Here is a 56220-nt window from a genome sequence, read left to right on the forward strand (position 1 = left end):
GATTTTTGTTCAGGACAAGGCGCAAACCACAGCAATAGCCCCGCTATTGCGCGGATTTGCAACGCCGTCATGGACGAAAAGACGCGGTTTTATGTGCCGGATAGCGTGCAACACCACACTAGGCCTGGGCCGGACAAGAAAGGATTTGTAAAGTTATTGAGGCTTCCATAAATCATGACAGTCAACTTGCTACCGTTCGCCCTGAGCCTGGTCGTTGGGCTTCGCCACTTCGACAAGCTCAGGACAGGCCAGGCTCAGCCCGATCCTTCGATACCTCAGGACGAGCGGGTTCAGGCTTCGACAAGCTCAGCCCGAACGGTGTGGTGTCATGAATTACGAAAACATCAATAGACACGTTTGTGCGGTTGGCGCCGCCAGCCGACCGACATGTTGTTCAATCCGGGCCAAAGCCGACTTGCGCTTGCGAAGGACTGCGCAATGTCGGCATGGCCCGTGCTCTCTCTTTCTGTCCATTGGCTTGGAGCACGTCTCAAGTCGGTCGGGAGCGGTCGCTGGAAGCTGACGCGAAGTTTGGTGGAGAGCGGACGTTCGGGCGGCTACGCTGCGCCCGCCCCACGCCCCGCCCGTGCCAACGCCAACGCCAGCCTTGCCCCCACCTCGGCATTGTGCTTCACGAGCGCGATGTTGGTCGCCAGGCTGCGGCCACCCGTCAGCGCCTTGATGCGAGCCAGCAGGAAGGGTGTCACAGCCTTGCCAGTGATTCCTTGCGCCTTGGCCTCGGCGAGCGCCTGCTGAGTCAGCGCGGCCATCTCTTCGCGCGGCATCGCCGCCGCTTCCGGCACCGGCGTGCTCAGCACCACGCCGCCCGCGAGGCCCAAGTCCCACTTGGTGCGGATGAAGCGTGCCTGTGCCGCCGCGTCGTCCAGCCTGAAGTCCGCTTGATGCCCGCTGTCGCGCGTGTAGAACGCGGCGAAGTTGTCTTGCTCGCAACTGAGCACCGGCACGCCGTGCGTTTCCAGGTATTCCAGCGTGAGCGCTATGTCCAGGATGGACTTCGCACCGGCACACACCACGGCCACCGAGGTTTTCGCCAGCTCCTGCAGGTCGGCCGAGATGTCAAAGCTCTCCTGCGCACCGCGGTGCACGCCGCCAATGCCGCCGGTGACGAAGACCTCAATGCCGGCCAGCGCGGCGCATATCATCGTGCCGGCCACCGTGGTGGCGCCGAGCCCGCCGCCGGCCAGCACTGCGGCTAAGTCCCGGCGGCTGACCTTGTGGGCCTGGCCCGAGCGGCCTAGCAGCTCCAGCTCGTCGTCCGAAAGGCCGATGCGGATGCGCCCGCCGATCAGCGCGATGGTCGCGGGCTCGGCCCCCAGGTCGCGGATCAAGGCCTCCACTTCGCGCGCGGTGCGAACGTTCTCTGGGTAGGGCATGCCGTGGGCGATGATGGTCGATTCCAGCGCCACGAGCGGGCGGCCGGCGGCCTGTGCAGCCGCCACAGGCGCGCTGCGGATCAACCAGGAGTGGGCAAGGTCGGTAACCATGGCTATGCTTTCAATGGTGTGGTTCACCCAAGTGTGCAGCATAAGGCTGGTCTACGGTTTGCTGTGCAGGCGCCTTCCGCTTGCGGCCTCGAAGCAAACGGGCACCGGCATCAAAGCCGCGGCAAACGCCGGTAGCAACCACGCCGGTGACGGCGAGCATCGCCGCTGTGTGAACGCCCACCGCCGCGAGCGCCAGCGTCAGCGGTCCCGATGCGGTCATCTCCAGAACCGATGCGTCCCCTGCGCAAAGCGGAATCAGTGCCGGCACCAGCATCAAGCCGGCGCCGTGCGCGGTGGACATCATGAAGGACCAGAGTGCCAGCCCGGCGTGCCCTGCAGGCGCGCGCGCCGCCTTGGGTGTGCGGCCCGACAGGTGAAGCACTGCGCAGGCGACAAGCAGGCCGCCTGCGAGGACTTGCAGCACGAAGCGATCCATCGCCAGGCCGAACGCCACTGCGCCGGCCACCAGCGCCACCGATGCGGCGTGCCCGGCCGCGATCGGCACCAGGGCCCGCAGTGCCTGCGCCCGGTCGCGCGAACGCAGCCCCCAGGCAGCGGCCAGCATCCAGCCGGTGGCGGGGTTCAGCCCATGAAGGGCGCCAACCCCTGCGACCGCCAGCCATGGCCAAAGGCTTGTCATGTTCCAGGAAATTTGATGGCAGCCGCAATCACGCCGGCGGCATCCTGTCGAACTTCGGCAGGGCCGGATCGAGGTGATCCCAGGCGTGGCCGCGCACGCTGTATGTCACCAGTTGCGGCTTGTACCGGCCCGGGTCGTCCAGGCTCGCAGCGTGCACGGTGAAAAGTTCAGGCATGGCCGCAAACACCAGGTAGACCGGTGACCCGCAGATCGGGCAGAAGGCGCGAGTCTTCACGTTGCCGGAATCGCCGACGATGTCCCAATGCGTCGCTTCGCCCTTGAGTTGCACGCGCTCCCTGCTCGGAAAGGTCAGGTAGGAACCGTGACCGGTGCCGCTCTTGCGCTGGCAGTCGCGGCATTGGCAGTCGTTCGACACCATGGGTTCGCCGGAAATTTCATACCGGATGGCGCCGCAGGCGCATCCGCCGGTGTAGGGCTTGCTCATGCCTGCTCTCCCGAGCAGCAAGCACTGACGGCGGGTGCCGCAGGCGCCAGCGGTGCCGGCTCGTAGCGATCATGGTGGCGCACCCACTCCATCTTGTAGAACACGTCCCGCTCGTCGCGGCCCTTGGGTGTGAGGTCGAGCATGTTGTACGTGCCCATCATCACTTCCACGCCGCGCCCGTAGGTCGAGTAGGTGTGGAATATCTCGCCCGCGTCGTTCTTGTAGAACATGCTGATGCCCGGCGCTTCCTCGCTGGGGAATTCCACCATGCCGTAGTTGTAGTTGACCGCGCCCGTGGCCCGCTCCTGCGGCGTGAAGCTCACGTGGAAGTCGTAATTGAAGTCGTTGCCGTTCGAAGACACCCATTTGAACTGCCAGCCCATGCGCTGGCGGAAGCGCTCGATCTCGGGCAGCGTCGCGCGCGAGACGGCCACGAAGTTCACGTCGCGGTGCTCAAGGTGGATCTTCATGCCTCCGGTGTGATCGGCCATGAAGGAGCAGCTGGGGCAGCCCTGCTCCCAGCCGGGGCCGAACATGAAGTGCTGCACCAGCAGCTGGCGCCGCCCTTCGAAAAAATCGGCGAGCGAGCGCCTGCCTTCGGGCGCGTCGAAGACATAGTTTTTATCGATGCGAACCCAGGGGAGCGCACGGCGCTCGCTGGCGATCTGGTCGGAGAGGCGCGTCAGCTCCTTCTCTTGCGCCAGCAGGGTCTTGCGCTCGGCAAGCCATCGCTCCCTGGACACGACGGGATGGTTTGTGGTGTTCACTTCGGCAGTTGCTGTGCTCATGGTTTTCTCCTTGGCTCGATGAGCCGTTTGCTTGGGTTTACGTTGCGTGGGTCAATGCGCTGCCCGACCCGTGCTGGTAACAGGTGCGCTCGTTCTCGGCCCGTGGGCCGAATGGGGTGTCAGCGGGAGGGCGCTATGCCTTGCGCGCTGGGTTCGATGCGGTCTATGCAGCTTTCGGCCGCCGCACGGCGCGGACTTTTCCGCTCTTTCCGCCGCCGCAATAAAAGAGGTCCGCGCCGTCAGACTCCATGCCGCTGACGCCGACGCCGTGCGGCATCTCCAGCCGCTCGATCACGGCGCCGCTCTTCGGGTCGATCCGGCGGATTTCGCTGTCGTCGCCCTCCCAGGTGCCGTGCCACAGCTCGCCGTCCACCCAGGTCACGCCGGTGACGAAGCGGTTGGATTCAATCGTGCGCTGGATGGCGCCTGTCTTCGGGTCAACCTGGTGGATTTTGCGGTCGCGGTACTGGCCCACCCACAGGCTGCCCTCCGCCCAGGTCAGGCCCGAGTCGCTTCCGCTGCCGGGCGCCGGGATGGACGCCACCACCTTGCCGGTGGCCGGGTCGATCTTGTCGATGCGCGTCTCGGCGATCTGGTAGATGTGCTTGCCGTCAAAGGCGGTGCCGGCGTCGCCCGCGCACTCCAGCGTGCGCGTCTGCTCGCCGCTGGCGGGGTCGAAGGCGATCAGCCTGGCCCCCGTGGCGGCCCAGACACGCTGGCCGTCGTGGGTGACGCCGGCAATGTCATGGACGCCGGGGAAGCCGTACTCGCGCACGATCTCGGCTGGGCGCGCCTTGGGCTCGGGTTTTGCGTTCAGGGTCTTGCGGGTCATCGTTGCTCCTTGTGTTGCACCATTCGTTGATGCGATGGAGTCAACTCTATCCAATCGGCAGCGAAGCGGGGAGTAACAAGATCGTCGTGAATCCCGCCAGCGGTGGCGCCAGCCAGCGCTGTGCCCGCGTCCGCCCGATGGAGCGCACCCGGCCATCGGCTTCCAGATCGGCCAGCGCTCGCTGCACGGTGCGCTGGCTCGCCCCCAGGGCCAGCGCCAGGGCCGAGGTCGACCAGGCCGCGCCGTCCGAGAGCAGCGCCACCAGCGAGGCCTGCTCGCCGTCAATGGGCGGCGCCAGCACGGCGACGTCGCGCTCGGCTAGCGGCCTCAAGATGAAGCCCCGCTCGGTCGCTTCGATATTTGCGAGTGTTTTGACCAGCGCGCGCAGGCGGCCGATCTCCACCCTCAGGCGCGCCCTGTGCGTCTCGTCAGGGCGCCGAGTGCGAAAGGCTGACTCGATCAAGGCTTCGCGGCTCACATCACCAGGCCATGCTTCGGCGAGTGAACGTGCCAGCGAGAACAGCACCGGCCGGCGCGCCAGCGGCCGCCACGCGGCGCCGGCGCCCAGCCCGCGGCGGCAGGCATCGATCACCAGCGCGTCCGAGGCCAGAAGCGCTGAAACCTCGTCGAGGCGCAGCGCCTGCTCGCCATCGGCGGTGAGGCGCCGGGCGGCGGGCCTATCGAGCGCAGCCCGTGCCTCCGCCACTTCGGCCAGGAGCGCCGGTACCTGCGCGCGTTCGGCCGCCGCGTGTGCGCGCGCGAGCGCCATCCGCGCCTCGCCGACGCGCAGCGAGCGCAAGGCAAGCTCGGCTGCGGTCAGTTCGGCCACCGCTCTCAGCGAAGGCGGGAGGCCGCGGGCATCGAGCTGTGCCAGCGCAGCCCTGGCCTCATCAAGCCGGCCGAGCAGCAAAAGCCGGCGCGCCGTGATGAGCCAGGCCTGCAGCGCGTTGGCACTGTCGGCATGCGCCTCCAGCGTGGCCGCCGCCGCCGCCAGTGAGCGCGGCGAGCCGGCGAAGTCGCGCATGGCCATCGCCACCTCGGCCTCTGCCACGACGCAGCGGGCACGCGCCAGTTCTTCATGGGCGCCGAAGCCGCGGGCAGCGCGCCTAAGGAGTTCGCGGGCGCGCGGGTGCTCACCGAGCTGGGCCATGGCGATGCCGCGCAGGGCCAGCGCCGGCGGGTCGTCGCGCAGGGCGACCCGCTTGAGGGCGCCGAGCGCGTCGCCAGCGGCCAGCGCGCGCGCAGAGGCGGTGATCAGGGAATCCATGACCATAGGCTACACCACCCTGCTGATGCAGCGCCGCGCTTGCAACTTTCCGGGCGCTGGCGTGCGCGGCCAGGGATCGGAGTTGAACATGCAGCCCCGGTTCCGCCGGCGACAGAGACATGAACGTCTGGGTTTGGCGGTTGAATCCAAGGCGTTCGACGGCGGCTCTGGGTTGAGATCGTTAAGCAGCTTGCGCGCCCTGTACAGTTCCACGTCCGCCGCCGCATGATCCACCACGGGCGCCGTGTCTACTTCCTTGGCCCCGATGCAGGGTTCGTGTACATAGCTGACCTTGCCCGCCGTCTCGCAGCGGTAGACCGTCTTTTGCGCCAGCGAAACCGCCGGGGGCATCGGGAAAAACAACACGACAAGCCTGCGCATGCGCTCACCTCCCCTTGGTATCGGACGCATCCAGTTTAGCGGCGCAAACCATGCACAATAGGCACGGTGCCAAGGCGACGACGCCTCGGCCAGAGGGAGTGATATGAGCAGAAAAAAGAAAACCAGCACCGCCGAGGACATCCTGGAACTCGTGGCCTTGCTGCCGTGGTGGGGCGGCGTCGCCTTGGCACTTGTCAGCTACCTGGTCCTGCACGCGCTGGCCGCGCCTGACCCCATTCAGGCCCCACAGCCCGGACAAATGGCCGGCTTCGCCATCCGCGCGCTATGGAAAGGCCTGGCGAACGCGGGCCAATACGTGGTTCCCCTGCTGTGCCTGTTTGGCGCCGCCGCGTCGGCCCTACGCCGCCGGCATCGGAGCCAGCTGGCCAGCCAGGTCGCCCGAAGCGACGCCGCTGGTGCGCTGGACGGCATGAGCTGGCGCGAATTTGAACTGCTGGTGGGCGAAGCCTTCCGCCTGCAAGGGTACAAGGTGCTGGAGCTGGGAGGCAGCGGCCCGGACGGCGGCGTCGATCTGGTGCTGATGCGGGGCAAGGAGAAGTTCCTTGTCCAGTGCAAGCAGTGGAAGGCCTTCAAGGTCGGCGTGGCGGTCGTGCGCGAGCTCTACGGCGCCATGGCCGCCAACGGTGCGGCAGGTGGCTTCGTGGTGACCTCGGGCCGCTTCACCGAAGATGCCGTCGCATTCGCGAACGGCCGCAACGTCAGGCTGGTGGATGGCCCCAAACTGCTCGGGCTGTTGCAACAGGCCAGGTCCGCGCAGGCCGCCACGCCACGACAGGAGGCCGCAACGCCAAGGGCTGCGCCGCCAATGGATGCCACTCCCGCATGCCCCTCATGTGGCGCCGCCATGGTGCGGCGCACTGCAAAGCGCGGCGCCAATGTGGGCGCGGCTTTCTGGGGATGTGCGAGCTACCCGGCCTGCAAGGGTGTGCGGTCGATTGCCTGAAAAGAGTCAGAGGCACGAGGCGGCCGTGGCATGAGGTGGGTGGCACATAACGGCCACAAGGCGACGGTCAGGGGCCGCACGTTGAACGTCAGGAAACAGTCGACAAACCGTCTCCCAGCAGTTCAACCTTGGGTCAGCGTGAGAGATTCCAGCAGAAGTGATCAGCAGTGGATTCCGATAAGAAGTTGGTGGGCCTTGCGTATGCGCTCCAGCGGAGGTCCGCAGTTCATGCATCAGGCACCCCTCGATGCCACGCAGTTCGCTTGCAGGGGGCAACGGCGAACCACCGCGTCGGCAAGGAGGAAGAGGCGTATAGCAAAGGCCGGCGAGGTGCGCTTCTACTTGCCGTGTGCGGCGAGGTCGATCAGGTGCGTGTCAAACAGGTACGGCATGGCCTACCAACCTGCCGGCGATTGCCAGCCCTCACGACGTATCACCCAATCGCCCAAGAAGCGCCGGTACTCCGCAACGTTGGGAAGTGTCCTCTTGAAGGTCCGAGCAACCTCGGGCCTGCCCTTGCGAAATGAGTTGCGTTGAAAGCCGTCGTAGCCCACTGCCTGCATGCCAGCGTTGGCAATGGCTTGGCACCACGCGCGGACATTGCCAACATGAGCGAGGAGATCAGGCTGGCAGAGGCTTTGGTCGGTAAGCTGGCCATGGAACACCTTGTTCCTGACCTCGATGGCGTTGTCGATGCCGAGGCGAAGCGGCTGGTACGACGCACCGATCAGTTGATCTAGCGACATCGGCAAAATGCCATCGATACCGCGCACGAAGCCTTCGAAGTAGCACCGCTTGCGCTCCCACAGCGCCGTACGCAGCGCTGGGACGTCCGCCCGTGTGAACGCCGGGCACTGAAACACGATGTGCGTGAAGAGCCTACGGATCTGCCGATCGGCCTTGATGACGCTGAGTGCGAACGCATCAATGCCGCTGGTTGCGACACCGGCGTTTGCCACAAGATCGACTGTCGCAAACTCGTTCTCGATACTCATGGTTGGTCAGGTGCGGCCGACAACCGCAGGAAGTGCTTCATGAATGAGGCCGTCAGCTCGAAGATGATCTCGATCTCCGAGGTGATGACGGCGTCGTCGTGCTTGACATAGGTGTTCTGGTAGCCGGCGTAGTAATCCACCAGTTTCTGGAACATGTTGGCCAGTTCCTTGGAGCCGCCCTTGGAGCGGACGAACTGGCCGACCGCCGGCACCTGGTTCTCCAGCGACTTGCCATTGCCGAACATGTCGCGAAGCAGCAACTCCAGCGCCAAGCGCAGATCATCCAGCGTGTTGCGTCGGAAGATGCCGTGGTCATGCTTCTGCAGCGCCTCGTCGAACAGCTTCCGCACTGCATCGTGACCAGTCAGCCAGTGGCGCGTCTCAACGACAAGCGTGCGGTGCATGTCGGTCTGCTGGTCCTGGTCTGCAAACTCCGCGTACTCGGTCATCAGCTTGACCTTAAGCCGCGTCAGCGCCGCGTTCGAGCCGTCGGCATTCAGCCGGTCGCACAGTTCGCGAATGATCTGATACTGCTGCTTGGGGGCGAAGACGACCAGGTTGTCGAGCAGCGCCGTGCGCTTGTTTGGACAATCGAAGGGATAGCGCGCGTGCGGGATGTCGACGCCGAAGTCAGCGGCGTAGGCGCTTGTGATCTCGACTAGCTTCGGCCCCGTGAGGCCGTTCGCCGTCAGTTCGGTAGCGGCGTGGGAGATAAAGGCGGTTGGAATGCGGTCGCGCATCCACCAATGTTACTCTGTGTCCCAGAGCGGCCGTTCCGTTATCCCCCGGCCAGTGTCTGGGTTGGGTCGTCTCCAGCCACTCACGCGACCAAGTTCCCCACAGGGGTAAGGCTTTCGCAAACCCGTTTTCATCTCTAAACGGCATCAACAAAAAAGCGGCCCGCAGGCCGCTTTTTCAGTTGAGCACGAAAGCCCCGCTCAAACCGCCACTTCCCTGGCCGTCTGCGCGTATTCCTCGATCTGGTCGAAGTTCATGTAGCGGTAGACCTTGGCGGCGTCCTTGTTGATGACGCCCATGTCCGCGTGGTACTCCTCCACCGTCGGGATGCGGCCGAGCTTGGAGGCGATGGACGCGAGTTCGGCCGAGGCCAGAAACACGTTGGTGTTCTTGCCCAGGCGGTTGGGGAAGTTGCGGGTGCTGGTGGACACGACCGTGGCGCCTTCGCGCACCTGGGCCTGGTTGCCCATGCACAGGCTGCAGCCGGGCATTTCGGTGCGGGCGCCTGCCGCGCCGAACACGCCGTAGTGGCCTTCCTTGGTCAGCTCGGCGGCGTCCATCTTGGTGGGCGGGGCCACCCAGAGCTTGACCGGGATGTCGCGCTTGCCTTCGAGCAGCTTGGACGCCGCGCGGAAGTGGCCGATGTTGGTCATGCACGAGCCGATGAAGACTTCGTCGATCTTGGTGTTCTGCACGGCCGACAGCGGCTTGGCGTCATCGGGGTCGTTCGGGCAGCACAGGATGGGTTCCTTGATGTCGGCCAGGTCGATCTCGATGATTTCGGCGTATTCAGCGTCTTTGTCGGCTTCCAGCAGTTCGGGCTTGGCCAGCCAGGCTTCCACGGCCTTGATGCGGCGCTCCAGGCTGCGCTTGTCGGCGTAGCCGTCGGCGATCATGTTCTTCATCAGCACGATGTTGCTGGTGAGGTATTCCTTGACCGGCTCGGGGTTGAGCTTGACGGTGCAGCCGGCGGCGGAGCGCTCGGCGGAGGCGTCGCTCAGCTCAAAAGCTTGCTCCACCTTCAGGTCTGGCAGGCCTTCGATTTCGAGGATGCGGCCCGAGAAGGCGTTGATCTTGCCCTGCTTGGCCACGGTCAGCAGGCCCTGCTTGATGGCGTACAGCGGAATCGCGTGCACCAGGTCGCGCAGCGTGATGCCGGGCTGCATCTGGCCCTTGAAGCGCACCAGAATCGATTCGGGCATGTCCAGCGGCATGACGCCGGTGGCGGCGCCGAAGGCCACCAGGCCGGAGCCGGCGGGGAAGCTGATGCCGATCGGAAAGCGCGTGTGGCTGTCGCCGCCGGTGCCCACGGTGTCGGGCAGCAGCAGGCGGTTCAGCCAGGAATGGATCACGCCGTCGCCCGGGCGCAAGGCCACGCCGCCACGGTTGCTGATGAAGGCGGGCAGTTCGCGGTGGGTCTTCACGTCCACCGGCTTGGGGTAGGCGGCCGTGTGGCAAAAGGACTGCATCACCATGTCGGCACTGAAGCCCAGGCAGGCCAGGTCTTTCAGCTCGTCGCGGGTCATGGGGCCGGTGGTGTCCTGGCTGCCCACGGTGGTCATCCTGGGCTCGCAATAGGTGCCGGGGCGGATGCCCTGCTGGTTGCCATTGACGACCGGCAGACCGCAGGCGCGGCCGACCATTTTCTGCGCGACGGTAAAGCCCTTGGTCGAGACAGCGGGGGCTTGCGGCAGGCGGAACGTGGTGCTGGCGGCCAGGCCCAGGAACTCGCGCGCCTTGGCCGTCAGGCTGCGGCCGATGATCAGGTTGATGCGGCCGCCGGCGCGCACTTCGTCGAACAGCACCTCGCTCTTGAGCTTGAACTCGGCGGCGGCCTTGCCGTCCTTCTCGATCTTGCCGTCATACGGATAGATATCGATCACATCGCCCATGTTGAAAGCCGACACGTCGACTTCGATCGGCAGCGCGCCCGAGTCTTCCTGGGTATTGAAGAAGATCGGAGCGATCTTGCCGCCCAGGGTGACGCCGCCGAAGCGCTTGTTGGGCACGAACGGGATGTCCTGGCCGGTGGCCCAGATCACGCTGTTGGTGGCCGACTTGCGGCTGGAGCCGGTGCCCACCACGTCACCGACGTAGGCCACCAGGTGGCCCTTCTGCTTGAGGTCTTCGATGAACTTCATCGGGCCGCGCTTGCCGTCTTCCTCGGGCGTGATGCCGGGGCGGGCGTTCTTGAGCATGGCCAGGTAGTGCAGCGGGATGTCGGGACGGCTCCAGGCGTCGGGCGCGGGCGACAGGTCGTCGGTGTTGGTCTCGCCGGTGACCTTGAACACGGTCACGGTGATCTTCTGGGCCACTTCGGGGCGGCTGGTGAACCACTCGGCGTCGGCCCAGCTCAGGATCACTTCCTTGGCAAACGTATTGCCGGCCTTGGCCTTCTCGGCCACGTCGTGGAAGAAGTCGAACATCAGCAGAGTCTTCTTCAGGCCCGCGGCGGCCACGGCCGCCACGTCCTGGTCGTCCAGCAGGTCGATCAGCGGCTTGACGTTGTAGCCGCCCACCATGGTGCCCAGCAGCTCGGTGGCCTTGGCCTTGGAGACCAGCGCGACGGAGAAGTCACCATGCGCGACAGCCGCCAGGAAGCTGGCCTTGACCTTGGCCGCGTCGTCCACGCCCGGAGGCACGCGGTGCGTCAGCAGGTCCAGCAGGAAGGCGTCCTCGCCGGCCGGCGGGGCCTTGATCAGCTCGATCAGCTCGGCTGTCTGCTGGGCCGACAGCGGCAGCGGCGGGATGCCGAGCGCGGCGCGTTCGGCTACATGGTCACGATAGGCCTGCAACATTTTTTCTCCAGTGATTCAAAAAGTCGTTGAAAAAGGGGTGGGGCAAAACTTGTAAAGCTTGTTTGGATGCTTATTGGGGGCTGGACGCCGGCTGCGCAGGTGCTGCGGGGACTGCAGGGGCCGTGGCCTGCCCGATGGGTGCTGTTGCCGGTGCCACAACAACGCTGGCGGCAGGGGTCGCCAAAGGCGCAGAAGCGGGCGGCATTGCAGGACGGGGCGCGTCCAGCACGCTGGGCGCCGGGTTGGCCTTCAGGGCCTCGGCGACGGCCGCCTGCGCGGGGCTCATGCACTCATCGGCCAGGCGAATGCCCAGCTTCTGGTTCATCAGCATCGATTTGTTGGCCAGTTGCAGCCAGACGGCGCCGGCCTTGCGGTCTTCCAGGCGGATGGCGCCCGTGGTGGTGGCCACCGGGAACATGCGGTACCTGAAATTTTTACCGTCGACATTGAAATAGCCCGGGGCCTTGGCGTCGGCCGCCAGTGTGACCGATGTACCGAGTTCGCAAGGCAGCTTGCCCACGTGCACACGCTCGGCAATGGCCAGCTCATCAGGCGTCAGCGCTGCTTCGGCGGCTTCTATGCCGGCGGCGATATTCTTGGCGGTGCTCTTGATTTCTGTACGGCTGACGCTGCGTTTCTTTTTAGCCGGTTCCTGGGCAGCGGTGTCGGCCGCAGGCTTGGCCGCGGTCTGCGCCGGAACCAGCGCTGGCGCCAGCAGAAGCATGGCGGCGGTGAGGATGGTTTTCATGCGGTTTTCGTGATGTGTTGAAGCACGGTGCTTGAAGCTCAGTGAAGAGCTGTCGTGAAATAGGCTTGCGCCTCGGCGGGCAGCGCCCGGCCGGTTTGATGCGCGCGCTCCAGCACCTGCCAGAAGTAGCGGTAGCTGGCGCGGTCGTGCAGTTGACCTTCAAAACTGATGGGCGCCCAATCAGCCTGGGCGCCGGCAGCTATTATTTTTGTAGCATTTTCGATGTCACGCTCGCCCGGCGCAAACGCCTCCAGAATCGGACGGATCTGGTTCGGGTGAATGCTCCACATGCGGGTGTAGCCCAGCTCGCGGGCTGCCCGGCGGGCGGCGGCCTGCATGACGGCCGTGTCGCTGAACTCGGTGACCACGCAATGCGAAGGCACTTTGCCCCAGGCATGGCAGGCCGATGCGATCTCCAGCTTGGCGCGCACCACCAGCGGATGCGTGAACTGGCCCTGGCTGCTCATGCCCTCGGCAGGAATCGCACCGCCATGGGCAGAGACAAAATCCATGAGGCCGAAGCTAAGGGACTGCACCCGCGGATGCGCCGCAATCTCGAAGGCGCGCTGCACCGCGGCCGGCGACTCAATCAGCACATGCAGGGGCAGGTGAGCGGCGCGGGCATCCAGCAGGGCTTTCTCGGCCCGGACCACGTCATCCAGCGACTCGACCTTGGGAATCATGATGTGGCTGAGCTTGTGCCCCACCCTGCCGGCGATCGTGGCCATGTCGGCCTCAAACGCGGGGTGATCGACCGGGTGAACGCGCACCGCCACGCGGGCCTTGTCACTGGCCAGCAGCGCCAGGGCCACCACCAGTGCGGCGTGGTCGGCTTCTCCGCCCACCGGGGCGCCGTCTTCACAGTCCAGCGTCACGTCAAACACGCAGGCGCCGAACTCCTCGGTCATCTCGGCTTGCAGCGCAAGGCTCTTGCGCATCCGCGCCTCCACGCCGCTGTAGTGGTCGCAAACAGGTAGAACACTGCTTGCTGCCTGAGCGCCGAGGAGAATGTCGCGGGGGTGGGTCATGTGGGTTGTCATTGCGGGCTTGACCCGGGATCCATGGATTGCGGGTCAAGCCCGCAATGACAAGGCCGGGACGCCCGCATGTGATTTACAGCAGGTGGGCGACGCCGGCCTGCTCGTCCTGCAACTCTTTCAGGGTCTTGTTGATGCGTTCCTGGCTGAACTCGTCAATCGCCAGGCCTTCGACCAGCTTGTACTCGCCGCCTGCGCAGGTGACGGGGAAGCCGAACATGACGTCTTTCGGAATGCCGTACTGGCCGTCGGACGGGATGCCCATGGTGACCCACTTGCCGTTGGTGCCCAGGGCCCAGTCGCGCATGTGGTCAATCGCGGCGTTGGCAGCCGATGCGGCAGAAGACACGCCGCGCGCCTCGATGATGGCCGCGCCGCGCTTGCCCACGGTGGGCAGGAAGGTGTCGGCATTCCAGACCTGGTCGTTGATCAGGTCCTTGACGTTTTTGCCGCCCACGGTGGCAAAGCGGTAGTCGGCATACATCGTGGGCGAGTGGTTGCCCCAGACGGTGAGTTTTTCGATGTCGGCCACTTTCGTGCCGGTTTTGGCGGCGATCTGGCTCAGGGCGCGGTTGTGGTCCAGGCGCAGCATGGCGGTGAAGTTTTTGCGCGGCAGGTCGGGCGCGCTCTTCATGGCGATATAGGCGTTGGTGTTGGCCGGGTTGCCGACGACCAGCACCTTGACATTGCGGCTGGCGACGGCGTTGAGCGCCTTGCCCTGTGCGGTGAAAATCTGTGCATTGGCGGCCAGCAGGTCGGCGCGCTCCATGCCGGGGCCGCGCGGGCGGGCGCCGACCAGCAAGGCGTAGTCGGTGTCCTTGAAGGCGGTCATCGGGTCGCTGTGGGCCTCAATGCCGGCGAGCAACGGGAAAGCGCAGTCGTCGAGTTCCATGATCACGCCTTTCAGCGCTTTCTGCGGGCCTTCAACGGGAACTTCGAGCAATTGCAAAATGACGGGCTGGTCTTTGCCCAGCATTTCGCCGGAGGCAATGCGGAACAGCAATGCATAACCGATTTGACCTGCGGCACCGGTGACAGCAACACGGACGGGTTTTTTGCTCATGATTGAGAACTCCAGGAAAGTTGTAAATCGGTTGAAATGACTGAATGACTTGAAGCGAGGGCTGGGACGCAGGCCTTGGAACCGAAAAATACCGGTGCAATCAGCAGCCTGCGCATTGAACTCAGCCCAAGATTTTACGCTCCCTCAGCGCCGCGCGTCAACTTGTCTTATGTCTTATATAAGATATGATTCAGGGAAATTGACCTTTTTATGGCAACCCACCCCCTTTCCCCGTCAGAGCCCTTGCCCACCGCCGCCGACCCCGGTGCGGGGTCCGCCGTCGCACCGGCTTTCAGCCCGCTGTACCAGCAGATCAAGGCCCTGATTTTGCAAAGCCTGCAGGCGGGCGAGTGGAAACCGGGTGAACTGATTCCCAGCGAAATGGACCTGGCGGCGCGCTTTCGCGTGAGCCAGGGCACCGTGCGAAAAGCCATTGACGAGCTGGCGGCCGAAAACCTGGTAATGCGCCGTCAGGGCCGAGGCACCTTTGTGGCCACCCACGCCGAGCGGCATGTGCAGTACCGCTTTCTGCGGCTGATGCCCGAGAGCGGCGATGCCAGCAGCGAAGGGCCGGCCGAGCGCAAGATCATTGACTGCAAGCGCCTGCGCGCACCGGCCGACATCGCCCGCTCGCTGGCCCTGCGCAGCGGCGACGCGGTGCTGCAGGTTCGCCGTGTGCTGGCCTTTCAGGGCACTCCCACCATTCTCGAAGACCTGTGGCTGCCGGGCGGCCCCTTCAAGGGACTGACGGCAGAGCGGCTGGCCGATGACCGGGGCCCCATGTACGCGCTGTTTGAAGCCGAGTTCGGCGTTCGCATGGTCCGCGCTGAAGAAAAAATCCGGGCCGTCGCTGCCGATGCGTCCGCCGCAGAACTGCTGCAGGTGCCGCTGGGCGAGCCCTTGCTGAGCGTCGAGCGCATCGCCTTCACCTACAACGACACACCCATGGAGTTGCGCCGCGGCCTGTACCGGACCGACACCCATCACTACAAAAACGAGCTTAGTTGAGGCGATTCCTCAAGCAAGCTGCAAACGTTTGTAAATAGCTTGCTGCATTGCAATAGAATTTAGCCGTTTTAGCTGTAATTGCATTCCGAGTTACCAACCAGTTACATCCCCACGAAAGCCCCACAATGACAGAGCTGGCATCCAAACAGCGTCCCAAGCGGCCCGAGTTCCGCAACATCAACGCTTTTACCGACCTCCCCTCCTACCGTCTGCCCCTGGCCGGCATTGTCTCCATCCTGCATCGCATCAGCGGCGCCATCATGTTCCTGCTGATGCCCTTCATCATCTGGATGTTTGACACCTCGGTGTCTTCCGAGATTTCATTTGCCAGGTTCACGTCGGCCTTCAATGCCGGCATGCTCGGCTTGCCGGGCGTGATCTGGAAACTGGTGGCGCTGGCGCTGATCTGGGCCTACCTGCACCACTTCATCGCCGGCCTGCGCCACCTGTGGATGGACATCAGCCACGCGGCCGTCAGCAAGGAATTTGGCAAATCGTCGGCCTCCTTCACGCTGGCCGCGAGCATTGGCCTGACGCTCGTGCTGGGCGCCAAGCTGTTTGGCCTTTACTAATTCGAAGGAGCACACCATGTCTGTTAACTACGGCTCCAAACGTCTCGTTGTCGGCGCGCATTACGGCTTGCGCGACTGGCTGGCTCAGCGCGTCACCGCGGCCCTGATGGCCCTCTTCACCCTGCTGGTGCTGGGCCAGGTAATCTTCAGCAGAGGCCCCATCGGCTACGACAAATGGGCCGGCATCTTTGCCTCGCAGTGGATGAAGGTGCTGACCTTCACCATCATCATCGCCTTGGCTTATCACGTGTGGGTCGGCATGCGCGACATCTGGATGGACTACATCAAGCCCACCTGGCTGCGCCTGTCACTCCAGGTATTCACCATCGTCTGGCTGGTCGGCTGCGCCGGCTGGGCCATCCAGGTCCTGTGGCGCCTCTGAGCGGCGCTGACCTTCCCTGAATACTGGAACTGTAAAAATCATGACTGCTTCATCCAACCCAGCAAAACTTCCCAAGCGCAAATTTGACGTGGTGATCGTCGGTGCCGGCGGCTCCGGCATGCGCGCCTCGCTGCAACTGGCCCGCGCCGGCCTCAATGTGGCCGTGCTCTCCAAAGTGTTTCCGACCCGCTCGCACACCGTGGCGGCCCAGGGCGGCATCGGCGCCTCGCTCGGCAACATGAGCGAGGACAACTGGCACTACCACTTCTACGACACCGTCAAGGGCTCCGACTGGCTCGGCGACCAGGACGCGATCGAGTTCATGTGCCGCGAAGCGCCCAAGGTCGTGTACGACCTCGAGCACATGGGCATGCCGTTCGACCGCAACCCCGACGGCACGATTTACCAGCGCCCGTTCGGCGGCCACACCGCCAACTACGGCGAAAAGCCCGTGCAACGCGCCTGCGCCGCGGCCGACCGCACCGGCCACGCCATGCTGCACACGCTGTACCAGCAAAACGTCAAGGAAAAGACCAGCTTCTTCGTCGAGTGGATGGCGCTGGACCTGATCCGCGACGCCGACGGCGATGTGGTCGGCGTGACGGCGCTGGAAATGGAAACCGGCGACGTGCACATCTTCGAAGCCAAGACCACGCTGCTGGCCACCGGCGGTGCGGGCCGTATTTTTGCCGCCTCCACCAACGCCTTCATCAACACCGGCGACGGCCTGGGCATGGCGGCACGCGCCGGCATCCCGCTGGAAGACATGGAGTTCTGGCAGTTCCACCCCACCGGCGTGCATGGCGCCGGCGTGCTGCTGACCGAAGGCTGCCGCGGCGAGGGTGCCATTTTGATCAACAGCAATGGCGAGCGCTTCATGGAGCGTTATGCGCCCACGCTGAAAGACCTGGCGCCGCGCGACTTCGTCTCGCGCTGCATGGACCAGGAGATCAAGGAAGGCCGCGGCTGCGGCCCGAACAAGGACCATGTGCTGCTCAAGCTCGACCACCTAGGTGCCGAGACCATCATGAAGCGCCTGCCCTCGGTGTACGAGATTGGCCACAACTTCGCCAACGTCGACATCACCAAGGAGCCGATTCCGGTGGTGCCGACCATCCACTACCAGATGGGCGGCATTCCGACCAACATCCATGGCCAGGTCGTCACGCAAAACGCGGCCAACGAAAGCGTGGTGGTCAATGGCCTGTACGCCGTCGGCGAATGCTCCTGCGTGAGCGTGCACGGCGCCAACCGCCTGGGCACCAATTCGCTGCTGGACCTGCTGGTGTTCGGCCGCGCGGCCGGCAACCACATTGTCGAGTTCAACAACAAGAACAAGACCCACAAGCCCCTGCCCGCGGACGCCGCCGACAAGACGCTGGCACGCCTGGAGCGCCTGGACAACGCCAGCAGCGGCGAGTACGCCCAGGACGTGGCCAACGACATCCGCGCCGCCATGCAACTGCATGCCGGTGTGTTCCGCACCCAGGCGGCCATGGACGCCGGCGTGGCCAAGATCGCCGAGTTGCGCGAGCGCGTCAAGGCCATCAACCTCAAGGACAAGTCCAGGGTGTTCAACACCGCGCGCATCGAAGCGCTCGAGGTGGAGAACCTGATTGAAGCCGCGCAGGCGACCATCGTCTCGGCCGCCGCCCGCCACGAAAGCCGCGGCGCGCACACGGTTGATGACTACGCCGACAGCCCCGAGCACCCGAACGGGCGCAACGACACCGACTGGCACAAGCACACCCTGTGGCACAGCGAAGGCAACCGCCTCTCGTACAAGCCCGTGCAGATGAAGCCGCTGACCGTCGAATCCGTGCCCCTGAAAATCCGTACCTTCTAAAGACGGCTGTCGAGCAAAGAAAAGAAGCGAGAACCCCCATGACCAAACGCACTTTCCAGATTTACCGCTACGACCCCGATACCGACGCCAAGCCCTACATGCAGACCATCGAGGTCGAGCTCGATGGCAGCGAGCGCATGCTGCTGGACGCCCTGATGAAGCTCAAGGCGCAGGACCCGACGATCTCCTTCCGCCGCTCCTGCCGCGAAGGCGTCTGCGGCTCGGACGCGATGAACATCAACGGCAAAAACGGCCTGGCCTGCCTGACCAACATGCGCACGCTGAAAGACCCGATCGTGCTCAAGCCGCTGCCCGGCCTGCCGGTGGTGCGCGACCTGATCGTCGACATGACGCAGTTCTTCAAGCAGTACAACTCGATCAAGCCCTACCTGATCAATGACAATGTGCCGCCCGAAAAAGAGCGCCTGCAAAGCCCGGAAGAGCGTGAAGAGCTCAACGGCCTGTACGAGTGCATTTTGTGCGCCAGCTGCTCCACCAGCTGCCCCAGCTTCTGGTGGAATCCCGACAAGTTCGTCGGCCCGGCTGGCCTGCTGCAGGCCTACCGCTTCATCGCCGACAGCCGCGACGAAGCCACCGCCGAGCGCCTGGACAACCTGGAAGACCCGTACCGCCTGTTCCGCTGCCACACCATCATGAACTGCGTGGACGTTTGCCCCAAAGGGCTGAACCCCACCCAGGCGATTGGCAAAATCAAGGAAATGATGGTTTTGCGCGCCGTCTAGAAATATGGCCCCCACGCTTGTCACTGCGTGTACTGCGCTGCCCCCCGAGGGGGCTAATTTTCCTAGGGGCGGCCCGTCGGAAAATTGCGTGGTTCCCTCGCCCGGCACAGATGCGTCGGTGTTGCTCGATGAGCGCGCTTTAAGCAAGCTCAAGTGGCGCTGCCGCCGGGGCCTGCTTGAAAATGACCTGTTCATCGAGAAGTTTTTTCTCCGGTACGAAGCAGGGTTGACCGTCAGGCAGGCAAAAGGCTTGAGTGATTTAATGGATTTATCGGACAACGACCTGCTCGATTTGCTGCTAAAACGCAAAGAGCCCGGTGAGTTGTCACAAGCGAGCGCCTCGACCGGTGAAGCGCTTGACGTATTGAACATGCTGCGGGTCCCCTCGGCCCCGGCGCTGGTGCTCTAACTTGGAAGCAGAAGGAAAGATGACATGAAACTCGCGGATAACAAAGCCACCCTGTCGTTCAGCAACGGCAGCCCCAGTGTTGAGCTGCCGGTGTACCACGGCAATGTAGGCCCTGATGTGGTCGACATTCGCAAGCTGTACGCCCAGACTGGCATGTTCACCTACGACCCCGGTTTCCTGTCGACGGCGGCCTGCCAGTCGGCCATCACCTACATTGATGGCGACAAGGGCGAGCTGCTGTACCGCGGCTACCCGATCGAGCAGCTCGCCACCAACTGCGACTACCTTGAAACCTGCCACCTGCTGCTCTACGGAGAGCTGCCCAATGGTGACCAGAAGAAAGACTTCGTCAGCCGCGTGACCAACCACACCATGGTCAACGAGCAGATGCAGTTTTTCCTGCGTGGCTTTCGCCGTGATGCCCACCCCATGGCCATCATGACCGGCCTGGTCGGCGCCCTGTCGGCCTTCTACCATGACAGCACCGACATCAACAATCCCGTGCACCGCGAGATTGCCGCGATCCGCCTGATCGCCAAGATGCCCACACTCGTGGCCATGGCCTACAAGTACACCGTGGGCCAGCCCTACATGTACCCCAAGAACAACCTGAGCTACGCCGGCAACTTCCTGCACATGATGTTTGCCACGCCCTGCGAAGAGTACAAGGTCAACCCGGTGCTCGAGCGCGCGCTGGACCGCATCTTCATCCTGCACGCCGACCATGAGCAGAACGCCTCGACCTCCACGGTTCGCCTGTGCGGCTCCTCCGGCACCAACCCGTTTGCCGCCATCGCAGCCGGCGTGGCCTGCCTCTGGGGCCCGGCCCACGGCGGCGCCAACGAAGCCGCCCTCAACATGTTGGGCGATATCCAGAAAAACGGCGGCATCGAGAAAATCGGCGACTTCATCAAGCAGGTCAAGGACAAGAACTCCGGCGTCAAGCTGATGGGCTTCGGCCACCGCGTCTACAAAAACTACGACCCGCGCGCCAAGCTGATGCAGGAAACCTGCAAGGAAGTGCTGAGCGAAATGGGCCTGGAAAACGACCCGCTGTTCAAGCTGGCCATGGCCCTGGAAAAGATTGCGCTGGAAGACGACTACTTCGTCTCGCGCAAGCTCTACCCCAACGTCGACTTCTACTCCGGCATCGTGCAGCGCGCCATCGGCATCCCCGTGCCGCTGTTCACCGCCATCTTCGCGCTGGCCCGCACGGTCGGCTGGATCGCCCAGCTCAACGAGATGATTGGCGACCCCGAGTACAAGATTGGCCGCCCACGCCAGCTGTTCACGGGTTCCGTCCCGCGTGACGTCCAGCCTCTGGCCAAGCGTTAATCACGGCTCGCACCTCAAAGTAAAGCCCGCCCGGTGGCCACGCCGGGCGGGCTTTTTTACACCGGCCAGTCGGGCAATTCGCTATATTTTTGATAGCTAATCACGCCCGCTTTGCACGGGCTGAGACCGTAAAACGCTCATGAAGAAAAGCTTAAATCCGCCCAACACCTGGCTGGCGACAATACCGTCAGCTTGAGTTTCGCGCAACACGATCCTGCCGATTGCACTCGAATTCCATATGCAGGTGCGTCCGGAATTTTTCCGCTGCCGGGGAAAGCGTGTGCGATTGCTTTTTCAGCATCAATATGTTGCGCTCCACCACAGGCTTGGTCAGTTTGAGGGCAATCAGGCCGAGGCCGGCATCGAACCCTCGGTCGGCAGTCGGGGTGACAGTTACGACAACGCCCTGGCGGAGACGATTAACGGCTTGTACAAGGCCGAGTTGATTCACCGTCGGGCGCCATGGAAAACGAAGGAATCGCTGGAGCTCGCCACGCTGGAATGGGTGTCCTGGTTCAACCACCATCGACTGCTGGAGCCCACCGGATACATTCCCCTGCCGAAGCTGAAGAAAATTACTATCGGCAATTAACCAGTCAGGCTGTAGTGTCGGCCTGACTTAACCCAACGGGCCTCCACGAAACCCGGGGCGATTCATTGGTCTGGTGACGAGCTCAACTGCATGATGATTTATCAAGCCGCGCATCGTACAAAGGAGTATATTGATTAGACCTAAGCGTTGCGAACCCATCTGACCCTGGTACGAGTCATCGCGAAAGGAAAAATCATGTCAACACGTAACAAGTTCGGTGTATTCAAGGCCGGCCTTATCGTCGTTCTGAGCGCGTTGCCGGCTATCAGTTTTGCTGTGCATTCGTGGGGCGGATATCACTGGGCGAATGAGCTAAATCCAGCCAGTAGCCCATTTACGATACAGCTCGGAAACAATGTGTCTGCAACATGGCAACCGTTTTTGTATACAGCTTCCAATGATTGGAGCGTGTCCAACCGATTGGACGCTTCTGTCGGAACGGGCGGGGTCGCCAATACAAAACGCTGCAAACCAACGGCGGGCCGGGTCGAGGTGTGCAGCAACAGCTACGGCAACAATGGCTGGCTTGCCATCGCACAGGTCTGGCTGAGTGGCCTCCACATTACGCAGGGAGCCGTCAAACTCAATGACACCTACTTTAAAACAGCGAAGTACAACAAGGCCGGATGGAGGAATCTCGTCATGTGCCAGGAAATCGGCCATACCTTTGGGCTGGATCATCAGGACGAAATCTTTGCTAATGCCAATCTCGGGACCTGCATGGACTATACGGATGATCCGGATGGCACGATTAAAACGCAGCTCAGTAACGAGCATCCAAACAAGCATGACTATGACCAATTGGAAGCTATTTATAGCCATGCTGACGGTGCGGCCAGCGCCCAAACAGCCAGCCGCGGGGCCCCTTCGGCGACCGGTGAAGCTAGCCGTTCAACAGGCATTGGAACTGCAGAATGGGGCAGGTTGATTCGGTCGACCAACGGCGGACGGACTGAGCGCTTCGAGCTTGATTTGGGAAATGGCCAAAAAGTCGTTACCTTTGTCATCTGGGCACGCTGACCTTGCCGCCGCTTGTATTTGCAGTCATTTGCAGTCGCGCAGGCGAGTAGCTCGCCTGTCGCCCGTAAAAACTCATGGCGCAGTTTTGCGATTTACCAGTGAAATGGGTATTGCCATTAGTTATTGTGAGTTTTGCCTCAAGCGTGGCTGGCGTGCCTGTGTGCGCAGAAGAGTCACCCCCATTGGCGCAGCCACAATCTGCAAGCGCGTCGAGCGGACAAGTTGCGAACTACCTCAGTCTGATCGTCAAGCTGCGCGCTTTGGGTGCACACGTTGAACCAAATGGAGAAGTGGACCAACCTTTTTTCTCGGCGAAGGGTAAAGTGATTACGGTAGACGGAGAAGATGTCCAGGTGTTTCAGTACGACTATTCGGCAACTGCAGATGCAGAGGCCGCTTTGGTGTCACCAGACGGCAACTCCGTTGGAACCAGCAAACCTCATTGGATTTCTTCGCCCCACTTTTTCAAGCAACGCAAACTTCTGGTGTTGTATGTCGGTGATAACGGTGCGGTACTGAAGCTGCTGGAAGCCGCGCTTGGCCGGCCCTTCGCGGGGAAACCCAGGTAGAAAAAAGTGCGCAAGAATTGCGCCAATTGCACCAGCCAGAAGGGTCCAACCAGGGCCAGTTCGCTCTATTTTTGATAGCTGCTCACGTCCATTCTGTATGGGCTGAGGCCATAAAACACTGATAAAACAAAGTTCAAAACCATCCAACGCTGAGTTGGCTGGCCCGGGAAGCCCTCAACCCTTGGGCAAGGCAGTCATCTCATTTGACGATGGCAAGACATAAAATAAGCGTTCAAAATACAAATCCATCGTGAAATACGATGGCTTGATCCCCAAGCCTTGCCATGAAAAGCTCTGAACGCAATTTTGCCCGTCGCATAGACCTGACCTCGCTGCAGTTGTTTGTAGCGGTGTGCGAGCTCGGCAGCATAGGCAAGGCGGCGGAGCGTGAATTCATTGCGGCATCGGCGGTCAGCAAACGGCTCAGCGATCTTGAAGCCACGCTGGACACCTCTTTGCTGTACCGCCACACCCGCGGCGTGGACCTGACACCGGCCGGTGAAAGCCTGCTGCACCATGCCCGCTCGGTGCTGTTCAGCCTGGAGAAAATGCAGGGTGAGCTCAGCGAGTACGCCGACGGCGTGCGCGGCCATGTACGGGTGCACGCCAGCATCTCGGCCATCGTGCAGTTTCTTCCGGAAGACCTGGGCGCCTTCATCCGCCGGCATGCCGAAGTCAAGATTGACCTGGAAGAGCACCTGAGCACCGAAGTGATCCGCGCCGTGCAGGAAGGCGCGGCCGATCTGGGCATTTGCAATGTCGGCGTGCTCACCAAGTCGGGCGCCGGCGACTTGCAGACCCTGCCCTACCGGCAAGACCGGCTGGTGCTGATTGTGCCCAAGGGTCATGCACTGGCGTCACAAGGCGCTATTAATTTTGAAGCGGCGCTGGACTATGACCAGGTCGGCCTGCACGCCACCAGCTCGATCTACCTGGCCATGCGCCAGGCCGCCGCCGCCGTGGGGCGCACCATCAAGCTGCGCATCCACGTGACCGGGCTAGACGCGATGTGCCGCATGATCCACAACGGACTGGGCGTGGGCGTGATGCCGCAGCGCGCCTTCGAGCTCATGCACGGGGTCGGCGAGCTGGAATCCGTCGTGCTGACCGACGACTGGGCGGTGCGCCAGATCGAGCTGGTGGCGCGCGACTTCTCCACCCTGCCCGTCACCGCCCGCCTGCTGGTCGATCACCTCACTGCGCGTGCAGTTGCTACCGGCCAGCCCGCACCCACTTAAAATCGAAGACCACGAAGGAAACACCATGGGACGCACCCTTTACGACAAGATCTGGGACGAACACGTCGTCCACACCGAAGAAGACGGCACGTCCATTCTCTACATCGACCGCCACCTGGTGCACGAAGTCACCAGCCCACAGGCCTTTGAAGGCCTGCGCGAAGCCGGCCGCAAGGTCTGGCGCATCAGCTCCATTGTGGCCACGGCCGACCACAACACCCCCACCACCGGCTGGGAGCTGGGCTACGACGGCATCACCGACCCGGTCAGCAAGGAACAGATCACCACGCTGGACCACAACATCGAGGAATTCGGCTCGGCCGCCTACTTCCCCTTCCTGTCCAAACGCCAGGGCATCGTGCATGTGATCGGCCCGGAACAGGGGGCGACCCTGCCCGGCATGACCGTGGTCTGCGGCGACTCGCACACCTCCACCCACGGCGCCTTCGGGGCGCTGGCCCACGGCATAGGCACCAGCGAGGTCGAGCATGTGATGGCCACGCAAACCCTGCTGGCCAAGAAGGCCAAGAACATGCTCGTGAAGGTCGAAGGCACGTTGGCGCGCGGCTGCACCGCCAAGGACATCGTGCTGGCCATCATCGGCAAGATCGGCACCGCCGGCGGCACGGGCTACACCATCGAATTTGCCGGCGCCGCCATCCGCGCACTCAGCATGGAAGGCCGCATGACGGTGTGCAATATGGCCATCGAAGGCGGCGCCCGCGCCGGCCTGGTGGCCGTGGACCAGAAAACCATTGACTACATCAAGGGTCGCCCGCTGGCGCCGACCGGCGTGGAGTGGGACCAGGCCGTGAAGTACTGGAGCACGCTGCAGTCTGACGCGGATGCCCAATTTGACGCGGTGGTGGAGCTCGACGCCAGCCAGCTCCGGCCGCAAGTCACCTGGGGCACCTCGCCCGAAATGGTGTTGTCGATTGAGGACAAGGTGCCGGACCCCGACAAGGAAAAAGACGCCAACAAACGCCTCGCCATCGAGCGGGCGCTCACCTACATGGGCCTGGCGCCCGGCAAGCCCATCAACGACATCCTGATCGACAAGGTGTTCATCGGCTCCTGCACCAACAGCCGGATTGAAGACATGCGCGAAGCCGCCGCCGTCATCAGGAAGCTCGGCCAGAAAGTGTCCAAAACCGTCAAGCTGGCGCTGGTGGTGCCCGGCTCCGGCCTGGTCAAGGAACAGGCCGAGCGTGAAGGCCTGGACAAGATTTTCAAGGCCGCCGGTTTTGAATGGCGCGAACCGGGCTGCTCCATGTGCCTGGCCATGAACGCCGACCGGCTGGAGCCCGGCGAGCGCTGCGCCTCCACCAGCAACCGCAACTTCGAAGGCCGCCAGGGCGCCGGCGGCCGCACCCACCTGGTCAGCCCCGCCATGGCCGCGGCCGCTGCCGTGCACGGTCATTTTGTCGACATCCGTAAACTGGTCTGAAACCCCGCTCAATCAAGAAACACCATCATGAAAAAAATCGCAGTTTTGTTGGCCCTTGCTTCTGTCTTTGCCCTGACCGCCTGCAACACCGTCAAGGGCATGGGGCAGGACGTGCAAAAAGCCGGTGCCGTGATTGAAGACGCAGCGAAGAAGAAATAATGAAAGCATTTACCGTACACAAAGGCCTCGTGGCCCCGATGGACCGCGAGAACGTCGACACCGACGCCATCATTCCCAAGCAGTTCCTCAAGTCGATCCGCAAGACCGGCTTCGGCCCGAATCTGTTCGACGAGTGGCGCTACCTGGACGCCGGCTTTCCCGGGCAAGACCCAAGCAGCCGCAAACCGAACCCGGACTTCGTGCTGAACCAGCCGCGCTACCAGGGCGCATCCATCCTGCTGGCGCGCAAGAACTTCGGCTGCGGCTCGTCGCGCGAGCACGCGCCCTGGGCGCTGGACCAGTATGGTTTTCGCGCCATCATTGCGCCCAGCTACGCCGACATCTTCTTCAACAACAGCTTCAAGAATGGCCTGCTGCCCATCGTGCTGAGCGAAACGCAGGTCGGCCAGCTGATGGACGAATGCCATGCCTTTCCCGGCTACTCGCTCACGATTGACCTGGAGCGCCAGGTCGTCATCAAGCCCCAGGGCGAAGAGCTGCCATTTGAGGTGCAGGCTTTCCGCAAGTCCTGCCTGCTGGGCGGCCTCGATGACATTGGCCTGACCTTGCGCCACAGCGACAAGATCAAGGCCTTTGAAGCCGAGCGCCTGGCGCAAAAACCCTGGCTGGCCCATACCCTGGTCCGTTGAATTTTTCAAACAAAATCGTTCACCATCCCTTATGGATAGTGAACAAACAGCTATCAAAACAAGAGCATAAGCAAGGGCAACCATGAAAATTGCAGTTCTCCCGGGTGACGGCATAGGCACCGAAATCGTGGCCGAAGCGGTCAAGGTCCTCAAAGTCCTCGACCTGAAGTTCGAGATGGAAAGCGCACTGGTCGGAGGGGCCGCCTACGAGGCGCATGGCCACCCGCTGCCCGAGTCCACCCTCAAGCTGGCCAAGGAAGCCGATGCCGTGCTGTTTGGCGCCGTGGGCGACTGGAAATACGACAAGCTCGACCGCCCCCTGCGCCCCGAGCAGGCCATTCTCGGCCTGCGCAAAAACCTCGGCCTGTTTGCCAACTTCCGCCCGGCCATCTGCTACGAGCAGCTGACGCACGCCTCCAGCCTCAAGCCCGAGCTGGTGGCGGGCCTGGACATCCTCATCATCCGCGAGCTGACCGGCGATATCTACTTCGGCCAGCCGCGCGGGCGCCGCATCGCCACCGACGGCCACTTCCCGGGATCGGAGGAAGCATTCGACACCATGCGCTACTCGCGCCCCGAGATCGAGCGCATTGCCCATGTGGCTTTTCAGGCCGCCCGCAAACGCAAAGCTTCAGGGACAGAGGGGCGCGTGACCAGCGTGGACAAGGCCAATGTGCTGGAAACCTTCCAGCTCTGGAAAGACGTGGTCACCGAAATTGGCCAGCAATACCCCGACGTGGCGCTGGACCACATGTACGTGGACAACGCGGCCATGCAACTGGTCAAGGCCCCCAAGAAATTCGACGTGGTGGTGACGGGCAACATGTTTGGCGACATCCTGTCCGATGCCGCCGCCATGCTGACCGGCAGCATCGGCATGCTGCCCTCCGCCAGCCTGAACGACCACAACCAGGGCCTGTATGAGCCCAGCCACGGCAGCGCGCCCGACATTGCCGGCAAAGGCGTGGCCAATCCGCTGGCCACCATCCTGAGCGCCGCGATGATGCTGCGCTTCAGCCTGAACCAGCCGCAAGCCGCCGCGCGCATCGAAAAAGCCGTGGATGCCGTGCTCAGCCAGGGCCTGCGCACGCCCGACATCTACAGCGAAGGCACGACGAAAGTCGGCACCGTGCAGATGGGCGACGCCGTCGTCAAGGCCTTGAAGTAACAGGCCCCCACGTTCGCTCACTGCGTGTAGCTCTCTGCCCCCCGAGGGGGCGCATTTTTCCTTGGGGCGGCCCGGCGGAAAAACAGGCCCCCACGTTCGCTCACTCCGTGTAGCTCTCTGCCCCCCGAGGGGGCCGTCGCTTGCTCGGGGCGGCCCTTCGCGGCGCGTGCCCAAGCTTGGTTACAATAAGCACCATGCGTAAAAGCCCCGCCCTCTCCCACTGCCCCGCCGCCCTGCGCGCGGAGCATGGTGCGCCGGTTTTTGCCCAGATCACCAAAACGACAACCATTAAAGGCTGACGCAGCCCGGTTCGTCGTGCCCGCAGGCTCGATGAGCCGGCTCAAAAAACCTATTTTTTGAAGGGCAATGCAATGAAACTGACGGGCAATCTTGTAGGACTGGTGGGCTGGCGCGGCATGGTCGGCTCGGTGCTGATCGACCGCATGCAGGCCGAAGGCGACTTCGACCTGATCGAACCGGTGTTTTTCTCGACCTCCAACGCTGGCGGCAAGGCCCCGGCCCAGGCGAAGAACGAAAGCACGCTCAAAAACGCCTTCGATATCGAAGCGCTCAGGAAATGCGACGTCATCATCACGGCCCAGGGCGGCGACTACACCACGGAAATATTCCCCAAGCTGCGGGCTGCGGGCTGGAAAGGCCACTGGATTGATGCCGCCTCGACCCTGCGCATGAACGACGACGCCATCATCATCCTGGACCCCGTCAACCTGCCCGTCATCCAGAACGCACTGGCCAAAGGCGGCAACAACTGGATTGGCGGCAACTGCACGGTCAGCTGCATGCTGATGGGCGTGGGCGCGCTGTACAAAGCCGGCCTGGTCGAATGGATGACCAGCATGACCTACCAGGCCGCCTCGGGTGGCGGCGCCCAGCACATGCGCGAGCTGCTGACCCAGTTCGGCACCCTCAACCACGAGGTCAAGGCCCTGCTGGACGACCCGAAATCCGCCATCCTGGAAATCGACCGCCGCGTGCTGTCCAGGCAGCAATCGCTGAGCGCCAGCGAAACCGCCAACTTCGGCGTGCCGCTCGGTGGCTCGCTCATCCCCTGGATCGACAAGGATCTGGACAACGGCATGAGCAAGGAAGAATGGAAAGGCGGCGCCGAAACCAACAAGATCCTGGGACAGGGCGCGGCCTTCGGCACGGCACAGACCCCGGTCGACGGCTTCTGCGTGCGCATTGGCGCCATGCGCTGCCACAGCCAGGCCCTGACCTTCAAGCTCAAAAAAGACGTGCCCGTGGCGGATATTGAAGCCATGATCGCCGCCGACAACGCCTGGGTCAAAGTGGTGCCCAACACGCGCGAGGCCAGCATCAAGGACCTGACCCCGGTCACCGTCACCGGCACCATGAACATTCCCGTCGGCCGTATCCGCAAACTGGCCATGGGGCCTGAGTACCTGGGCGCCTTCACGGTGGGTGACCAGTTGCTGTGGGGCGCGGCCGAGCCGCTGCGCCGCATGCTGCGCATTCTTTTGCAGGCCTGAAAATTGCAAACGGGCAGGCGCTTGCCAAGCACAAGCGTCTGTAACTGCTTGTGACATGCCGTTGTCATCGGACAACAACTGCAAGTTGTAAGTTGATGCTTACCCCCGGCGTCAAAAGTTAAGTGCTGTCTTAGCTTGTCAGGCTAATGCCTTGATGTTATGGTTGTTTTTCGAAAATTTGCTTCGAGGTTTTTGTGCGCACACGCAGAATAAAGTTACATGCAGACCAGGCATCCGAGGGACCCAAACCCATGAAAAATCCTAGCCGTTGGCGGATGGGGGCCTTGGCAGGCGCCATCGCATTGCTGGGCGGCTTTGCCAGTCTTGAGGCTCATGCGCTGGCCCTGGGGCGTGTCACGGTCCAATCCGCACTGGGTGAGCCGCTTCGCGCAGAAATCGACATTCCTGACATCAATGCCAGTGAAGCGGCCAGCCTGAAGGCCAGCATTGCCTCGGTCGATGCCTTCAAGGCCGCCGGTCTTGAATACAACTCCACGGTAACGAACGTCCAGATCAGCCTGCAGCGGCGGCCCGATGGCCGGTCTTTCCTGCGTCTGAGCAGCGATCGCCCGGTGACCGAGCCGTTTGTCGACCTGGTGGTGGAAGCCAAATGGGCCTCCGGAAGCATTGTTCGCGACTACACCATGCTGTTTGACCCGCCCAGCATGCGACAGGCAGGCAGCGCAGCCACGATGGCGGCGCCAACAGCGCCCATCGTGTCCCGGCCTGCGGCGCCTGCACCGGCTCGCGTGGCGGCCCAGCCGTCTTACCCGACCAGCCCTCCCTCCGCAGTCCGGCCTGCACCGGTTGAAAAAACGCCCGGCTCTGGCCAGCAGGTGACCGTCAAGGCTGGCGACACCGCCGGCAGGATCGCCGCACAAAACAAACCTGCCAGCGTCTCGCTGGACCAGATGCTGGTGGCCCTGCTGCGCAGCAACCCCGATGCCTTCATAGGCGGCAACATCAACCGCATGAAATCGGGTGCCGTCCTCGATATTCCGACGGCTGAACAGGCCGACGCCATCGCCCCCGGCGAAGCCAGCCGGACCATCGTGGCCCAAAGCAAAGACTTCAATGAGTTCCGGCGCAAGCTGGCTGAAAGCGCTCCGACCACTCAGGTGGCCAGCGCTGGCCAGCAGGCCGGCGGCAAAGTGCAAGCCAAGGTTGAAGACCGTGCCCCGACGCCGGCCACACCCGACAAGCTGACGCTCTCCAAGGGCGCCGTCCAGGGCAAGGCCGCGGCCGAAGAAAAAATCGCCCAGGAACGCCAGGCCAAGGAGGCCGCGGCACGGGTGGCCGAGCTGTCCAAAAACATCAGCGACCTGAACAAGCTGGGCAGCGCACCAGGCACCGCAGCCACGACAGCGCCTGCCGGCAAAACGCCGGGCATCGCGGTGCCTGCGGCAGCAGCCCCCAGCATCCCTGTCGCCAGCCCCCCCACGGCAAGCACTACGGCAGCAGCACCGGCCAGCGCCCCGGCGGCGGCCGTCGCACCTGCGGCCACCGCCACAGCAGCGGCCAGTCCGGCATCAGCCGCCGTTGCAACCGCAGATCCCGCAGCAGCCGCGGCCAGCGCATCTGCCATGGCGGCACCCCAGCCAGCAGTTGCCGCTGCAGCCAGCGCCCCGGCAGCGCCTGTCAAGAAAGCCGTGCTTGCGCCTGTGCCCCCTCCCGAGCCCAGCCTGCTCGATGAACTGACCGACAACCCGCTGATCCTGCCGGCCGCTGGTGGATTGCTGGCCCTGCTGGCCGGCTTTGGTTTTTACCGCTACCGCCAGCGCCGCGGCACGGCGCAGGTGGACAGCTCCTTCCTTGAAAGCCGCCTGCAGCCGGATTCGTTCTTTGGCGCCAGTGGCGGCCAGCGCATTGACACCGCCGAAGGCAATGCCGCCACGGGCTCTTCCATGGTGTATTCGCCCAGTCAGCTGGATGCGGCCGGTGACGTCGATCCTGTGGCTGAGGCAGATGTTTACCTCGCCTACGGACGTGACCTGCAGGCGGAGGAAATCCTCAAGGAAGCCATGCGCACCAGTCCGATGCGCGTCGCCATCCATGCCAAGCTGATGGAGATTTACGCCAAACGCCGCGATGCCAAGGCGTTTGAGGTGGTTGCGGTTGAAGCCTTCAACCTGACCCACGGAGAAGGTCCCGAGTGGGCCCACATCAGCGAAATGGGGCGCGAACTGGACGCTGCCAACCAGATGTACCAGCCCGGCGGCCATCCGGCGGCCGGCCAGGGTGCAGTGGCTGGTGCGGCCGCATTTAGCGCCACCACGCAAATAACCCAGCCGGTGGCGGCCCCCGCCCCGTCGGCCGTGGACTTCGATCTCGACCTGGATTTTTCAGTGGGTGATGAGGCGCCTGTAGCCGCAGCCCCAGAGCCTTTGGCCACCATGCCCAATCCCCTGCAAGCCATAGCGCCAGCGCTGGCCGAGCCCACGCAGGTCGCCAGCGCAGCACCTGCCGCCGCCGTGGCGCCTGCAGCGCCTGCCGCCGCACCTGCCGCCCCGATGTTCGAGGGCCTGGACATGGATTTCGGCAGCCCCGCGATAGCCCAGCCGACGGCCCAAGCCCCGGCACCTGCACCGGATCAGGCACCGTCGGCCGAAGGCCTGAACTTCACGGTGGAGCCAACCCCGGTGGCAGCCGCGGCCAAGCCGGCGGCTGCGCCTGCCGCAGCTGCTGACAGTGGCATGCTGGAGTTCGATCTCGGCGCCCTGTCGCTGGATCTGAATGGTCCGGCGACGGAAAGTCCGGCGCTTCCCGCAAGCCCGGCAGGCACGGAAGACCCGCTAGAAACCAAGTTTGCGCTGGCTGAAGAGTTCCGCGCCATTGGCGACATGGATGGTGCGCGTTCGCTGGCCGAAGAGGTTCTCGCGCAAGCCAGTGGGTCACTCAAAGGCAAAGCACAGGCCTTTGTCAGCGCCCTGTCGTGAACCCGGCCTGAACGCATTGAGGATAGCGCTAGGCATCAGCTACAACGGCAGCGGCTACGAAGGCTGGCAAAGCCAGCTGTCCGGCAACACGGTGCAAGACCGTGTTGAGCTGGCGCTCAGCCGGTTTGCCGCCCAGCCGGTGCGCACCATGTGCGCCGGACGCACCGATGCCGGCGTGCATGCGCTGATGCAGGTGGTGCACTTTGACACCCCGCTGCAGCGCGAAACCTCGTCCTGGGTGCGTGGCACCAACACGTTTTTGCCGCCCGACATCGCCGTGCAGTGGGCGCGGCAGGTGCCGGACGAGTTTCACTCGCGCGGCAGCGCCATCGCCCGGCGCTACGCTTATGTGCTGCTCGAATCGCAGGTTCGCCCCAGTGTGGAGGCCGCCCGCGTGGGCTGGGCCTATCGCCCGCTGGACGGTGCGGCCATGCGGCAGGCCCTCCCGTTTCTGCTGGGCGAGCATGATTTCAGCTCGTTTCGGGCCGCGCAATGCCAGGCCAAATCGCCGGTCAAGACCATCAACCGGATTGAAATCTCCCAGCGCGCGGCGTACTGGCGCTTTGAATTCGAGGCCAATGCCTTTTTGCACCACATGATCCGCAACATCATGGGCTGCCTGGTCGCGATTGGCCAGGGCAAGCACCCGCCGGCCTGGTTGGCACAGGTGATAGCCGCCCGCAGCCGCGATGCCGCGGCACCGACCTTCTCGCCCGATGGTCTGTATTTTCTGGGTCCGCTTTACGAGGAGGGCTATGGCCTGCCCGCGCGCACGGCGGCTTATGATTGGATGCCATGATTGCCCCCACGCTTTTCACTTCGTGTAATGCGCTGCCCCCCGAGGGGGCCGCTGCGCCTGCGGCCCGGCGAAGCCGGTTCCGCGGCCCCTGCTGGAATGAAGAGCTCCTGTGCCGTCCTCCATCGGGTGCTGGCTTATGACCTTTTCTCCGTCCCTGCACACCCGCATCAAGATCTGCGGTCTCACGCGCGAAGAGGACGTGGATGCGGCGGTGACCGCCGGTGCCGATGCGGTTGGCTTTGTCATGTACGAGCCCAGCCCACGCTACATCACGGTGGAACGCGCTGCCGAGCTGGCCGCCCGCTTGCCGCCCTTCGTCACGCCGGTGCTGTTGTTCGTCAATGCACCCGCTACAAAAATAATAGCTGCCTGCGCCCGTATTCCAACGGCTTTACTGCAATTTCATGGTGACGAAACGCTCCAGGAATGCCTCCGGGCGGGCCGGCCCTTCATGCGTGCCGCGCGCATTCCGCTGGACGACAAAACCGCAGCGGGCGGTACCCGCTTCGATCTCGTAAAATACGCGGAAGACTTCAAGGCTGCCCAGGCCATTTTGCTCGACGCCCATGTCGAGGGTTATGGCGGCGGCGGGAAAACATTCAATTGGTCACTTCTTCCTCCAAGCGTCAACGCTCACCTCGTTTTGTCTGGTGGATTGACGCCTGCAAACGTGACCGATGGCATTTTGCAAGTCAGGCCGCGCTGTAAAACGCTGGCCGTTGATGTGAGCTCAGGCGTCGAGATTTCGAAAGGAATCAAGAGCGCCGACAAAATCAACCAATTTGTCGCAGCCGTTCGCGCTGCCGACGAACAACTTGCAAAGCACCATGTACGACTATCACCAACCTGACCCGACAGGCCATTTCGGGATTTACGGCGGCAGCTTCATTTCCGAGACACTGACCCACGCGGTCAATGAACTCAAAGACGCCTACGCGAAGTACCAGAACGACCCGCAATTCCTCGCCGAATTTCATTCCGAGCTGGCGCATTTTGTGGGCCGCCCCTCCCCCATCTATCACGCGGCGCGCATGAGCCGCGAGCAGGGCGGCGCGCAGATTTATTTGAAGCGCGAAGACCTCAACCACACCGGCGCGCACAAGATCAACAACACCATTGGCCAAGCCATGCTGGCCCGGCGCATGGGCAAGCCGCGCGTGATTGCCGAAACCGGCGCCGGCCAGCACGGCGTGGCGACCGCCACCATCTGCGCCCGCTACGGCCTGGAATGCGTGGTCTACATGGGCAGCGAGGATGTCAAGCGCCAAAGCCCCAACGTCTACCGCATGAATCTGCTGGGCGCGACGGTGGTGCCGGTGGAAAGCGGCAGCAAAACCCTGAAAGACGCGCTCAATGAAGCCATGCGCGACTGGGTTGCCAACGTGGACAACACCTTCTACATCATAGGCACCGTGGCCGGCCCGCACCCCTACCCCATGATGGTGCGAGACTTCCAGAGCGTGATTGGCACCGAATGCATTGCGCAAATGCCCGAGTTCATTGGCAAGCCCGCACCCGACGCGGTGATCGCCTGCGTGGGCGGCGGCAGCAATGCCATGGGCATTTTTTACCCTTACATTCCGTATGAAACTACGCGCCTGATTGGCGTGGAAGCTGCCGGCGAGGGCCTGGACAGCGGCAAGCACTCGGCTTCGCTGCAGCGCGGCCTGCCCGGCGTGCTGCATGGCAACCGCACCTATGTCTTGCAAAACGAAGACGGCCAGGTGACCGAGACGCACAGCATCAGCGCCGGACTCGATTACCCCGGCGTCGGCCCCGAGCATGCCTATTTGAAGGACATTGGTCGCGCCGAGTATGTCGGCATCACCGACACCGAAGCGCTGGAGGCTTTTCACTACCTGTGCCGTACCGAAGGCATCATCCCCGCGCTGGAGTCCAGCCATGCCGTGGCGTGTGCCATGAAGCTGGCCAAAACCATGCGCAGCGACCAGAGCATTCTGGTCAACCTGTCGGGCCGCGGCGACAAGGACATTGGCACGGTGGCCGATTTGTCCGGCGCTGATTTTTATGACCGACCGTCCATGCGCGGCCTCTCGGTTAAAGGGGGCGCCAGCACGCCCGCCAAGGACAGCGGAGCGCAGTCATGAGCCGTATCGCAAGCACCTTCACCGCGCTCAAAGCACAAGGCCGCAAGGCCCTGATTCCCTATGTGACGGCGGGCTTTCCGTTTGCCGACATCACACCCGAACTGATGCACGCCATGGTGGCCGGCGGCGCCGACGTGATCGAACTGGGCGTGCCTTTTTCCGACCCCAGCGCCGACGGCCCGGTGATCCAGCAGGCCGGCGAAAAAGCGCTGGCCCTGGGGATAGGCACGCTGCAGGTCCTGGAGATGGTGCGCACCTTCCGCCGCCAGGACCAGCGCACGCCCGTGGTATTGATGGGTTACGCCAACCCGGTGGAGCGCTACGACATCAAGCATGGCAAAAATGCTTTCATCCGCGATGCCGCGCAGGCCGGCGTGGACGGCGTGCTGATCGTCGACTACCCGCCCGAAGAGTGCCTGGACTTTGCCGCCCAACTGCGCGCGCACGGCATGGATTTGATCTTCCTGCTGGCCCCCACCAGTACCGACACCCGCATGGCGCAAGTCGCCCAGGTGGCCAGTGGCTATGTGTATTACGTCTCGCTCAAGGGCGTGACCGGTGCGGGCACACTGGACACAGGCGCGGTGGAAGCCATGCTGCCGCGCATACGCCAGCATGTGGACGTGCCGGTGGGCGTGGGCTTTGGCATCCGCGATGCGGCTACGGCCCAAGCCATCGGCAAGGTGGCCGATGCCGTGGTGATTGGCAGCAAGATCATCCAGCTGATCGACGAGCAGCCCCGGGAGCAGGTCGCCCCGGTGGCCCAGGCCTTCTTGAGAGAAATTCGTACTGCTTTAGACTGACATTTGAGGCCCAAAACCCAGCGCATAATGGTGTCTTTCGACCGGGCTGGCCCCGGCGGTGCGCTTTTAATATTGATTGAATGTTAGTGAATGCCTGAGGTTTTTTGCATCTGCAAAAAAACCTGCCATACGGCATGTCAACAAGGACTGACTCCATGTCTTGGTTAGAAAAACTCCTCCCCCCCAAAATCACGCCCACCAACCCGACCGAGCGTCGCAGCATCCCCGAGGGCCTGTGGATCAAATGCCCCAGCTGCGAAGCCGTGCTGTACAAGACCGATCTGGAGAAAAACCAGAACGTCTGCCCCCAGTGCAGCCACCATCACCGCATTGGCGCACGGGCCCGGCTCGACGCTTTTCTGGATGCCGAAGGCCGCTATGAACTGGGCCAGGAAGTGTTGCCCGTCGATGCGCTCAAGTTCAAGGACAGCCGCAAATACCCCGAACGCCTGAAGGAAGCGCTGGAAAACACCGGCGAGACCGATGCGCTGATCGTCATGGGCGGCGCCGTGCACAGCATTGGCGTGGTCGTCGCCTGTTTTGAGTTTGACTTCATGGGCGGCAGCATGGGTAGCGTGGTGGGCGAGCGCTTTGTGCGCGGCGTGCATGCCGCCATCGAGCAGAAAGTGCCTTTCATCTGCTTTACCGCCACCGGCGGGGCGCGCATGCAGGAAGGCCTGCTGAGCCTGATGCAAATGGCCAAAACCAACGCCGCCCTGACCCGCCTGGCCAAAAAAGGCCTGCCCTACGTGAGCGTGCTGACCGACCCCACCATGGGTGGTGTGAGTGCCGGCTTCGCGTTTGTGGGCGACGTGGTGATCGCCGAGCCCAAGGCCCTGATCGGTTTTGCCGGCCCCCGCGTGATCGAATCGACCGTGCGCGTGACGCTGCCGGAAGGTTTTCAGCGGGCCGAGTTCCTGCAGACCAAGGGCGCGGTTGACTTCATCTGCGACCGCCGCGAGCTGCGCAAAACCGTGGCCAACTCCCTGGCCATGCTGCTGCGGCAGCCAGCCGACGCCGTCGCTTGACGCGCTGGCTGCGGCCAGCCAGACGGCAACTCCGCCACTGCGCCAGTTCGCTATCTAATTGATAGCTGTTTATGCCCATTTGACAAGGGCAAAGGGCAATTTTGCTTGAAGAATTCACCCCAAGCAGGTTCCCCCGGCAAGGCCATCCCGCAGGTCGCACTGACACCGGGTCAAAGGGAAAACAGGGACAACAAAGGCAACAAGGGCAACAGGATCGTGGGATGATGATATTTACTGCAATTTGAGGCCTGACGCGATGTCCGAAGCCCTGACCCTGACTTCCCTGCCGCTGTTCCCGCTGGGCACCGTGCTGTACCCCGGTGGCCTGCTGCCCTTGCGGATTTTTGAAGTCCGCTACCTCGACATGATCGGCAAATGCCACAAGACCGGGGCGCCTTTTGGGGTGGTGTCGCTGACCCGGGGCTCCGAAGTGCGCCAACCCGAACACCACGCGCCCGACGGCGACGGCTTTGTCCAGGAGGCTTTCCACGCCGTGGGCACGCTGGCCACCATCACCGAGTTTTCAGTGCCCCAGCCGGGCCTGATGGTGATTCGCTGCACCGGCGCACAACGCTTTCGGATTTCAAACCGCGAGAAGCTCAGGCACGGCCTGTGGATCGCCGACGTGACGCGACTCGATGACGATCTGAAAGTCTCGGTCCCCGAGGACCTGCAGGGTGCGGCCAACGCATTGGGCAAGCTGATCAAAAGCCTGCAGGAGCGCGCCGTGCCCGCTGCGCAGATGCCCCTGCTGTCGCCCTACCGGCTGGACGACTGCGGCTGGGTGGCCAACCGCTGGTGCGAACTGCTGCCGATGCCGCTGGAGCTCAAACAGCGCCTGATGGAGCTGAATAATCCGCTGGTCCGGCTGGAACTGGTCAACGACATCCTCGAGCGCACCGGCATTGCCCTTTGATGCGGGGCAAGCCCTTTTGGCCGGTAAACGGCGTGCCGGATGCTGCAGCGGGCAAAACCGGTCCGTAAAAACTTAAAATCACGGATTCGGCGCTTTTGGGCTTCATGATTCATGACCCGGGCGCCCGACACCCTTTTTTGCCCCTTTGCTGGAACCCAGTCCTTTATGTCCACCCCTACGAACCCGCCCGCTGCCCCTGTTGCCACCGCAGCGCCAGATGACAATCAGCTGATCGCCGAGCGCCGCGAAAAGCTCAAGGCCATCCGCCATGCCGGCGTTGCCTTTCCCAATGACGTGAAGCCGGTGGACCGGGCCGAAGCGCTGTTTGCGCTGTACGACGGCAAAACCAAGGAAGAACTGGAACCGCTGGCCGTCAAGGTCAGCGTGGCCGGCCGCATGATGCTCAAGCGCGTGATGGGCAAGGCCAGCTTTGCGACGCTGCAGGACGCCTCGTTTGGCCCGTCGGGCGGCCGGATTCAGGTCTACATCAACAACGAGGGCGTGGGCGAGGACGTCCACCACGCCTTCAAGCACTGGGACCTGGGCGACATCGTGGCCGCCACGGGAACGCTGTTCAAAACCAAAACCGGCGAACTGTCCATCCATGCCACCGGCATCCGGCTGGTGACCAAAAGCCTGCGCCCCCTGCCCGACAAGTTTCATGGCGTGGCCGATCAGGAAATCAAATACCGCCAGCGCTATGTGGACCTGATCACCGACGAGACGGCGCGCAAGCGTTTCGTGGCGCGCAGCAAGGCTGTGAGCGGCCTGCGCGAGTTCATGGTGGCCAACGACTTCCTCGAAGTCGAAACGCCGATGCTGCACCCGATTCCGGGGGGGGCCAACGCCAAACCCTTCAAAACCCACCACAACGCGCTGGACCAGGAGATGTTTCTTCGCGTCGCGCCCGAGCTCTACCTCAAGCGCCTGATCGTGGGCGGGTTTGAGCGCGTGTTCGAGATCAACCGCAGCTACCGCAACGAAGGCATCAGCGTGCGCCACAACCCCGAGTTCACCATGATGGAATTCTACGCGGCCTGGTGGAACTACAGCGACCTGATGACGTTTACCGAAGCACTGATCCGCGATGCCGCGCAAAAAGCAGCCGGCACACTGCAGCTGACCTATAGCGGCAGGCCGGTGGATCTGAGCCAGCCGTTTGAACGCCTGACGATTCGCGAAGCCATCCTCAAGCACACCGAAGCGGGCGAGCAGGTTGACGACATGGCCTGGCTGACCAGCGAGGTCAAGAAACTGGGCTGTACCGAAGCCAAGGACCGGCTGTCCACGCGCTCCCTGGCCAGTCTGCAGGTGCTGTATTTCGAGGAAACGGTCGAGGAAAAACTCTGGCAGCCGACCTTCATCATGGAACACCCGACGGAGATCTCGCCACTGGCGCGCGCCAACGACCAGCGCCCCGAAGTCACCGAGCGCTTTGAGCTTTACATCACGGGCCGCGAATTCGGCAACGGATTTTCCGAGCTCAACGACGCCGAAGAGCAGGCGGCACGCTTCAACGCCCAGGTGGCGGCCAAGGACAGCGGCGACGACGAAGCCATGTTCTACGACCATGACTTCATCCGCGCGCTGGAATATGGCATGCCACCCACCGGGGGCTGCGGCGTGGGCATTGACCGCCTGATGATGCTGCTGACCGACAGCCCCAGCATCCGCGACGTGATTTTGTTTCCTGCGCTGCGCCGCGAGGTGCAAGAGCACCACTAGCCCCAATGCTGTTCAGTTAGCCCCGTTCGCCCTGAGCTTGTCGAAGGGCCTGCGCGATCGACACCAAGGCTTCGACCCTTCGACAAGCTCAGGACAGGCCAAGCTCAGCCCGAACGGCTCTTTGCTTAACCGAACAGTATTGCCACTGCCCCGGTGTGGTGAAAGCGCAAAGGCAAACTCAATCCTTGCGCTTCTTGAGCCTGCGCAGGTAGCTGTCAAAAGCAGAGCGGATTCTGCGCCCCACCGTCTTGCGCGCTGGCGGAGCCAGGGTTTGCGGGCGTGCCGGGGATGCCGCTTGGGCCTTTGCCTTGGTCACCGGCATGCGCAAATCATCGAGGTAATCCCGGGCAATATTAATGCTGTCATCCACACCCAGCGAGGGGTAGTGCTTGTCCAGCCACGCCTTGCCGCACTGGATGCCCAGGTCGCGCAGGGCGTGAATCAGGCCGGCGTCGGTCGATGACTTGGTAGAGGCCTGGAATTGCTCCAGCACCTCGCCGCCATCCACCCGGTGCATCAGCACATCCTTGTAATGCCCGGCATCGAGCTTGCCCTCGGCCAGCAGGCGCTTGACGAAATCAATGGCGCGCATCTCGGCAATCAGAGCGGCATTGAAGGTGATTTCGTTGATGCGGTCCATGATCTCGCCCGCGTTGGTCGGTAGCTGCTCGCGCTCGATGGGATTGATCTGCACCAGCACGATGTCGCGGCTGTCGCAGTGGTAAATCAGCGGATGCATGGTGGGGTTGCCCGAATAACCGCCGTCCCAGAAATGATCGCCGTCAATCTCCACCGCCTGAAACACCATGGGCAGGCAGGCCGAGGCCATCACGGCATCGGCGGTCAGGCGCTTGCCTGAAAACACCTCGGCCTTGCCAGTGGTGACGCGCGTGGCCGCCACAAAGACCTTGGGCGTGCCGGGATGCCGGGCCGCCGCCAGCCGCTCGAAATCGACCTGGCTTTCCAGAAATTTCTTGAGCGGGTTGATGTCAAACGGGTTGCTCTGGTAAGGCGACAGTGTGTGGGACCAGTAGCGCGTCATGGCGTCGGTCCACAGCTTGGACGGCCCCGCACGGCTGCCCATCCCCAGGTGGCCAAACAGGATGTCAAACGGTGCGCGCTGCATTTGCGACAGCGACTGTGACACCGACGACGACAGCGCGCCCATGCCGACAATGCCGTTCCAGAAGCTGGCCAGCGCCTCGCGCGCCGCCTCACGCTGCTGCACCGTGGACTTGCCCTCGGAGGAGGCAAAGCCATGCGCCAGCGCCACCGCGTTCATGGCCCCAGCGCTGGTGCCGCTGATGCCCTCGATGTCGATGCGTCCGTCTTCGAGCAGCGCATCGAGCACGCCCCAGGTAAACGCACCGTGCGAGCCGCCGCCCTGCAGGGCCAGATTGATGCGACGGGTATCCGGACTGTGGGCGTGGTTCATGGCCCAAGGTTAGCAAAAATTGGCGTCAGTGCCGGCACCGCGGTCAGGGTATCGACAGGCTAAAATCAGGCTCATCTTCCCGGGCTTGCCGATTTTCAACTCCCTTTTCAGATTTCAAGCCTCCAGCCTGCTTCCAGCACGCGCCAGTAGCTATCAAAAGAATAGCAAATGAATCCCGCCAGCCATCCGATGAAATACCTCTCGGGCTACCCCGACAGCCTCAAGGCCCAGGTGCGGCAGCTCATGGCGCAGGACCGTCTGGGCGGCATGCTGCTCGGAAAGTACCCGAGGGCGCACGACGTACGCACCGACAAGGCTTTGTACGACTACGTGATGGACCTTAAAAACACGTTTCTGCGCAACGCCGAGCCGCTCAGCAAAGTGGCTTTTGACAGCAAGCTGCACGTGATTGCGCATGCGCTGGGCACCCACACCGCCGTTTCACGTGTGCAAGGCGGCAAGCTCAAGGCCAAACGCGAAATCCGCGTGGCCACGCTGTTCAAGGACGTACCGGCAGAGTTCCTCAAGATGATTGCGGTGCACGAGCTGGCCCACATCAAGGAAAAGGCGCACGACAAGGCGTTCTACCAGCTGTGCACCCACATGGAGCCGCAGTACCACCAGTATGAATTTGACCTGCGCGTGTACCTGACGCATATGGATGCGGCGGGCAAGCTGGCCTGGCCAACGGCCTAGCCGAGCAGTCAGCGCTTCCACGAGGCAAGGCGAGACAAGCGCTCAAAAGCCATGTCGGTCACCACGGCCAGCATGCCCACCAGCACCGCCCCCTGCAACACATAGGCGGTGTTAAAGCCGCTGAGTCCGACAATGATCGGCGAGCCCAGGGTTTTTGCGCCCACGGTGGAGGCGATGGCTGCGGTGCCTATGTTGATGATGACGGAGGTGCGCACGCCGGAAATCCAGACCGGCAGCGCCAAAGGGGTTTCGACCTGCCGCAAACACTGCCAGGGCGACATGCCCATGCCAGTGGCCGACTGACGGACCGATTCTGGAACTGACTGCAGGCCCGACACAGTGCCTTGCACCACGGGCAGCAAGCCGTACAAGGCCAGGGCAATGAGTGCGGGCAACTCGCCAAAGCCCACCACAGGTACCGCCACCGCCAGCACCGCCACGGGCGGAAAGGTCTGCCCCATGGACACCACGGTCTCCACGACCGGCTGGAACTGCCGCCCGATCGGGCGTGTGATCCAGATGGCGATAGCGCTTCCAAGCAAAACAGAAACCGCGCTGGACACGCCCACCAGCTTGCAGTGCTGCCACAGCAGTTGCGCAAACGGCTCCTGGCTGTAAACCGGACGATCGAGCTCGGGAAAAAGGCTGGAGAAAAAGGGCTGTGAATGCGGCAGCCAGAGCAGCAGCACGGCCAGCGTCAGCGCGGCCCACAACAGCCTGTCCCCGGTCAGCCCGGCCAGACGATGCAGCCTGCCCGCGCTAGACATCGGAAGGCTCAGCTTTGCTGAAAATATCGGCGGCATGCAGCACGCCCGCGTGGGCGCCGGCGGCATCCGTCAAATTAACCACTGCGCTCTGGTGCATGGCCAGAAACGACACGGCCTCGCGCAGCGTTGTCGCCGCGGGCAAGCTGGGGCCTGGTTGCCTGGGTTCCTCTCGTGCAAGGCCTTGGGCAGACTGCAGCGACAAGAGCTTGATGCCGATATCACTGCGGCCCACAAAGTCGACCACGAAGGCGTTGGCGGGCCTGGCCAGGAGCTCCAGCGGCGCAGCCACCTGCACAATCTGGCCCTGGTCGAGCAGCACGATTTTGGTGGCCAGGCGCAAGGCCTCGTCGATGTCGTGGGTGACCATCACGATGGTTTTGCCGGAGGCCTGGTGAACGCGCTTCATCTCCAGCTGCAATGACGCCCGGATCACCGGGTCCAGGGCGCCAAACGGCTCGTCCATCAACAACACATCGGGGTCAGCCGCCAGGGCACGGGCAACGCCCACGCGCTGCTGCTGACCGCCCGACAGCTGGTGAGGGTAACGTGTTCTGTAGGTCTCGGGGTCAAGGTCAAACAACTGCAGCAGCGTGGTGACGCGATCGCGGATTTTTTGGGCCGTCCAGCCCAGCATCTGGGGCACGGTTGCAATGTTGCGCTCCACCGTCCAGTGCGGAAACAAGCCCACAGACTGAATGGCGTAGCCCATGCGCAGGCGCAGCTCGCGCACCTTGAAGCTGTAGATTTCTTCGCCATCGAAAAGGATTCTTCCCGCATCGTGGTTTTCCATGCGGTTGATCATCTTGAGCATGGTGGACTTGCCCGAGCCCGAAGCGCCAATCAGGACCACGAACTCCCCGCGCTCAATCTTGAGGTTCAGCCCGTCTATCGCGGTGACAGGGCCATAGGACTTGCTGATGTTCTGAAATTCGATCATGACTGCATGCCACTTCCTGATCCGGTGAAGCTGGCCAGGCTGATCAGGGCCTTGAAGACAGCATCGGCCAGCACCCCCAGGGCGATGATGGGCACGACGCCCAGCAACACCAGGTCCTGCGCACTGCTAAAGAGTCCTTCAAACATGATGGCCCCCAGCCCACCCGCCCCGATGAGCGCGGTGACGGCAGCCAGCCCCACGGCCTGAATGATGGCGGTGCGCACACCCCCCAAAACAACCGGCAGGGCCAAGGGGAGCTCGATGCGCCCGAAAATCTGCAAGCGCGTCATGCCCATGCCGGTGGCTGCGTCAATCACACCGGACGGAACCTGCTCCAGGCCGGCCACCGTGCCCCTGACCACCGGCAGCAAACCGTACAAGGTCAGCGCAATCACGGCCGGCGCCAAGCCTACGCCGCTGATGCCTGCCCTGGCGAGCGCGGGCAAGGCCGCTGCCAGCAGGGCCAGCGGTGCCATCAACAGGCCAAACAAGGCAATCGAAGGGATGGTTTGAATGATGTTCAGCAGCGGGAACAGCGCGCCGGCGATTCTGGTTTTTTGACAGGCCAGCCAGCCCAGTGGCAGGCCAATGCACAGGGTGAAGGCCGCCGCCACCATTACGATCTGAATATGCCGCACGACCACGCCCATAAAGATATCCGAGCGGTTTGCATACTCCTTCATGATGGACAGGTCGTCGCACCAACCGGCCGACAGCATGAAGCCAACCGGGCCCACCACAGCCACGACGACTGCAAAGCGTTGCGCGTTGCCTGCCCGCAGACGCTGTACCCCATCCGCCGCAATCAGGCCCAAAAGCAACAACACGGCCCAGAATGCGCCCCCCAGCGAGGTCCGGGCAAGGGGCGATTCGGTCTCGGCGACAAAGGACGCATAACTGCCTGCGAGCCAGATCAGGCCACTCACCAGCACACATGAAACGATGACCACGGACCACAGCAGTGCGCGACCGGGTTTAAAAAATGCGGCAAGCAGCAAGGTGGCCATTAAAGCCACCAACAGCCACCCGGGGCCTTGCAGCACCGCAATAAAGGAAACGGACTCGCCCGATACCAGACGGTTGGGCGCCACGCGCAAAAACGGCAAGCCGTAAAGCACGCACGCCCCCATGAACGACATGGCCACCAGGACGGGGCTCCATCGCAGGGGCGGCGATCTCGAAAAGTCTCCAGAATCAGCGCTGCCAACTGTGTCCACAGCTTCCTTCACGCCGGTCTGGCCTGTCTGCATCGATGCAGGCGAGGAGGCTTACTTCAGCAGCCCCTTGGACTTCAGGAAATCTGAAGCCACCTTTTTGGCATCCTGTCCGTCAAGCTGAATCTTCGCGTTCAAGGCCTGCAGGGTTGGGCCGTCCAGCAGCTTGAACACAGGGGCCAGCACGTCCCTGATTTTTGGATTTTTCTTGAGCGCTTCTTCCCGGATGATGGGCGTGGGCGCGTAAATGGGTTGCACGCCTTTGGGGTCTCCCATGATCACCAGGCCCAGCGCAGCCACTGCGCCGTCGGTGCCATAGGCCATGGCGGCGTTCACGCCCGAGGTTTTTTCGGCCGCCGCGCGTATCGTGACCGCCGTATCACCGCCAGCCAGCGTCAGGATCTGCTCGGGCTTGAGCTTGAAGTTGTAGGCCGTCTGGAATGCCGGCAATGCGTCTGACCGTTCGACAAACTCGGCCGATGCCGCCAGCTTGAACTGCCCGCCGCCCGTGACCCACTTGCCCATGTCGTCCAGGGTCTTGAGCTTGTTGGCAGCCGCCACCTCTTTGCGAATCGCAATCGCCCAGGTGTTGTTGGCCGGCGAGGGTTCGAGCCAGACGATCTTGTTTTTGTCGTAGTCCAGCGTCTTGACGCGCTCGTAACCCGCCTTGGCGTTCTTCCAGACCGGGCTGGACTCTTCCGAGAAAATAAACGCGCCGTTGCCGGTGTACTCCGGATAAAGATCAATTTCGCCGGCCGTGATGGCGCCGCGCACGACCTTGGTGTTGCCCAGCGAGGCCTTGTTTTCAGTCTTGATGCCGTTGGCCTCCAGCGCCAGGACAATCATGTTGCCCAGCAGTTTGCCCTCGGTGTCGATTTTGGAACCGACTCGAACCGGTGCCGCCGACTGCGCCAGCACGCCGCCCGCCGCCAGGGCACCGACCAGCAGCATGGCTGCCCTGCGTTGGATTGATTTCATGGTGAGTACTCCCAAACAAAGGAAAAGTGGACGAAAAGGATTTGACGATACCTCAGACTGACCGGCCCCGGCTAGTGGCCACGAAATGCGCGGTCACGGTGCGGGCTTTTGGGCGCCGCTCGACAGCTATTCTGCATAAAAATATGCCTCCGGCCCAAATAGTACGGGCGCAAGCAGCTATTTAAATGATAGTAAGCAAGCCGCATTCGAGCTCAGTCATAATTTGGTCAGCTTGGCCGCCTGGAAATTACAAACCCCTATGGGCCATCAGATCAACATTCAACCGCCGCGCCGGGCGGTTCAGTCCAACAAGGTTTATCTGCCGCGTATGAGTCCAGCGCTTCTTTCATGCATCGCCTCGCGGCAAATAAACGCTGTTCGTTATCAACCAGAAAGACCCCCCTATGCGCGCAACTGAAGTATTCACTCCAGGTAAATTACCCGAGGTTACGTACGTTGATGACCATCTGAAAGAGCGTTCTCAAATACTCGCCGACGCGCTTGAAACAGGCGCTGCCGTCATTTCTCTTTCTGGTCCATCCAAGTCTGGAAAGACGGTGTTCATTGAAAAGAACATCGGAAAGGACAGGTTAGTTCAGGTCACGGGAGCCGGCATCACTGAAGCCAACAAGCTATGGGATCGCGTCTTCGACATAGTCGGAACACCTACTACCCGAAGAACAGCCAGTGCCTCATCCTTTGAGGGAACGATCGGCGGAAAGGTGGGGGGAGAAGCGGGAATCCTTGTCAGCGCCACGGGCGAACTGTCGGCAGAGGGAAAGTGGACCAAGTCTACGGAGGAGCAGGCGGACGTTGCTGTCGACTATCTCCAACTCCTGATTCGCGAACTCGCAGGGACTGGCCTAGTCGTCTTCATTGACGACTTCCACTACATCCCCAGACAGGTTCAAGTCGAACTATCCAATCAGATCAAAGAAGCTATCCGCAATGGAGTGATCTTCGTCGTAGCTTCCGTCCCTTATCACTCGGATGATGCGATCCGCGCAAACCCCGATCTCCGTGGACGCACTGTGAAGCTTGACTTTGACTACTGGAAGGCAGACGAACTGGCCAAAATTGCCAATCGAGGGTTCGGTGCACTGCAGGCCAGCGCCACATCTGCGTATGTAGTCGCGCTGGCAAGCGAAGCCGCAGGCTCTCCGCAGTTGATGCAATCCCTCTGCCTCACCACATGCTTCGAGAATGATGCCAGGGAGATGCAAGAACCCACTAAGCATCTTGCTTCAGATCGAGATGCCATCAACCGAGTTTGCACGCGGACTGCGGCCACCTCCGACTATTCGTCTACTGTCGCCAAGATGCGCGATGGTCCTAAAACTCGCGGGCAGGACAGGAAGTCGTATCTAACGCGCGACGGTGCGGTTATAGACGTCTATCCACTGATACTTCGCGCGGTAGCTCTTGACCCACCAGAACTGACACAGCGGTACCCAAATCTGCAGCGACGGATTCAGTCCATTTGCGCTGCTGAACAGCCGAGTGGATCAAGCGTCACTGGCGCCTGTTCGCACATCGCATCAATTGCCAACGAATCCGAGAATCGCAACATCATTGAATGGGAATCGGACAACGATGTCCTCGATATTCGTGATCCGTACTTGCTGTTCTACCTCCGCTGGAGCGACTGATGGGTTCGCTGAAGCTGGCGCGGGAACTGTAGGAGATCAATATGGCATTGAAACTGCGCAAATGGGATAGCGCCGAACACCTCAAGACCGAGGAAGATGTCGCCTTGTATTTTGAAGCCTGCCTGGAAGAGGCCGGTGACGATGCGGCCTTCATAGCCAAGGCGCTAGGCACCATCGCCCGCGCCCGTGGCATGACGCAACTGGCCAAAGACACGGGGCTGGGGCGTGAGAGTTTGTACAAGGCGCTTTCCGGCGAAGGCAACCCGAGCTTTGCCACCATTTTGAAGGTGACGCACGCACTGGGCTTGAAACTGCATGGCGGTGCGGTTCGCGCCTGAATCTCCGCGTCAAATCAAGCTCAAGCCCAATGAATATGGGCGCAAGCAGCTACTCAATTAATAGCAGACCAGAGAGCAGTGCACCCAAGCTGAACTCAAGGAATCAGCCCCATCGCATGCATGTAGGCCGGATGCAGCATCAGCTCGTCCCACTCGTGAGCCGGCGTCGTCGGCAGCAGGTCGCGCCGGCGCATCTCACTCGACTCCAGCGCCTCCCACTGCCCTTTGACCAGCGCCTCGGCCATGCCATCGAGCAATTCATCGACCGGCTTGCCCTCGCCCACCGACTGGTTGCACAGCAGCACCATGTCGCAGCCGGCGTTGAGGGCCGTGACCGCTGCCTCGGTGTAGCTGACTTGCCGGCCGTCAATCAGGCGCGCACCGGCCATGCTCAGGTCGTCGCTGAAAATCGCGCCGCCAAAGCCGAGCTGGCCACGCAGGATGAAGGTCAGCCATTTTTCCGAAAACCCGGCCGGGCGGGCATCGACCTTGGGGTAGATCACATGCGCCGGCATCACGCTGGTGAGCGTGGTGTTGAGCCATTCATAGGGCGCGGCGTCGTCGGCCAGGATGGCCTTGAGGCTGCGCTTGTCCACGGGAATGTCGGTGTGGGAGTCGGCCTTGACAAAACCGTGGCCGGGAAAATGCTTGCCGCAGTTGGTCATGCCGCTTTGCAGCAGGCCGTGCATCAGGCTTTTGGCCAGCAAAGTCACCACGCGCGGGTCGCGACCGAAAGCGCGGTCGCCGATCACGCCGCTTTCGCCGTAGTCGAGGTCCAGCACCGGCGTGAAGCTGAAGTCCACGCCGCAGGCGCGCAGCTCGGCGCCCAGCACGTAGCCACAGGCGGTGGCGGCATTGGTGGCCGCCAGCTGGTCTTTCATCCACAGCTCGCCCAGGGCGCGCATGGGCGGCAGATGGGTAAAGCCATCGGTGCGAAAGCGCTGTACCCGGCCGCCTTCGTGGTCCACGCAAATCAGCAGGTCAGTGCGCACCTTCTTGATGTCGCGGCACAGTTCGGCCAACTGCGCGCGGTCTTTCCAGTTGCGCGCAAACAGGATGATGCCGCCGGTGAGCGGATGCTTGAGGCGGCGGCGGTCGGTTTTGCTGAGCGACTGGCCGGCAATGTCGATGATGAGGGGGGCGTGCTGGGTCATGGGAAGGGTTTCAAGGTTACTATTTAATTGATAGCTGCTTGCGCAGGTTTGACGCCGGCTAGGGCTCTTTTTTCTCTACAACACAAAAGCTGGCCGCATACTCGTTCTCGTCGGTCACGCTGACATGCGCGCTCAGCTGGCGGGTTTCAAACCAGTCTTTCAGCGCGCCGTGCAACACAATCTCGGGCTTGCCGCTGGCCGCCTTGGCGATTTCGCAGTCGCGCCAGGTCATGGGCATGTGCATGCCCATCCCGATCGCCTTGCTGAAAGCCTCTTTGGCCGAAAAACGCGTGGCCAGGTAGCGGACGCCACGATCCGGCCAGCGTGCGCTGCGCTCTTTCCAGGTGGCCAGCTCGGCGTCGCTCAGGATTTTTTGCGCAAAGCGCTCGCCATGGCGCTCCAGGCTGGCGCGTATGCGGCGCACGTCGCAGATGTCGGTGCCGACTCCGTAAATCATGAGGAATGGCCCCCACGCTCGGCACTGGCGTGTCCTTCGCTGCCCCCCGGGGGGGCTAATTTTCCTTGGGGCGGCCCGGCGGAAAATTGCCTGCTCTGCGTCTTCATGCGGATGCAAACGCCTCGTCAATGCAGCGCAGGTAGTCTTTCACCGTGGCGGTGTAGCCCAGCTCCAGTGCATCGGCGATCAGGGCGTGGCCGATTGACACTTCCTGCACCCCCGGCACCGCGCGCAAAAACTCGGTGAGGTTGTCACGGCTCAGGTCGTGGCCGGCATTCACTCCCAAATTGATAGCTGCTGCCGCCCGTCCTGCCTCGATGAAACGGCTTAAAGCCTCATTTTTTGCCGGAGTGCCCCAGGCCCGGGCGTAGGTTTCGGTATAGAACTCCACCCGGTCCGCACCCACGGCCCGGGCGGCGGCCATGGCTTCGGGCACCGGGTCCATGAACAGGCTCACCCGCACGCCCAGCGCGTGCAGCTCGTCAATGATGGGTTTGAGGCGCTGCGCATCGTCCGGAAACGACCAGCCGTGGTCACTGGTGAACTGGCCTTCGCTGTCAGGCACCAGCGTGCACTGGTGAGGCCGCACTTGACGAACGAAGTCCATCAAATTGTGAAAGGGGTTGCCTTCGATATTGAACTCCCGGTCCGGCCATTCCTTGAGCAGCGCCGCCAGCTCGCTCACATCGTGGCTGCGGATATGCCGCTCGTCAGGACGCGGGTGCACCGTGATGCCCTGCGCGCCCGCCTCCAGGCACAGGCGGGCCGCCCGCACCACGCTGGGAATGCCCAGATGCCGGGTGTTGCGCAACAAGGCGACCTTGTTGACATTGACCGAAAGAGCGGTTCGGGAAACGGGGTGGGGTGCTGCCATGCTTGATTACAAAGTTGGGGCCAAATTAATTACAGGGCTTGAAGGTCCATCATCATTTGCCGGGTTTTGAGAACCTTGACATCGCAATGGTAGTTCAGCAGCGCGCGCAGCTGGGTTTTGAGCTCGCCCAGGCCGGGGATGCAGGCCTGCACGGTGTCGGAAAACAGCGCGTCGTCACCCAGCGCCTGCTGCAGCGCCTGCCACTGCTCGCCGGGCAGGCTGGCGCGGTCATCATCGTGCGCTTCGCGCAGCCCGGCCTCGGCCACCAGCACGTAACGGGTCCGGGGCTCCAGTGGTGACAGCGTGGCGGTCTGCACATCCAGCTGGGGCAGCAGGCCGATGCCCTGCAGCAGCCGCAGTTCAAAGGCGCGCAAGACCAGCTGCAGGGTCTCGTCACTCTGGCTGGCCAGCAGCTGCACGGTGGCGGCATAGGCATCAAACAGGACCGGGTGCGGGTCATCGCGCGCCAGCAGGCGCATCAGCAGCTCGTTGAGGTAGTAGCCCGACAGCAGGGCATCGCCCGTGGGCATGACATGGCCGCCCTGCCATTCGGCGCTTTTAAGGGTCCGGATTTCGGCATCGCCGCCAAAAGCAAGGTGCAGCGGCTGCAGCGGCAGCAAGATGGGCCGGAAGCTGGAGCTGGGTTTTTTGGCGCCGCGCGCCACCAGGGCCACCCGCCCATACTGGCGAGTAAAGACCTCCAGGATCAGGCTGGACTCACTCCAGTCGTAACGGTGCAGCACATAGGCCGGTTCGTCGCTGATGCGTTTGGTGGCCATGATCAAGGCGTCAGGCAGAAGGCCAGCAGCTCATCGCCACACCAGCGCAAGCACTCCCCTCCCAGCAGGGGCCGCGGAACCGGCTTAGCCGGGCCGCAGGCGCAGCGGCCCCCTCGGGGGGCAGCGCAGTACGCGAAGCGACAAGCGTGGGGGCCTCACTCATACCCGAAGGTTTTGACTCTGGCCTCATCATCGGCCCAGCCCGAGCGAACCTTGACCCAAATCTCCAGGAACACCTTGCCGCCCGTGAGGGTTTCCAGCTCGTGCCGGGCCTCGGTGCCAATGCGCTTGAGTTTTTCGCCCTTCTCGCCAATGATCATGCCCTTGTGGCCCTCGCGCTCGACCACGATGGTGGCGGCAATTCTGCGCAGACTGCCCTCTTCTTCATACTTGTCGATGATCACCGTCGAGGTGTAGGGCAGCTCGTCACCGGTCAGGCGAAACAGCTTTTCGCGCACGATCTCGGCCGCCATGAAACGCTCGCTGCGGTCGGTCAGCTCGTCGGCGCCGTACATCCAGGGCTGCACCGGCAAATACTTCTCGCAGATGCCGAACAGCCGCTCAATATCCTTGGCGTTGTTGGCCGACATGGGGACATACTCGGCAAAGTCGTGGCGCTCCTGCATGGCGCGCAGCCAGGGCGCGATCTCGGCGCGGCGGTGAATCAGGTCGAACTTGTTAGCCAGCAAGATGGCGGGGGTCTTCTCGGGCAGCAGCGCCAGCACCTTGGCATCGGCCAGGTTGAACTGGCCGGCCTCGACCACAAACACAATCAGATCCACGTCACTCACCGCACCAACCACGGTGCGGTTGAGCGAACGGTTCAGCGCATTGCCGTGCCGGGTCTGAAAACCGGGGGTATCGACAAACACAAACTGCGCCGCCCCCACCGTGCGCATGCCGGTGATGCGGTGGCGCGTGGTTTGCGCCTTGCGCGAGGTGATGCTGATTTTCTGCCCGACCAGCGCGTTGAGCAGGGTGGATTTGCCGACGTTGGGCTTGCCCACAATCGCGATCAGGCCGCAACGCTGGCTGTCCACCGGAGGCGTCTCGCGGGCTGGCAAGGCGGGCTCGGCAGCGGCAGCAGAACCGGACCGCATCGCGTTGGCCAGCATGGCCTCCAGCGCTTGCGGATCGGTGCCGGCATTCACGCCGGCCTCGTCGGCCGCCGGTTTGGGAGAATCTTTTTTACCTGCAGTCATGGTCAGTCAATCGTTTCAGCTGCATTCGCAACTCGTTTTTGCAGCTCGTTTTTTGCAGCTCGTTTCAAGGCTTGAGCGCTTTGAGGAAAACCAGCATGGCCGCTGCCGCCGCTTGCTCACCGGCACGGCGCGAGCCGCCAATGCCGCGCTCTGCCCGCCCGTACTCCGCAATTTCGCACTCCACGTCAAAGGTCTGCTTGTGCGCAGCCCCCTGGGTGCCCACCACGCGGTAAATGGGCAAATTCATTTTGCGCCCTTGCAGCCATTCCTGCAGCTCTGTTTTGGGGTCCTTGCCAATCGCCGGCATTTGCGGGTTGATCTCGACATCCTTGAACAGGCGGCGCACCAGTTGGGCCGCCTTGTCAAAGCCGGCGTCCAGGTAAACGGCGCCAATCACGGCTTCCAGCGCATCAGCCAGGATGGAAGGACGCTTTTGGCCGCCGGATTTGGCTTCGCCTTCGCCCAAGCGCACCAGTTCAGGCAGGCCCAGGCCAACCGCCAGTTGATGCAGGGTGTCCTGCTTGACCAGGTTGGCGCGCACCCGGGACAGGTCACCTTCGGGTAAATCACTCAATTGCTCGTACAGCAGGCCGGCCACCGCCAGATTGAGGACGGAGTCGCCCAAAAACTCGATCCGCTCGTTGTGACCGGAGGAAAAACTGCGGTGCGTCAGGGCCTGCGCAAGCAGCTGGGGGTTGGAAAAGTCGTGCTGCAGGCGCTTTTGCAGGGCCAGCAGACCAGGATTTGACGGGGCGCCAGAACTCACTTATTTGGACTTGGTACTGCCGGCATACTTGAGCAGCAGAAAGGCCGGGCCGCCAATGTGAATTTCCTTGTTGTAGGCAAAGCTGACCACGGTCTTGTCGCCCTCTTTCGCCACCACCAGGTCTTTGCCGGTGATTGACTTGATGTCATCAATGGCCGCAGCCTTGTCAAAAATGTTTCGAACGTCTGCCACCGTGTTGCCCTCCTGGGCTTTGCTGGCGGCTTTGTTGATGGCCTGAAACTCTATCAGCGTAGGCGTCACCTGCGCCACCATGATCCCTGCAAACGCCAGCACACCGCCCACGAACAAAAGACCAATAAACGAAATGCCGCGCTGCTGATGTTTCATGTGCTTCTCCTGCCTGCTTGTCAACTTAAATCACTTCAGTTCAGTGAAATGGGCTGCCGCGTTGTATCGTTGTTTCACGTACAGCCCGGTCCACCGACATTATTCGAAAGAACCTATACGCTTGAGGTTGCCGAAATTCATCCACACGAAAAAGGCTTTCCCCACAATATTTTTCTCGGGCACAAAGCCCCAATACCGTGAATCCAGCGAATTATCGCGGTTGTCACCCATCATGAAATAGTGACCTTCGGGCACCTTGCAAACCACGCCCTCGCTACTGTACCGGCAATTTTGCTTGAACGGAAACTCGTCCGTTCCGGGAATGAAAGCCGGGCGGTCATCGTCGTTGAGCAGGCGGTGGTTTTTGGCGCCCAGCACTTCTTGAAATTGCCTGGCGTAGCGCAATGAATCTTCGTCAAAGAAATCAGGCAAGGCCGTCTTGCTGACGGGCTGGCCGTTGATGGTGAGCTTCTTGTTCAGGTAGGCCACTTCGTCACCGGGCACGCCCACCACCCGCTTGATGTAGTCCAGGCTGGGTTTGGGCGGGTAGCGAAACACCATCACATCCCCGCGCTGCGGGCTGTTGTTGTCGAACAGCTTGGTGTTGATGACCGGCAGCCGGACACCGTAGTGAAATTTGTTGACCAGAATCAGGTCATTGATCATCAGGGTCGGGATCATCGAGCCGGAGGGAATCTTGAAAGGCTCGAACAGGAAAGAGCGCAGCAGAAAGACCACCACGATCACCGGAAACAGCCCCGCCGTCCAGTCCAGCCACCAGGGCTGCATGATGAGTTTTGACTTGGCCTGCTCGACATTGCCATCAACCTGGTTGATGCCCATTTTGGCCAGCTCGGCCCGGCGCTGGACTGCGCTCCGCGCAAGCGCGGCAGCAGCCTGGTGGCGCTGCGGCAAGAAGTAAAACCGCTCGGCCAGCCAGTACACCCCGGTGACCACCGTCGCCAGAAACAGCAGCAGGGAAAAATTGCCTTCGACCATCCCGAAATACCAGGCGCCGCCATAGCCGGCAAACAGCGCCAGCACGACGGCCGTGATTGAACTCATCGCACCGAGCATTATTCTTCTACCTGCAAAATAGCCAGGAAGGCCTCTTGGGGCACTTCGACCGAACCGATTTGTTTCATGCGTTTCTTACCCGCTTTTTGTTTTTCAAGGAGCTTGCGCTTGCGTGAAATGTCGCCACCGTAGCATTTGGCGATCACGTTTTTGCGAAGCGCCTTGATTGTCTCACGCGCAATAATGTTGGCGCCAATGGCCGCCTGGATTGCCACGTCGAACTGCTGGCGTGAAATGATCTCGCGCATCTTGGCCACCACGGCCCGGCCGCGGTAGGCCGACTGGCTGCGGTGCACGATGATGGACAGCGCGTCCACTTTCTCGCCGTTGAGCAAAATATCGACCTTCACCACGTCGGAGGGCCTGAACTCCTTGAACTCGTAGTCCATGGACGCGTAGCCGCGCGACACGGATTTGAGCTTGTCAAAAAAATCCAGCACGATCTCGCCCAGCGGCATCTCGTAGGTCAGCATGACCTGCTTGCCATGGTAGGCCATGTTCATCTGAACCCCGCGCTTCTGGTTGGCCAGCGTCATGACGGCGCCGACATAGTCCTGCGGCATATAAAGATGCACGGTCACGATGGGCTCGCGGATCTCGTCGACTCTTCCGGCATCCGGGATTTTCGAGGGGTTTTCGACTTTGATGATTTCGCCATTGGCCTGAAGCACTTCGTACACCACGCTGGGCGCCGTCGTGATCAGGTCCTGGTCAAACTCCCGCTCCAGCCGCTCCTGGACGATTTCCATGTGAAGCAGCCCCAGAAAGCCGCAGCGAAAGCCAAAACCGAGGGCCTGGCTGACTTCGGGTTCGTAGTGCAGCGAGGCATCGTTAAGCTTGAGCTTTTCCAGCGCGTCCCGCAAAGAGTCGTACTCGCTGGCCTCGGTCGGGTACAGGCCGGCGAACACCTGAGGCTGGATTTCCTTGAAGCCGGGCAGCGGTTCCGTGGCCGTGAAAGCAGCGCCACCCGTGCCAGGCTTGATCATGGTCAGGGTGTCGCCCACCCGCGCCGCCTGCAGCTCCTTGATGCCCGCGATCACAAAGCCCACTTCACCGGCTTCCAGTGACTGGCGCGGCTCGGTGTGCGGGGTAAAGACTCCCAGCTGCTCGGCGTTGTACATCGCCTCGCTGGCCATCAGCTTGATGCGGTCACCCTTGGCCAGGCGCCCGTCCACCACACGCACCAGCATGACCACGCCCACATAGGCGTCGTACCAGCTGTCAATAATCATGGCGCGCAGAGCGGCAGCCGGATTGCCCTTGGGGGGTGGAATCCTGGCAACGACCGCTTCGAGAATCTCGTCGATACCCATGCCGGTCTTGGCGCTGCACGGAATCGCATCGGTCGCATCGATGCCGATCACGTCCTCGATTTCCTGCTTGGCATTGTCAGGGTCGGCCTGCGGCAGATCCATCTTGTTCAGGACGGGCACCACCTCGACGCCGAGGTCGAGCGCGGTATAGCAATTGGCCACCGTCTGCGCTTCAACACCCTGGCTGGCATCCACCACCAGCAATGCGCCTTCGCAGGCCGACAGCGAGCGGCTCACTTCATACGAGAAGTCCACATGGCCCGGTGTGTCGATCAGATTGAGGTTGTAGACCTGCCCGTCGAGTGCCTTGTATTTAAGCGCAGCGGTCTGCGCCTTGATGGTTATCCCACGCTCTTTTTCGATGTCCATCGAATCAAGAACCTGCGCACTCATTTCACGGTCCTGCAAACCACCGCAGCGCTGAATGATTCGATCCGCCAGCGTCGATTTGCCGTGATCAATGTGCGCAATGATCGAAAAATTTCTGATGTGATTCATCAACGAGAACGCCTAAGTACTTGAAAGTATTGCGGTGAGCGAGGGGTCAATTCGCAAAGAACCATAAAAAAGGGCGCGTCGAATATTGACGCGCCCTGAACCAACAATCTATGGCAACTGCGATAGTTGGAACTTCATTGTAGGCAAAAAGCCGGAAGCGCATAGCCTCAAAATTGCCAAATTTTTGTCGTTGCAGGGTAGCAACATGGATTTTATGCACAACTTATTCACAATTTTATAAGGGAAGGCTCTGGACAACTTGTGGGCGATCTGTGGATCAGCGGTTAATCCGCTCAATTCCAGCTTGATCGCTCATTTACGGCGCATCGATATAGCCGAAATGTGTACAAGCAAGCCCGCATTCTACTCAAAATCATCCATGAAACACCTTACTTGTTAGTAGTCACTAACAAACTTTTGCCAATTTGGGGCCGAAAAATATTTTTTTGAAGCCCTAAAAATCCCCGATTTCAGCAAAAACCCCCCAGCCCTGAGCAGGGCATGGGGGCTCTTTGGAGCTTTTTCCTGGCGCGCATCAAGGTGCGCGGCCTGCCGGGATCAGGGCCTCAGCGC

General features: G+C 62.3%; 55 protein-coding genes and 1 pseudogene (1 of these 56 only partly in view). 28 read left to right on the forward strand and 28 right to left on the reverse strand.

Annotated features, from left to right (window positions below; genetic code table 11):
- Positions 1 to 557: 557 nt before the first annotated feature.
- From V6M61_RS08370 to V6M61_RS08400, 7 genes are all read right to left on the reverse strand, one after another.
- Complete coding sequence (locus V6M61_RS08370; RefSeq protein ID WP_332776107.1) at positions 558 to 1505, reverse strand: pseudouridine-5'-phosphate glycosidase; 948 nt, start codon at positions 1503 to 1505, stop codon at positions 558 to 560.
- 10 nt (positions 1506 to 1515) lie between these two features.
- Positions 1516 to 2145 carry a hypothetical protein gene (locus tag V6M61_RS08375; protein ID WP_332776108.1) on the reverse strand — a complete coding sequence of 210 codons (630 nt, stop codon included), beginning with the start codon at positions 2143 to 2145 and terminating at the stop codon, positions 1516 to 1518.
- 28 nt (positions 2146 to 2173) lie between these two features.
- On the reverse strand, positions 2174 to 2590 hold the full coding sequence (locus tag V6M61_RS08380) for a GFA family protein (RefSeq protein ID WP_332776109.1): 417 nt from the start codon (positions 2588 to 2590) through the stop codon (positions 2174 to 2176).
- Complete coding sequence (locus V6M61_RS08385; protein ID WP_332776110.1) at positions 2587 to 3378, reverse strand: DUF899 domain-containing protein; 792 nt, start codon at positions 3376 to 3378, stop codon at positions 2587 to 2589. Before V6M61_RS08385 ends, V6M61_RS08380 begins: the two co-directional genes overlap by 4 nt.
- A gap of 163 nt (positions 3379 to 3541) precedes the next feature.
- The gene (locus V6M61_RS08390) at positions 3542 to 4210 is read right to left on the reverse strand and encodes a Vgb family protein (RefSeq protein ID WP_332776111.1); all 669 of its coding nucleotides are present in this window, start codon (positions 4208 to 4210) and stop codon (positions 3542 to 3544) included.
- Positions 4211 to 4256: 46 nt separating this feature from the next.
- Positions 4257 to 5477: a helix-turn-helix domain-containing protein gene (locus V6M61_RS08395; RefSeq protein ID WP_332776112.1), complete on the reverse strand. Its 1221-nt coding sequence runs from the start codon at positions 5475 to 5477 to the stop codon at positions 4257 to 4259.
- A gap of 9 nt (positions 5478 to 5486) precedes the next feature.
- Complete coding sequence (locus V6M61_RS08400) at positions 5487 to 5858, reverse strand: hypothetical protein (RefSeq protein WP_332776113.1); 372 nt, start codon at positions 5856 to 5858, stop codon at positions 5487 to 5489.
- Positions 5859 to 5961: 103 nt separating this feature from the next.
- Between V6M61_RS08400 and V6M61_RS08405 the strand changes: the two genes are divergently transcribed.
- Positions 5962 to 6822: a restriction endonuclease gene (locus V6M61_RS08405; RefSeq protein ID WP_332776114.1), complete on the forward strand. Its 861-nt coding sequence runs from the start codon at positions 5962 to 5964 to the stop codon at positions 6820 to 6822.
- 395 nt (positions 6823 to 7217) lie between these two features.
- On the opposite strand, the gene V6M61_RS08410 is transcribed toward V6M61_RS08405, so the two are convergent.
- From V6M61_RS08410 to V6M61_RS08435, 6 genes are all read right to left on the reverse strand, one after another.
- Positions 7218 to 7817, reverse strand: a complete 600-nt coding sequence (locus V6M61_RS08410; protein ID WP_332776115.1) for a hypothetical protein — start codon at positions 7815 to 7817, stop codon at positions 7218 to 7220.
- On the reverse strand, positions 7814 to 8557 hold the full coding sequence (locus tag V6M61_RS08415) for a hypothetical protein (protein ID WP_332776116.1): 744 nt from the start codon (positions 8555 to 8557) through the stop codon (positions 7814 to 7816). Before V6M61_RS08415 ends, V6M61_RS08410 begins: the two co-directional genes overlap by 4 nt.
- Before the next feature lie 198 nt (positions 8558 to 8755).
- Positions 8756 to 11353, reverse strand: a complete 2598-nt coding sequence (acnB, locus tag V6M61_RS08420) for a bifunctional aconitate hydratase 2/2-methylisocitrate dehydratase (protein WP_332776117.1) — start codon at positions 11351 to 11353, stop codon at positions 8756 to 8758.
- Positions 11354 to 11423: 70 nt separating this feature from the next.
- Positions 11424 to 12101, reverse strand: a complete 678-nt coding sequence (locus V6M61_RS08425) for a hypothetical protein (RefSeq protein ID WP_332776118.1) — start codon at positions 12099 to 12101, stop codon at positions 11424 to 11426.
- Between the two features lie 38 nt (positions 12102 to 12139).
- Positions 12140 to 13129, reverse strand: a complete 990-nt coding sequence (locus V6M61_RS08430) for an HpcH/HpaI aldolase/citrate lyase family protein (RefSeq protein ID WP_332776119.1) — start codon at positions 13127 to 13129, stop codon at positions 12140 to 12142.
- Positions 13130 to 13214: 85 nt separating this feature from the next.
- Complete coding sequence (locus V6M61_RS08435) at positions 13215 to 14201, reverse strand: malate dehydrogenase (protein WP_332776120.1); 987 nt, start codon at positions 14199 to 14201, stop codon at positions 13215 to 13217.
- Between the two features lie 210 nt (positions 14202 to 14411).
- Between V6M61_RS08435 and V6M61_RS08440 the strand changes: the two genes are divergently transcribed.
- From V6M61_RS08440 to lysS, 24 genes and pseudogenes are all read left to right on the forward strand, one after another.
- Positions 14412 to 15209, forward strand: coding sequence for a GntR family transcriptional regulator (locus V6M61_RS08440; RefSeq protein ID WP_332776121.1), 798 nt, complete (start codon positions 14412 to 14414; stop codon positions 15207 to 15209).
- Positions 15210 to 15334: 125 nt separating this feature from the next.
- Complete coding sequence (sdhC, locus tag V6M61_RS08445; protein ID WP_332776122.1) at positions 15335 to 15781, forward strand: succinate dehydrogenase, cytochrome b556 subunit; 447 nt, start codon at positions 15335 to 15337, stop codon at positions 15779 to 15781.
- 16 nt (positions 15782 to 15797) lie between these two features.
- The gene (sdhD, locus tag V6M61_RS08450) at positions 15798 to 16163 is read left to right on the forward strand and encodes a succinate dehydrogenase, hydrophobic membrane anchor protein (protein ID WP_332776123.1); all 366 of its coding nucleotides are present in this window, start codon (positions 15798 to 15800) and stop codon (positions 16161 to 16163) included.
- Positions 16164 to 16203: 40 nt separating this feature from the next.
- Positions 16204 to 18009 (forward strand): succinate dehydrogenase flavoprotein subunit, encoded by a 1806-nt coding sequence (gene sdhA, locus V6M61_RS08455; protein ID WP_332776124.1) that lies wholly within the window; start codon positions 16204 to 16206, stop codon positions 18007 to 18009.
- Between the two features lie 38 nt (positions 18010 to 18047).
- Positions 18048 to 18752 (forward strand): succinate dehydrogenase iron-sulfur subunit, encoded by a 705-nt coding sequence (locus V6M61_RS08460; protein WP_332776125.1) that lies wholly within the window; start codon positions 18048 to 18050, stop codon positions 18750 to 18752.
- Between the two features lie 88 nt (positions 18753 to 18840).
- Positions 18841 to 19161, forward strand: coding sequence for an FAD assembly factor SdhE (locus tag V6M61_RS08465; protein ID WP_332776126.1), 321 nt, complete (start codon positions 18841 to 18843; stop codon positions 19159 to 19161).
- A gap of 24 nt (positions 19162 to 19185) precedes the next feature.
- Positions 19186 to 20496 (forward strand): citrate synthase, encoded by a 1311-nt coding sequence (gene gltA, locus V6M61_RS08470; protein WP_332776127.1) that lies wholly within the window; start codon positions 19186 to 19188, stop codon positions 20494 to 20496.
- Between the two features lie 346 nt (positions 20497 to 20842).
- A pseudogene (locus V6M61_RS08475) lies at positions 20843 to 21114 on the forward strand (integrase core domain-containing protein); the annotation flags it as partial.
- Positions 21115 to 21283: 169 nt separating this feature from the next.
- A complete protein-coding gene (locus V6M61_RS08480) occupies positions 21284 to 22108 on the forward strand; it encodes a hypothetical protein (RefSeq protein ID WP_332776128.1) in 825 nt (274 codons plus the stop codon).
- Positions 22109 to 22182: 74 nt separating this feature from the next.
- Positions 22183 to 22677, forward strand: a complete 495-nt coding sequence (locus tag V6M61_RS08485; RefSeq protein WP_332776129.1) for a hypothetical protein — start codon at positions 22183 to 22185, stop codon at positions 22675 to 22677.
- A gap of 284 nt (positions 22678 to 22961) precedes the next feature.
- On the forward strand, positions 22962 to 23915 hold the full coding sequence (locus V6M61_RS08490; protein WP_332776130.1) for a LysR family transcriptional regulator: 954 nt from the start codon (positions 22962 to 22964) through the stop codon (positions 23913 to 23915).
- Positions 23916 to 23940: 25 nt separating this feature from the next.
- Positions 23941 to 25362 (forward strand): 3-isopropylmalate dehydratase large subunit, encoded by a 1422-nt coding sequence (leuC, locus tag V6M61_RS08495; RefSeq protein ID WP_332776131.1) that lies wholly within the window; start codon positions 23941 to 23943, stop codon positions 25360 to 25362.
- Positions 25363 to 25389: 27 nt separating this feature from the next.
- Positions 25390 to 25521, forward strand: coding sequence for an entericidin A/B family lipoprotein (locus V6M61_RS08500; RefSeq protein ID WP_332698857.1), 132 nt, complete (start codon positions 25390 to 25392; stop codon positions 25519 to 25521).
- Complete coding sequence (leuD, locus tag V6M61_RS08505; protein ID WP_332776132.1) at positions 25521 to 26171, forward strand: 3-isopropylmalate dehydratase small subunit; 651 nt, start codon at positions 25521 to 25523, stop codon at positions 26169 to 26171. Before V6M61_RS08500 ends, leuD begins: the two co-directional genes overlap by 1 nt.
- 82 nt (positions 26172 to 26253) lie before the next feature.
- The gene (gene leuB / locus V6M61_RS08510; RefSeq protein WP_332776133.1) at positions 26254 to 27339 is read left to right on the forward strand and encodes a 3-isopropylmalate dehydrogenase; all 1086 of its coding nucleotides are present in this window, start codon (positions 26254 to 26256) and stop codon (positions 27337 to 27339) included.
- A 371-nt stretch (positions 27340 to 27710) separates the two neighbouring features.
- Positions 27711 to 28850, forward strand: a complete 1140-nt coding sequence (asd, locus tag V6M61_RS08515; RefSeq protein WP_332776134.1) for an aspartate-semialdehyde dehydrogenase — start codon at positions 27711 to 27713, stop codon at positions 28848 to 28850.
- A 251-nt stretch (positions 28851 to 29101) separates the two neighbouring features.
- A complete protein-coding gene (locus V6M61_RS08520; protein WP_332776135.1) occupies positions 29102 to 31786 on the forward strand; it encodes a FimV/HubP family polar landmark protein in 2685 nt (894 codons plus the stop codon).
- A gap of 16 nt (positions 31787 to 31802) precedes the next feature.
- The gene (gene truA / locus V6M61_RS08525; RefSeq protein ID WP_332776136.1) at positions 31803 to 32585 is read left to right on the forward strand and encodes a tRNA pseudouridine(38-40) synthase TruA; all 783 of its coding nucleotides are present in this window, start codon (positions 31803 to 31805) and stop codon (positions 32583 to 32585) included.
- A gap of 136 nt (positions 32586 to 32721) precedes the next feature.
- Positions 32722 to 33435 (forward strand): phosphoribosylanthranilate isomerase, encoded by a 714-nt coding sequence (locus V6M61_RS08530; RefSeq protein WP_332776137.1) that lies wholly within the window; start codon positions 32722 to 32724, stop codon positions 33433 to 33435.
- Complete coding sequence (trpB, locus tag V6M61_RS08535; protein WP_332776138.1) at positions 33413 to 34693, forward strand: tryptophan synthase subunit beta; 1281 nt, start codon at positions 33413 to 33415, stop codon at positions 34691 to 34693. Before V6M61_RS08530 ends, trpB begins: the two co-directional genes overlap by 23 nt.
- Entirely contained in the window at positions 34690 to 35496 is an 807-nt protein-coding gene (gene trpA, locus V6M61_RS08540) for a tryptophan synthase subunit alpha (protein ID WP_332776139.1), read from the forward strand. The genes trpB and trpA overlap by 4 nt, the downstream gene beginning before the upstream one ends.
- 155 nt (positions 35497 to 35651) lie before the next feature.
- A complete protein-coding gene (accD, locus tag V6M61_RS08545; protein WP_332776140.1) occupies positions 35652 to 36524 on the forward strand; it encodes an acetyl-CoA carboxylase, carboxyltransferase subunit beta in 873 nt (290 codons plus the stop codon).
- 256 nt (positions 36525 to 36780) lie between these two features.
- The gene (locus V6M61_RS08550; protein WP_332776141.1) at positions 36781 to 37440 is read left to right on the forward strand and encodes an LON peptidase substrate-binding domain-containing protein; all 660 of its coding nucleotides are present in this window, start codon (positions 36781 to 36783) and stop codon (positions 37438 to 37440) included.
- 165 nt (positions 37441 to 37605) lie between these two features.
- Positions 37606 to 39165, forward strand: a complete 1560-nt coding sequence (lysS, locus tag V6M61_RS08555) for a lysine--tRNA ligase (protein ID WP_332776142.1) — start codon at positions 37606 to 37608, stop codon at positions 39163 to 39165.
- A 178-nt stretch (positions 39166 to 39343) separates the two neighbouring features.
- Here lysS and V6M61_RS08560 read toward each other — a convergent pair whose 3' ends face one another.
- Entirely contained in the window at positions 39344 to 40600 is a 1257-nt protein-coding gene (locus V6M61_RS08560) for a patatin-like phospholipase family protein (RefSeq protein WP_332776143.1), read from the reverse strand.
- A gap of 168 nt (positions 40601 to 40768) precedes the next feature.
- Between V6M61_RS08560 and V6M61_RS08565 the strand changes: the two genes are divergently transcribed.
- Positions 40769 to 41296, forward strand: a complete 528-nt coding sequence (locus V6M61_RS08565; protein WP_332776144.1) for a M48 family metallopeptidase — start codon at positions 40769 to 40771, stop codon at positions 41294 to 41296.
- An 8-nt stretch (positions 41297 to 41304) separates the two neighbouring features.
- Here the strand turns inward: V6M61_RS08565 and V6M61_RS08570 are convergent, their stop codons facing one another.
- The 4 genes from V6M61_RS08570 to osmF all read right to left on the reverse strand — a co-directional run bounded on the left by V6M61_RS08570 (position 41305) and on the right by osmF (position 45192).
- A complete protein-coding gene (locus V6M61_RS08570; protein ID WP_332776145.1) occupies positions 41305 to 42063 on the reverse strand; it encodes an ABC transporter permease in 759 nt (252 codons plus the stop codon).
- The gene (locus V6M61_RS08575) at positions 42056 to 43000 is read right to left on the reverse strand and encodes an ABC transporter ATP-binding protein (protein ID WP_332776146.1); all 945 of its coding nucleotides are present in this window, start codon (positions 42998 to 43000) and stop codon (positions 42056 to 42058) included. The genes V6M61_RS08570 and V6M61_RS08575 overlap by 8 nt, the downstream gene beginning before the upstream one ends.
- Complete coding sequence (locus tag V6M61_RS08580) at positions 42997 to 44139, reverse strand: ABC transporter permease (RefSeq protein ID WP_332776180.1); 1143 nt, start codon at positions 44137 to 44139, stop codon at positions 42997 to 42999. The genes V6M61_RS08575 and V6M61_RS08580 overlap by 4 nt, the downstream gene beginning before the upstream one ends.
- A gap of 129 nt (positions 44140 to 44268) precedes the next feature.
- Complete coding sequence (osmF, locus tag V6M61_RS08585; RefSeq protein WP_332776147.1) at positions 44269 to 45192, reverse strand: glycine betaine ABC transporter substrate-binding protein OsmF; 924 nt, start codon at positions 45190 to 45192, stop codon at positions 44269 to 44271.
- A 404-nt stretch (positions 45193 to 45596) separates the two neighbouring features.
- Here osmF and V6M61_RS08590 point away from each other — a divergent pair, with 404 nt between their 5' ends.
- The gene (locus tag V6M61_RS08590) at positions 45597 to 46841 is read left to right on the forward strand and encodes a hypothetical protein (RefSeq protein WP_332776148.1); all 1245 of its coding nucleotides are present in this window, start codon (positions 45597 to 45599) and stop codon (positions 46839 to 46841) included.
- Positions 46842 to 46882: 41 nt separating this feature from the next.
- Positions 46883 to 47179: an addiction module antidote protein gene (locus tag V6M61_RS08595; RefSeq protein WP_332776149.1), complete on the forward strand. Its 297-nt coding sequence runs from the start codon at positions 46883 to 46885 to the stop codon at positions 47177 to 47179.
- A gap of 95 nt (positions 47180 to 47274) precedes the next feature.
- Here the strand turns inward: V6M61_RS08595 and nagZ are convergent, their stop codons facing one another.
- The 10 genes from nagZ to V6M61_RS08645 all read right to left on the reverse strand — a co-directional run.
- Entirely contained in the window at positions 47275 to 48333 is a 1059-nt protein-coding gene (nagZ, locus tag V6M61_RS08600; RefSeq protein ID WP_332776150.1) for a beta-N-acetylhexosaminidase, read from the reverse strand.
- A gap of 58 nt (positions 48334 to 48391) precedes the next feature.
- Entirely contained in the window at positions 48392 to 48790 is a 399-nt protein-coding gene (gene acpS, locus V6M61_RS08605; RefSeq protein WP_332776151.1) for a holo-ACP synthase, read from the reverse strand.
- A 103-nt stretch (positions 48791 to 48893) separates the two neighbouring features.
- Positions 48894 to 49664, reverse strand: coding sequence for a pyridoxine 5'-phosphate synthase (locus tag V6M61_RS08610; RefSeq protein ID WP_332776152.1), 771 nt, complete (start codon positions 49662 to 49664; stop codon positions 48894 to 48896).
- 29 nt (positions 49665 to 49693) lie between these two features.
- Positions 49694 to 50443, reverse strand: a complete 750-nt coding sequence (recO, locus tag V6M61_RS08615; RefSeq protein ID WP_332776153.1) for a DNA repair protein RecO — start codon at positions 50441 to 50443, stop codon at positions 49694 to 49696.
- A 155-nt stretch (positions 50444 to 50598) separates the two neighbouring features.
- Positions 50599 to 51645 carry a GTPase Era gene (gene era, locus V6M61_RS08620; RefSeq protein WP_442957752.1) on the reverse strand — a complete coding sequence of 349 codons (1047 nt, stop codon included), beginning with the start codon at positions 51643 to 51645 and terminating at the stop codon, positions 50599 to 50601.
- Positions 51646 to 51709: 64 nt separating this feature from the next.
- The gene (rnc, locus tag V6M61_RS08625) at positions 51710 to 52411 is read right to left on the reverse strand and encodes a ribonuclease III (protein ID WP_332776154.1); all 702 of its coding nucleotides are present in this window, start codon (positions 52409 to 52411) and stop codon (positions 51710 to 51712) included.
- Complete coding sequence (locus tag V6M61_RS08630) at positions 52412 to 52759, reverse strand: DUF4845 domain-containing protein (protein WP_332776155.1); 348 nt, start codon at positions 52757 to 52759, stop codon at positions 52412 to 52414.
- A gap of 99 nt (positions 52760 to 52858) precedes the next feature.
- Positions 52859 to 53836: a signal peptidase I gene (gene lepB, locus V6M61_RS08635; RefSeq protein ID WP_332776156.1), complete on the reverse strand. Its 978-nt coding sequence runs from the start codon at positions 53834 to 53836 to the stop codon at positions 52859 to 52861.
- Complete coding sequence (gene lepA, locus V6M61_RS08640; RefSeq protein ID WP_332776157.1) at positions 53836 to 55647, reverse strand: translation elongation factor 4; 1812 nt, start codon at positions 55645 to 55647, stop codon at positions 53836 to 53838. Before lepA ends, lepB begins: the two co-directional genes overlap by 1 nt.
- Before the next feature lie 566 nt (positions 55648 to 56213).
- On the reverse strand, positions 56214 to 56220 hold the end of the coding sequence (locus tag V6M61_RS08645) for a DegQ family serine endoprotease (protein WP_332776182.1). It continues 1469 nt past the right edge of the window; only the last 7 of its 1476 coding nucleotides appear in the window; its start codon lies beyond the right edge, outside the window; its stop codon occupies positions 56214 to 56216.

The organism is Polaromonas sp. (assembly GCF_036676035.1).
In the GTDB taxonomy this organism is placed as follows: domain Bacteria; phylum Pseudomonadota; class Gammaproteobacteria; order Burkholderiales; family Burkholderiaceae_C; genus Polaromonas.

What these genes read in the sequence shown, in the direction of transcription:
- V6M61_RS08370 (WP_332776107.1), bottom strand. Translation starts at nt 1,505, where the DNA reads ATGGTTACCGACCTTGCCCACTCCTGGTTGATCCGCAGCGCGCCTGTG.
- V6M61_RS08375 (WP_332776108.1), bottom strand. Translation starts at nt 2,145, where the DNA reads ATGACAAGCCTTTGGCCATGGCTGGCGGTCGCAGGGGTTGGCGCCCTT.
- V6M61_RS08380 (WP_332776109.1), bottom strand. Translation starts at nt 2,590, where the DNA reads ATGAGCAAGCCCTACACCGGCGGATGCGCCTGCGGCGCCATCCGGTAT.
- V6M61_RS08385 (WP_332776110.1), bottom strand. Translation starts at nt 3,378, where the DNA reads ATGAGCACAGCAACTGCCGAAGTGAACACCACAAACCATCCCGTCGTG.
- V6M61_RS08390 (WP_332776111.1), bottom strand. Translation starts at nt 4,210, where the DNA reads ATGACCCGCAAGACCCTGAACGCAAAACCCGAGCCCAAGGCGCGCCCA.
- V6M61_RS08395 (WP_332776112.1), bottom strand. Translation starts at nt 5,477, where the DNA reads ATGGATTCCCTGATCACCGCCTCTGCGCGCGCGCTGGCCGCTGGCGAC.
- V6M61_RS08400 (WP_332776113.1), bottom strand. Translation starts at nt 5,858, where the DNA reads ATGCGCAGGCTTGTCGTGTTGTTTTTCCCGATGCCCCCGGCGGTTTCG.
- V6M61_RS08405 (WP_332776114.1), top strand. Translation starts at nt 5,962, where the DNA reads ATGAGCAGAAAAAAGAAAACCAGCACCGCCGAGGACATCCTGGAACTC.
- V6M61_RS08410 (WP_332776115.1), bottom strand. Translation starts at nt 7,817, where the DNA reads ATGAGTATCGAGAACGAGTTTGCGACAGTCGATCTTGTGGCAAACGCC.
- V6M61_RS08415 (WP_332776116.1), bottom strand. Translation starts at nt 8,557, where the DNA reads ATGCGCGACCGCATTCCAACCGCCTTTATCTCCCACGCCGCTACCGAA.
- acnB (WP_332776117.1), bottom strand. Translation starts at nt 11,353, where the DNA reads ATGTTGCAGGCCTATCGTGACCATGTAGCCGAACGCGCCGCGCTCGGC.
- V6M61_RS08425 (WP_332776118.1), bottom strand. Translation starts at nt 12,101, where the DNA reads ATGAAAACCATCCTCACCGCCGCCATGCTTCTGCTGGCGCCAGCGCTG.
- V6M61_RS08430 (WP_332776119.1), bottom strand. Translation starts at nt 13,129, where the DNA reads ATGACCCACCCCCGCGACATTCTCCTCGGCGCTCAGGCAGCAAGCAGT.
- V6M61_RS08435 (WP_332776120.1), bottom strand. Translation starts at nt 14,201, where the DNA reads ATGAGCAAAAAACCCGTCCGTGTTGCTGTCACCGGTGCCGCAGGTCAA.
- V6M61_RS08440 (WP_332776121.1), top strand. Translation starts at nt 14,412, where the DNA reads ATGGCAACCCACCCCCTTTCCCCGTCAGAGCCCTTGCCCACCGCCGCC.
- sdhC (WP_332776122.1), top strand. Translation starts at nt 15,335, where the DNA reads ATGACAGAGCTGGCATCCAAACAGCGTCCCAAGCGGCCCGAGTTCCGC.
- sdhD (WP_332776123.1), top strand. Translation starts at nt 15,798, where the DNA reads ATGTCTGTTAACTACGGCTCCAAACGTCTCGTTGTCGGCGCGCATTAC.
- sdhA (WP_332776124.1), top strand. Translation starts at nt 16,204, where the DNA reads ATGACTGCTTCATCCAACCCAGCAAAACTTCCCAAGCGCAAATTTGAC.
- V6M61_RS08460 (WP_332776125.1), top strand. Translation starts at nt 18,048, where the DNA reads ATGACCAAACGCACTTTCCAGATTTACCGCTACGACCCCGATACCGAC.
- gltA (WP_332776127.1), top strand. Translation starts at nt 19,186, where the DNA reads ATGAAACTCGCGGATAACAAAGCCACCCTGTCGTTCAGCAACGGCAGC.
- V6M61_RS08480 (WP_332776128.1), top strand. Translation starts at nt 21,284, where the DNA reads ATGTCAACACGTAACAAGTTCGGTGTATTCAAGGCCGGCCTTATCGTC.
- V6M61_RS08485 (WP_332776129.1), top strand. Translation starts at nt 22,183, where the DNA reads ATGGCGCAGTTTTGCGATTTACCAGTGAAATGGGTATTGCCATTAGTT.
- V6M61_RS08490 (WP_332776130.1), top strand. Translation starts at nt 22,962, where the DNA reads ATGAAAAGCTCTGAACGCAATTTTGCCCGTCGCATAGACCTGACCTCG.
- leuC (WP_332776131.1), top strand. Translation starts at nt 23,941, where the DNA reads ATGGGACGCACCCTTTACGACAAGATCTGGGACGAACACGTCGTCCAC.
- V6M61_RS08500 (WP_332698857.1), top strand. Translation starts at nt 25,390, where the DNA reads ATGAAAAAAATCGCAGTTTTGTTGGCCCTTGCTTCTGTCTTTGCCCTG.
- leuD (WP_332776132.1), top strand. Translation starts at nt 25,521, where the DNA reads ATGAAAGCATTTACCGTACACAAAGGCCTCGTGGCCCCGATGGACCGC.
- leuB (WP_332776133.1), top strand. Translation starts at nt 26,254, where the DNA reads ATGAAAATTGCAGTTCTCCCGGGTGACGGCATAGGCACCGAAATCGTG.
- asd (WP_332776134.1), top strand. Translation starts at nt 27,711, where the DNA reads ATGAAACTGACGGGCAATCTTGTAGGACTGGTGGGCTGGCGCGGCATG.
- V6M61_RS08520 (WP_332776135.1), top strand. Translation starts at nt 29,102, where the DNA reads ATGAAAAATCCTAGCCGTTGGCGGATGGGGGCCTTGGCAGGCGCCATC.
- V6M61_RS08530 (WP_332776137.1), top strand. Translation starts at nt 32,722, where the DNA reads ATGACCTTTTCTCCGTCCCTGCACACCCGCATCAAGATCTGCGGTCTC.
- trpB (WP_332776138.1), top strand. Translation starts at nt 33,413, where the DNA reads ATGTACGACTATCACCAACCTGACCCGACAGGCCATTTCGGGATTTAC.
- trpA (WP_332776139.1), top strand. Translation starts at nt 34,690, where the DNA reads ATGAGCCGTATCGCAAGCACCTTCACCGCGCTCAAAGCACAAGGCCGC.
- accD (WP_332776140.1), top strand. Translation starts at nt 35,652, where the DNA reads ATGTCTTGGTTAGAAAAACTCCTCCCCCCCAAAATCACGCCCACCAAC.
- V6M61_RS08550 (WP_332776141.1), top strand. Translation starts at nt 36,781, where the DNA reads ATGTCCGAAGCCCTGACCCTGACTTCCCTGCCGCTGTTCCCGCTGGGC.
- lysS (WP_332776142.1), top strand. Translation starts at nt 37,606, where the DNA reads ATGTCCACCCCTACGAACCCGCCCGCTGCCCCTGTTGCCACCGCAGCG.
- V6M61_RS08560 (WP_332776143.1), bottom strand. Translation starts at nt 40,600, where the DNA reads ATGAACCACGCCCACAGTCCGGATACCCGTCGCATCAATCTGGCCCTG.
- V6M61_RS08565 (WP_332776144.1), top strand. Translation starts at nt 40,769, where the DNA reads ATGAATCCCGCCAGCCATCCGATGAAATACCTCTCGGGCTACCCCGAC.
- V6M61_RS08570 (WP_332776145.1), bottom strand. Translation starts at nt 42,063, where the DNA reads ATGTCTAGCGCGGGCAGGCTGCATCGTCTGGCCGGGCTGACCGGGGAC.
- V6M61_RS08575 (WP_332776146.1), bottom strand. Translation starts at nt 43,000, where the DNA reads ATGATCGAATTTCAGAACATCAGCAAGTCCTATGGCCCTGTCACCGCG.
- V6M61_RS08580 (WP_332776180.1), bottom strand. Translation starts at nt 44,139, where the DNA reads ATGTCGTTCATGGGGGCGTGCGTGCTTTACGGCTTGCCGTTTTTGCGC.
- osmF (WP_332776147.1), bottom strand. Translation starts at nt 45,192, where the DNA reads ATGAAATCAATCCAACGCAGGGCAGCCATGCTGCTGGTCGGTGCCCTG.
- V6M61_RS08590 (WP_332776148.1), top strand. Translation starts at nt 45,597, where the DNA reads ATGCGCGCAACTGAAGTATTCACTCCAGGTAAATTACCCGAGGTTACG.
- V6M61_RS08595 (WP_332776149.1), top strand. Translation starts at nt 46,883, where the DNA reads ATGGCATTGAAACTGCGCAAATGGGATAGCGCCGAACACCTCAAGACC.
- nagZ (WP_332776150.1), bottom strand. Translation starts at nt 48,333, where the DNA reads ATGACCCAGCACGCCCCCCTCATCATCGACATTGCCGGCCAGTCGCTC.
- acpS (WP_332776151.1), bottom strand. Translation starts at nt 48,790, where the DNA reads ATGATTTACGGAGTCGGCACCGACATCTGCGACGTGCGCCGCATACGC.
- V6M61_RS08610 (WP_332776152.1), bottom strand. Translation starts at nt 49,664, where the DNA reads ATGGCAGCACCCCACCCCGTTTCCCGAACCGCTCTTTCGGTCAATGTC.
- recO (WP_332776153.1), bottom strand. Translation starts at nt 50,443, where the DNA reads ATGGCCACCAAACGCATCAGCGACGAACCGGCCTATGTGCTGCACCGT.
- era (WP_442957752.1), bottom strand. Translation starts at nt 51,645, where the DNA reads ATGACTGCAGGTAAAAAAGATTCTCCCAAACCGGCGGCCGACGAGGCC.
- V6M61_RS08630 (WP_332776155.1), bottom strand. Translation starts at nt 52,759, where the DNA reads ATGAAACATCAGCAGCGCGGCATTTCGTTTATTGGTCTTTTGTTCGTG.
- lepB (WP_332776156.1), bottom strand. Translation starts at nt 53,836, where the DNA reads ATGCTCGGTGCGATGAGTTCAATCACGGCCGTCGTGCTGGCGCTGTTT.
- lepA (WP_332776157.1), bottom strand. Translation starts at nt 55,647, where the DNA reads ATGAATCACATCAGAAATTTTTCGATCATTGCGCACATTGATCACGGC.